Here is a 56,917-nt window from a genome sequence, read left to right on the forward strand (position 1 = left end):
CTTTAATGCGTATGTTGCAGGGTTTTACGGGGTTCCAGTGTTGATGGTTGCCGGAGATGACCAGGCAGCACTTGAGGCAGAAGCATTGATCCCTAATGTTACGACAGCCGTCGTGAAGGAAACGATATCCCGTTCTGTGGCGAAAAGTCTGACACCTCAGAAATCAACTCAATTATTAAAGAAGAAAACCGAAGAAGCGATACATAATAAAGAAAACGTAAAACCTCTCACTCCACCTGACCAACCGACATTGCGAATCGAATTTGCGAATTACGGACAAGCGGAGTGGGCAAGTCTTATGCCAGGAACAGAACTTGAGACAGGGACGACCACTGTACGATTCGAGGCGAAAGATATTCTGGAAGCCTATAGAGCCATGCTTGTGATGACTGAACTGGCGATGCGAACTACATTCTGTTAGAAAGTGTGAGATCAATGGGTACATATTTGTTGAAACGACTTCTGGCCATGGTGATAACGTTATGGTTGATTGTGACATTAACATTTTTCTTAATGCATGCCATACCAGGATCACCATTTAATGAAGAGCGAAATACAAGTGAGATCGTACAGCAAAATTTAGAAGCTCATTATCATTTGAATGAGCCGGTGATGATTCAATATTTTCTCTATTTAAAGTCCCTTGTTTCATTAGACTTTGGACCATCTATTACACAACCATCACAAACCGTAAATGATTTATTAGGAAGGGGATTTCCAATTTCCTTTGAATTGGGAATGATTACTCTCGTAATTGCAGTATTGTCTGGCATTATTTTAGGCGTATTGGCTGCTCTCAGACATAACGGAATCATAGATTACATGGCAATGACTTTCGCCGTACTCGGGATTTCGATTCCAAACTTTGTGATGGCGACATTACTTATTCAGGAATTGGCTGTAAACAGGGGAATCTTCCCTGTAGCCACATGGACGAGCTGGCGTCACATGGTTCTTCCGACCTTGGCATTAGCAACAGGGCCAATGGCCATCATTGCCCGTCTGACTCGTTCTAGTATGTTGGAAGTGTTAACCCAGGATTATATTCGAACAGCCCGTGCCAAAGGGTTGTCACCAATCAAAATTGTGTTTAAGCACGCCCTGCGAAATGCCTTACTTCCGGTTGTAACTGTACTGGGTACTCTAGCAGCAGGAATATTAACAGGTACATTCGTCATTGAACAAATCTTTGCGATTCCGGGAATGGGAAAGTATTTCGTGGAGAGCATCAATCAGCGTGATTATCCTGTCATTATGGGGACGACTGTATTTTACAGTGCATTTCTCATACTTATGCTGTTTTTAGTGGATTTAGCTTATGGTTACCTTGATCCCCGTATTAAGTTACATAAGAAGGAGGCGAAATAATGGGAGTTCCAAAACACCAAGAACCAAATGTGACTCCAGACGTACTGGATGAGTGGTTTACACCCAAGAAGAGGAATAAAGATGATGCGGAAGCGGTGGTCCGACCGAGTCTTTCCTATTGGCAGGATGCGTGGAAGCGCCTTGTGAAAAATAAGCTGGCAATGCTTGGCTTTGTTTTTTTAATCGGATTAATTGTGATGGCTGTCATTGGCCCCATTATTTCTCCCCATGACGTAACGAAGCAAACACTTTCGAACCAAAACCTGCCTCCTTCCGGTAATCACTGGTTTGGTACCGACGATATGGGACGAGATGTATTTACCCGTACATGGTACGGTGCACGCATATCGTTATTTGTAGGTTTTATGGCCGCACTCATTGATTTTGTTATCGGGATTGTATATGGAGGCATTGCAGGTTATAAGGGTGGTAAAACCGATAATGTTATGATGCGTGTTGTTGAAATTCTATACGGATTACCTTACCTATTAGTTGTGATTTTATTAATGGTCGTGATGGGGCCGGGCCTGCTCACTATTATCGTTGCCTTAACCGTGACGGGCTGGATCGGGATGGCCCGAATTGTTAGGGGACAAGTACTGCAAATAAAAAACTATGAGTTCATTCTTGCTTCTAAAACGTTTGGTACGAAAACAGCCCGTATCATACGGAAGAATCTCCTGCCTAATACGATGGGACCGATTATCGTTCAGATGACACTGACCGTACCTAGCGCTATTTTTGCGGAAGCATTCCTAAGTTTCCTTGGATTGGGAATTCAAGCTCCTTATGCTAGTTGGGGAGTAATGGCTAATGACGGCTTATCTACGATTCTATCAGGCTATTGGTGGCGATTATTCTTCCCGGCTTTATTTATTTCACTAACTATGTTTTCATTCAACGTTTTAGGAGACGGACTACAAGATGCACTTGATCCTAAGCTAAGGAGGTAATCATCATGAATCACGTATTATCTGTACAAGATCTACATGTACATTTCTCGACATATGGGGGGGAAGTCAAAGCGGTTCGGGGAGTGAGCTTTGATTTACATAAGGGGGAAACGCTCGCCATTGTCGGCGAATCAGGATGCGGAAAGAGTGTAACTTCTCAAAGCATTATGAGGTTAATTCCGAGTCCACCTGGGAAAGTGACGAACGGCAAGATACTATTTAAAGGAAAAGATCTTTTAGGTGTAACCGAACCGCAAATGCGAAAGATTCGAGGGGCCGATATCTCGATGATTTTTCAGGATCCCATGACAGCACTGAATCCGACCCTGACAATCGGGGAGCAAATCATAGAAGGAATTCTGCAGCATAACGACGTTTCCAAGAAACAGGCTAGACAAAAAGCGATTGAGATGTTGACACTTGTCAGTATTCCAAACCCTGAAGAACGAATTAAGCAATATCCCCATCAATTTAGTGGAGGAATGAGGCAGCGGATTGTTATTGCCATGTCACTCGTATGCGAACCAGACGTAATAATCGCCGATGAACCAACAACAGCTCTCGATGTAACCATTCAAGCTCAGATTTTGGAATTATTCAAAGAAATCCAACAGAAAACCGGAGTCTCGATTATTTTGATTACCCATGATTTAGGTGTAGTAGCTCAAGTTGCTGATCGTATTGCCGTCATGTATGCCGGTAAGATTGTAGAGGAAGGAAACAGAAGAGAGATCTTCTATCACCCTCAACATCCGTATACACAAGGGTTACTGAAATCAGTTCCAAGACTTGATCTTGATGGGGAAGATCTGATTCCGATACCCGGTTCACCGCCTGATTTATTTTCACCACCCGTTGGATGTCCTTTCGTTCCCCGGTGTGAAAAGGCGATGGAAGTGTGCGACCGTGTATATCCTGCGAAAACACAGCTATCAAACGATCACCACGTTGACTGCTGGCTACAGGATAAGCGTGCAAAAAAAGCGATGCTTTCATCGATTAGCTTAACCATCCGTTAGGTTAATTGTTTGATAGATAAAAAGAATAAGAGGGGGAAGAAAATGAAGAAGCTATTATCAGTTTTTTTAGCAGGAATGCTATTGTTTGTGTTGGCGGCTTGTACAGCTACGAAGGATGCAGGCAGTGAGTCAAACAGTGGAGACAGTAAGAAAGAAAATGGAGGAAAGGTTCTTCACTTGAATAATGGTGCTGAACCAACGTCTTTTGATCCTCCTATTGGGTTCGACTCCTATTCCTGGACAGCGTTAAACAATTTAATGGAAGGTATGACGCGTTTAAACGCTAATCATGAACCCGAAGCGGCAATGGCAGAAAAATGGGACGTGTCCGAAGATGGAAAAGTATACACATTCCACATTCGTGACAATGCCAAATGGTCTAATGGAGATGATGTAACCGCTGGAGACTTCGTTTTTGCCTGGAAACGTCTGTTGAATCCGGAAACGGGATCACCGGCTGCCTTCTTGGGTTATTTCATTGAAGGTGGAGAAGCTTTCAATACAGGAAAAGGGTCAGCTGATGAAGTGAAGGTAGCAGCGAAGGACGAGAAAACTTTTGAGGTGACTTTAACAAGTCCACAAGCATATTTCTTAAGCGTCATTGCGAATCCAGCGTTCTTCCCAATCAATGAGAAGGTTGCTACTGAAAACCCTGAGTGGTTTGCAGAAGCTGATACATTCGTTGCAAATGGGCCATTTAAATTAACTGAATGGGAGCATGACAGCCACTTTGTCATGGAAAAGAATGATCAATATTGGGATAAAGATTCAGTGAATTTGGATAAAGTTCATTGGGCAATGGTGAACGATACAAACACGGATTATCAATTATTCAAAACGGGGGAGCTGGATACAGCAGACGTACCAGCTGATTTAAGTAAACAGTTATTCGAAGAAGGCAAAGTGAATGTAGAAGATCAAGCAGGAACCTACTTCTACCGTTTCAATTTAGAAAGAGAGCCTTTCCAAAATCAAAACATCCGTAAAGCATTTGCTATGGCGGTAGATCAACAACAAATGGTCGAATTTGTGACAAAGAATAAGGAAAAAGCAGCTTACGGCTTCGTATCAAAAGGTTTCAAAGATCCTTCCGGGAAAGACTTCCGGGAAGCAAATGGAGATTTAGCGAAAACAAATATCGAAGAAGCGAAAGCCCTTCTGAAAAAAGGAATGGAAGAAGAAGGGTACGATAAGCTACCTGAAGTAACCTTAACGTACAGTACTAGTGATACACATCAGAAAATTGCTGAAGCACTTCAACAAATGTTCAAGGAAAACTTGGAGGTTGACGTTAAATTAGCCAATATGGAATGGAACGTATTCCAGGACGAGCAAAAAGCATTGAAGTTCCAATTATCACGAAGCTCATTCCTGGCAGACTACGCAGACCCGATCAACTTCCTGGAGAACTTCCAAACAGGCCACTCTATGAACCGAACAGGTTGGAGTAACGAAAAGTTCGACAGCTTAATCAAACAAGCCATGAATGAAGCAGATGAAGCGAAGCGTTTCGAATTAATGTATGAAGCAGAGAAAATCTTAATGGATGAAATGCCGATCATTCCTATCCACTTCTACAACCACGTGTATTTACAAAATGAAGATGTATCCGGTATCGTTCGTCATCCAGTTGGATACATGGAATTAAAATGGGCAGACAAGAAATAAGTGCTTGAACTAATAGTGAGTGGAGAAGACGCAAGGCTACTTGAAGCCTTGCGTTTGCTCCCTCTTTTTCTACGAAAGGGGTAATGTATGGTGATAAAAGCTTCAAAACTCAATGTAGGGGATACAATAGGTGTCATTGCTCCTGCAAGCCCTCCGAAACCTGAACCATTAAAAAAAGCCTTATCATTCCTTGAAGAATTAGGTTTGGACATAAAACTGGGGAAATCCGTCCATAAGAAATATGGGTACCTGGCAGGTTATGATCAAGAACGGATAGAAGATATACATATGATGTTCAAAGACAGTGACGTTAAAGCCATCATTTGTGCTTGCGGCGGTTTCGGCACAGGACGTATCGTATCCCGATTGGATTACAACTTGATAAGGGAAAACCCGAAAATCTTTTGGGGATATAGTGATATCACTTTTTTACATACAGCTATTCAACAACAAACGGGACTCGTTACGTTTCATGGTCCTATGTTAAGTTCAGATATTGGTCTTTCGGGTGTAGATGCATTAACGAAGAGTTCCTTTGAACAGTTGTTCCGTTCGGAAGACATCGAATATACAAACAAACTTTCCATGTTGGAAACTGTTGTAGAAGGCGCAGCAAGCGGACCTGTAATAGGTGGAAATCTTACCTTATTGGTTAGCACTTTAGGGACTCCTTTTGAAGTGGATACAAAAGGTAAAATCCTATTTATCGAGGATATCGATGAAAAACCTTATAAAGTGGACCGAATGATGAATCAACTGAAAATGGCGGGGAAATTCGATGAAGCATCTGGAATCATCATCGGGGATTTCAAAAACTGTGTGCCAGAAAAACACGAAGAATCTCTGACTCTCGATGAGGTGCTTAAAGAACATATTTCAGATGCTGGTAAACCTGTTTTAAAAGGATTTCATATCGGTCATTCTTCCCCAAGTATCGGCATACCATTAGGTAGCATGGGACGAATGAATACGTATAACCAAACATTTATCGTAGAAACAGGCATAAGAGAGGATGAGAATAATTGAAGATCCATCAATTGGAAACATTCCGAACAGCTATCCCGCTGCATACTCCTTTTAAAACTGCGTTGCGCACTGTTGAAGTGGCAGAAGCCATCGTTGTGAAATTAACGTGTGATGACGGAACCGTTGGATGGGGGGAAGCACCCCCAACAGTCGTCATTACAGGGGACAGCTTATCCAGCATTGAATGGGCCATCCTACAAGTGATCAAGCCGGCCATCATAGGTAAGAGTCTCTTAAATTACGAACAGCTTTTTCAACATTTACATTCATTAATTGTCCGTAATTCAAGCGCAAAGGCTGCTGTAGATATGGCCTTATATGATTGCCTTTCTCAGCACTGTAATATTCCACTCTATCAATTTCTTGGTGGGTACCGTCATGAGCTGGAGACCGATTATACTGTGAGCGTTAATAGCCCAAAAGAAATGGGTGAAGATGCAGAAGCCTATGTGAAGCAAGGCTTTGACGTACTGAAGGTCAAAGTAGGAAAAGATGATATCGAGACGGATATAAAAAGAATTCATGAGATCCGCCAACGAATCGGGTTCGATATCAAAATTCGACTGGATGCCAATCAAGGCTGGGAATCGAAAGCGGCTGTCAAAGCGATTCGTAAACTGGAAGACCTTGATCTTAATATTGAGTTAGTCGAGCAGCCTGTACCTGCTCATGATATTGAAGGGCTAAAGAGAGTCACTGATGGAGTGGATACACTGATTATGGCAGATGAGAGTGTTTTTACACCATATCAAGCATTTGAAGTGTTAAAAACCCGCAGTGCAGACCTGATCAATATCAAACTCATGAAAGCCGGGGGCATTTATTACGCTCAGAAAATTAACGATCTCGCGGAGGTTTGTGGTGTCGAATGTATGGTAGGGAGCATGATTGAAACGCGCCTTGGGATTACGGGCGCAGCTCATTTTGCAGCAAGCAAGAAAAACGTGACCCGATTTGATTTCGACGCCCCTCTTATGTTGGCAAAAGATATTGTAGTGGGAGGCATAGAATATAACGGTCGAATGATAAAGATGCCTACCCAACCTGGATTAGGGATTGAGAGAGTATTAGTTTAAATGAATATGAGGGGGAATTAATATGACGACAAAAGCGCTAATAACAGTACCTGTATCAACCGTATGGACATCCAAGGATTCAGCCCGTGATTTGGATTCACCTGCCGTTTCCAATCCCGTGCAAATCAACGAATGGTTAGATTCCTTGACACATGAAACCCGGTTGGCTCTGTGCGATGAAAACCGTATACAATCTCAAGCTATATTCGGCCAGGAAGTATTGGTGATGGAAGAGAAGGACGGTTGGTCTCGTGTGATCATTCCAGACCAAGCTACATCGAAAGACAATCAAGGGTACCCTGGTTGGGTCCCAAGCGATCAACTTTCACACGGGGAGTTACCTCATACGGATACATATGCCATAATTACAAGCAAATTTGCGGATTTAATCAATGAAGAGAATGAGGTGGAATTGGAACTTAGTTTCCAAACGATTTTACCCGTTGTGAAAGAGCATGTTCATGTTATAGAAGTTTTGACTCCGTTAGGTACACGCTTCTTAAAACAGAAAGATGTAATCATCTCAACCACGAAGGTTAACGATCAAAGGGGTAGTGGCCAAGACATCGTCACTTCAGGAGAAGCTTTTCTTAATCTTCCTTATTTATGGGGAGGGATGACGAGCTATGGGTTTGATTGCTCAGGCTTCAGTTATACCATGTGCAAGGCGAATGGTTATCTGATTCCACGAGATGCTAATGACCAGGCTAAAGCCGGAAAAGAAGTAGCACTGGATCTATTAGAGCCTGGTGATCTTTTATTTTTTGCTTATGAAGAAGGGAAGGGGAGCATTCATCACGTTGGAATCTATCATGGTGACGGACAGATGATCCACTCTCCCAATACTGGGAAAACCATTGAAATTCTTTCCCTGAAAGGTACCTACTACGAGAAAGAGCTGTGTATAGCAAGGCGCTACTGGGGGGAAACGGAGGAATCATCATGACGAATCACAAACTACTCGAAGTAAAGGAATTAAAAAAATACTTTCAGCTTGAAAAAGGTAAAACCTTAAAGGCAGTGGATCGTATTTCATTTGATATATATAAAGGTGAGACATTCGGTCTAGTAGGGGAATCGGGTTGCGGGAAGTCGACTACTGGCCGCACCATTATCGGTTTGTATGACAGGACAGAAGGGGAAGTCCTGTATGACGGGAAGAACGTTCATACACTCTCTGATAAAGAAAAGCTGTCCTTTTATCGAAACATGCAGATGATATTCCAGGATCCGTACGCTTCTCTTAACCCCCGTTCAACGGTACGTGAAATCATTGCAGAACCGATGGATGCACACAATATATACCGGGATAAAAAAGAGCAGATGGAACGTATTTATCAGCTCTTGGAAGATGTCGGGCTGAATAGGGATCATGCGAATCGCTATCCCCACGAATTCAGTGGCGGACAGCGTCAGCGAATTGGCATAGCTCGTGCACTTGCCCTTAATCCAGATTTCATCATCGCCGATGAACCGATTTCTGCTCTTGATGTTTCCGTTCAAGCTCAAATCGTAAACCTATTGAAAAAGCTTCAAAAAGAAAAGGAGTTGACCTTTTTATTCATTGCTCATGATCTTTCTATGGTAAAGCATATTAGTAACCGCATCGGAGTGATGTATCTGGGACATATGGTTGAATTAACCGAGAGTAAGGAGCTATATAAAAAGCCTCTTCACCCTTATACCCAAGCATTACTTTCAGCTATCCCCATCCCTGATCCCGATGTAGAGGATGAGCGTGAACGAATGATCATTCAAGGAGAAATCCCCAGTCCAATCAATCCACCAAGTGGCTGTGTATTCAGAACCCGCTGTCCTGTAGCCATGGAAGCATGCTCTAGCCATAAACCTAAATGGAAGGAAGTAGAAGAAAAGCACTTTATTGCTTGTCACTTATACGACAATGAAATCACAAAGGATCATGACGAAGTAGCGGTCACAAAGTAAAGGATGAATTGTGGATGAATGGGAAATTATTAGAGGAAAGAATTCTGGACGCTATTGATAAATGTATAGGCAGGGTCAGCGTAGCCATTGACCTGCCATCACACTCCATCCAAATCAATAATGACACTCCTTATTCTGCCGCAAGTTTAATCAAGGTTCCGATCTTACTTGAAGGCTTTCGGCAGGCAGAGCAAGGGAAAATCGATTTAAATGAAATGGTAATGGTCCCTAAAGAGTGTAGAGTTGGAGGGGCAGGAGTGTTGTCAACACTATCCGAAAATATTTCGTTGACGGTAGAAGACCTCCTCACACTCATGATCATTGTGTCGGATAACACCGCGACGAATCTCATTATCGACCGTATAGGGTCCGAAGCAATAAATAACCTTTGTAACTCTTTAGCATTAAAACACACTAATCTTAGTCGGAAATTGATGGATTTTCAAGCAATAGATCAAGGGTATGACAATTTCACCTCTGCATCTGATATCATCAACTGCTTACGTATACTAGACCAGAGCCCACTATTTAGTGAGGAAAGCCGTGAAAAAATGCTATTTATATTGCATCAGCAACAATTTGTCACCAAGCTTCCGACAAGAATGGACAGGGAGAGAGTCTTTATAGCAAACAAAACAGGGGAATTACCTGGGGTTGAACATGATTGTGCAATAGTTCGGTGTGAAGAAAAAACTGCCTACATAGCTGTATTAATTGACGGACTTGAAGAAAACGATTCTGCGCGAGACACAATTGCCAAAATCGGAAAGTTCCTATACGATTATTTAGCTAAACTTAATCAGTAAAAAAACAGCATTTTCCCACGGGATTCTTTACCTTTTTGTTGTCTATTTAAGTAAATTATTTCGTTCTCCCTGTAAAAACGTTCTATCCGCGCTCGCTCTTTGAGATACTCAATTACGCTATACCTGGATGAGGAAGATGAAATCAACAAACATATAGAGATAAGATATAAAATGCGTGGATCCCAATATGGAGACGCGCTTTTTTTGATGTAGGAAGAAAAGACAGCGGTATAAGAGACCCATTTAAGGTGTAACTCTTAGAATAAACCAATAAAAATGTATCAAATCAATTTTCTTTACATACCATATTGGGGTATAGTATATTAAGAGCATGGAGGTGGGGAAGATGACCGATGAAAAGAATGAAAAAAATCCTGAGATTAACCCATCCGTGATTCAAGAAGAAGAGCGTGTAATGGATGATGCTGCATGCTCTTATGAAGGTATTCGGAAAAGCCATCACTCTGATAAAGTTAAGAAAAATCTTGTAACGCGATTAAATCGGATTGAAGGACAAATAAGAGGAATTAAAGGCTTGATTGAGCGCGATACGTATTGTGACGACGTCATTACCCAAATATCCGCCACTCAATCTGCCCTCAACAGCGTAGCCAAAATTCTATTAGAAGGTCATATGAAAACATGTGTTCTTGATCGAATTCAAGAAGGAGACACAGAAGTATTAGATGAAGTCATGGTTACAATCCAAAAACTCATGAAAAAATAAAGGAGAGTTTACAGATGCAAAAAGAATCGTTAACTGTGGAAGGTATGTCTTGTGGACATTGTGTTAAAGCAATTGAAGGCAGTGTGGCTAAATTAGACGGTGTGAAATCGGTGCAAGTAAGTTTGGAAGACAAGAAAGTAGAAGTTGAATTCGATGGTTCACAAGTAAAGCTTGATGACATCAAAGAAACAATCGATGATCAGGGATATGATGTCGTGTAAGAATACTGTGCTTTCTCGGCACGGTTTTCTTTTACTATAAAGTATACCCCATATAGGTATGGAGGGATTGGAAATGGCTCAGCATAAAGAAACCAATATAGATATAACAGGTATGACTTGCGCTGCTTGTGCGAATCGAATTGAAAAAGGTTTAAATAAAATGGAAGGTGTAGAAAAGGCTACGGTCAACTTCGCGATGGAGAAAGCAGCGGTAAAATACAATCCTGAAGTAGTGAAACCAATGGATCTTCAAAAAAGGATTCGAGATCTAGGTTATGACGTTCAACTGAAAAAAACCGAGTTTGATATTACCGGGATGACCTGTGCTGCTTGTTCTGCAAGAATCGAGAAAGTATTAAATAAGCAAGTTGGTATACAACATGCAACGGTTAATTTGGCATTAGAAAAAGCAACCATTGAGTATACCCCTGGGACAATCACGACAGATCAAATCATTAAAAAGGTTGATTCAATTGGCTACGGTGCAACAGTGAAAAATGATAAGAATCAAGAAGAACAAACCGATCATAAACTTCAAGAGATTCAGAAGCATAAACGTAAATTCATATGGTCACTATTATTATCGCTGCCCCTATTGTGGTCAATGGTAAGTCATTTTGAATTTACATCGTTCATCCCCTTACCGGATATATTAATGAACCCTTGGGTGCAAATGTCTTTAGCAACACCTGTACAGTTTATTATCGGGAAACAATTTTACCTTGGGGCTTATAAAGCATTAAAAAACAAGAGTGCCAATATGGATGTTTTGGTCGCACTTGGTACATCGGCAGCTTACTTTTACAGTGTATTTCTTGCCTATCAGTCCATTGGATCGGGAATGCATATGGTTGAGCTATATTTTGAAACAAGTGCCATTTTAATCACACTCATTATTCTCGGGAAATTGTTTGAAGCCAAGGCAAAGGGTCGTTCTTCTGAAGCCATAAAGAAGCTTATGGGTCTTCAAGCTAAAACAGCAACGGTTGAAAGAGATGGAAATGAAGTGGAAATCCCTTTAGAAGACGTTGTAACAGGAGATATCGTCTACATCAAACCAGGTGAAAAAGTTCCTGTAGATGGAGAAGTCATCGAAGGTCGTTCAGCACTCGATGAATCGATGATTACAGGAGAAAGTGTTCCGGTGGATAAATCTATAGGTGATACATTAATCGGTGCCACAATTAATAAGAACGGATTCCTTAAAATGAAAGCTACAAAGGTGGGGAAAGATACCGCCCTGGCACAGATTATCAAAGTGGTGGAGAATGCTCAAGGCTCCAAGGCTCCTATTCAACGATTAGCGGATACAATTTCGGGTTTATTCGTCCCTATCGTTGTAGGAATTGCAGTCCTGACATTTCTTGTCTGGTACATTTGGGTTGAACCAGGTAATTTTGCCGAAGCACTTGAAAAACTGATTGCCGTACTTGTGATTGCCTGTCCATGTGCCCTTGGGTTAGCGACTCCGACTTCGATAATGGCAGGATCGGGACGTGCAGCTGAATTCGGGATTCTCTTTAAAGGTGGAGAATATTTGGAATCGACCCATGGAATTACAACCGTTGTTCTCGACAAAACGGGTACTGTTACAAACGGTGAGCCGGTATTAACAGATGTAAAAGTGGAAGCTGGATTTGATGAAGTGGATTTTCTTGCTTTGGTTGGAGCAGTGGAACGGTCTTCGGAGCATCCACTAGCTGTTTCAATCGTTAAAGGGATTAAAGAAAAAGGAATTACATTATTAGGAAGCGAAGAATTTGATGCTATACCAGGGTATGGTGTAAAAGCAAAAGTTGGGATTAATGAAGTGGTCATCGGTACCACGAAACTTATGGAACATAATGGTATCCAAATCAATCATGTGATAGAAACCAAACAAACTCTTGAGACTGAAGGAAAGACGGTTATGCTCGTTTCTATTAATGGAAACTATGCAGGCCTTGTCGCTGTAGCAGACACTATAAAAGATACTTCTAAACAAGCCATTCTACGGTTAAAAGATATGGGCTTAGAAGTCATCATGATCACTGGTGACAATCAGCGTACCGCTGAAGCAATTGCAAAAGAAGCTCATATCCATCATGTAATTGCGGAAGTATTACCTGAAGGAAAAGCAATGGAAGTTCAAAAACTGCAGAAGGAAGGAAAGAAAGTCGCGATGGTGGGAGATGGAATCAATGATGCCCCTGCACTTGCGATGGCTGATATCGGAATGGCGATCGGTACAGGTACAGACGTAGCCATGGAAGCTGCCGATATCACCCTTATCCGCGGTGACTTGAACAGCATTGCCGATGCTATCTTTATGAGTAAGAAAACCATTCGTAATATTAAACAAAACCTGTTCTGGGCCCTGGCCTATAATTCACTCGGCATCCCCATCGCCGCAATGGGATTCTTAGCACCATGGCTTGCCGGAGCTGCAATGGCATTTAGTTCTGTGTCCGTTGTTTTGAATGCCCTGCGTTTGCAGAGAGTGAAGCTGTGAACTTAAAAGAGATCAAAGGTGACATGACCTTTGATCTTTTTTTACTCATTCGATAAACTTGTCTTCAATTGTTAGGGATTATCCATACCTATTGACCATTATATAAATCAATGGATTTATTATTTATATTGGACGATTTGTTTCCATCATTCCTAGATTAATTCAGCATCTTTATGGGGGACCCAATCCTATTTCGATTTTGATTCGGGGGACCTATGACAACCGAATCCTTCATTGGTGACAAAGCCTCGGCGATATTTTCAGGGTTGATGCCATTGGATAGCCCGAATACCTCCGGGGGGGTTAGGCGCAACGTATCCGAGCCCTCGGCCGTTTTTCTTAATATTAGTATTATCAAATACATAAACTGATTTCCCCTTTTTGGAAATATCCATAAAATTATAAACCTGAAATGTATATATGATACATCGAGGGAATGGGTGAATGCGTATATAAACCAAAAAGGCCTCTTAGATTAGCTTTCTAAGAGGTGAGTTCCTTAATTGACAGAAGACTTTCAATTATCGATCCGTTTCCGTGAATTTGATATCAATCAGCTTTTCAGTATCCGTTTCAAATTGAATGTCCACAAACACACCAAATTCTTTCCCTCCACGTTTTAACCATAGTTTAAATTTCTCTGTCGATACCTTCGATCCGTTTTCCTTCCCGATATGGAGATAGTCAACAATCGCCGCATCTGGATATTTCTCTTTAGTCTTTTTCACTGCCAGACTTCCCCATTTAGCATAAGAGGGAATCTCTTGTTGAGCATGTACGTGTACGGGTTTCAGGTCAACTATCGCCGCGTTGGCAATAAAAATCATGCATAGAACAATTGGGATATGTCGTTTCATTTTCAATACCAAAACCTTCTTTTTATCTTGTAGGTTTGTCTAGTCTGACTGAAATTATTCTGCATTTCCCATTTAACTTACAAATTACATAAGTAAATGAAATCTTTTTTTAAGTTAGAATATTCTTTACTTACTAAACATAAAATCTTAAACTGTGGATGAGGAAGAAAATCTTTCCAACTAAATGAAAGGAGGCGATGACGATGATTAAAATCGTCGATGTAATGCAAAAAATCAATAAGGATGAGGTTATATATATTAAAACCTAGTGTAGGAGGACATTATGAAGACGACATTGGAGCAAGTGAAAATTGTAGAATATCATGAAGGATTAGCAAAAGGAATCGCGAAAATGTGGAATGAAAGCCGTGAAAACTGGGGTGGAGATTCGGTTGTCACTACTGAACAAGACGTGAAAGATAAGGAAGCTAACTCCACAAATCTTCATCTGTTTTTGGCAATTGTGGGGGATGATGTGGCAGGTTACTGCGGATTGTCTGAATACCGCGAGGACGAAGGTGCCCTTTACATTCCTCTTCTAAACGTTCATCCCAAGTATCAGGGCTTAAAGATCGGCAAACAACTCGTATTGAAAGCGTTAGAGAAGACTGTGGAATTAAAATGGCCGAGACTGGATTTATTTACATGGGCGGGTAATACAAAAGCCGTTCCACTTTATAAAAAATGCGGATTCTTCTGGGAGGAACGTGATGACACCGTTCACCTGATGAATTTTATCCCCACGGTGCTTCAAATTGACTGGCTGAAGCCTTTTTTTGAGAAGCATGATTGGTATACAACAAGTCAGCGTTTAATTGAAATCAAACCCGATGGCCTGAAAGATCGAGATCATACTTATTATGAATACAAGTGGGAAGCAGGAAATGAGTTCGTTCGTATTCAATTTGAACGAACGGGACGAGGCATTCGCTTAGTTGAAACGCAGGATTTTTTAGTGGAAATGAGGCTGCCTAACTTTAAGATGCTCGAGAAAAAAGAACACTGTGCGACTTATCATGTAGAGAATCGCAAAGAGAATCCGGTTGAAATCTCCCTAAAAGGAGTATCATCTTCTCATGTAAAGAATGAATTCCATGAGACCGTTTTAGTGGGTAAGAACTGGATTGGAGATTTCCCTGTCAGTGTCTCTATGCCAGCTAGTCAACCAAGTCCTTGGAAAAAGCACCCGACTGTTGGGGTGACAGTTGAGGTGGATGGTCAATCAATCCCATTAGCACTAGGGGTCTTCCCTAAACAAGCGGGAAAGCTTCATTTAAGATCGGTAAAAAAGAATTGGAAATCACATTGTAAAGGAATGCTCTATCTTGATTTGGAAAGTCAATTAGAAGAAGAAACTACCTGGACGATTAAACTGCCAGTAAATAAGGTAGTAGAGTGGGAAACTTCAGAAGTGATGGTGAAAATGGAAGGGAAAAAGAGAGTTTCGATTCCACTTCCGATCCAGCTATTAAAAAATGGCTTTTTGTCAGAAGAGGTGAATGTAGCTGTTGAACGAAAAAACGGGGAGGCCACTACTTTTTCCACTCGGCTTTCATTGGCTCTACCGGGTTTTGGGGCAAAATTTGGTGGCGAGACAGAAGAGAATTGGATAGGGTTTAACGGTCCGCACTACGTAGAGATTGAAAAACGAAACCATATCGTCAAAGTAGGCTCTATGAATGCAACCCAAGATCCGATAACTTTCTTCACTCCGAAATTTGGAAAACCCTATAGTGAAGAATTTTCTAAAAAAGAAGCTACTACTGTAGAATATATTGAGCTTCCTGAAGCTTTCGTGATGAAAACAACACTAAAGTCGGATGCATTTTCCTCCATGCTCCTCAACACCTATTTTAAGATTTACGGTGATGGCTTAGTGGAAATCACACATGAAGTGGTTAATGCTGGAGAAGAAGACAGGAAGCATCTTTCCCTGATTCAGCCTGTTCTTATTAACTACGAAGGAATGGCTATCCCACAAAGGGACGGAGTCTTAATTGGGAATGAGTCACTGGTTCCTTTTATGGAGTATATTAATGATAAAGATATGGCTGAACGATGGATTTTCACAAATTCTTCAATTGGAGATACTATCGGCCTTGCTTGGCCAGAGGAAGCACTTGGAAGAAAAGATGATTGGCGAATGGCTCTTGAATATGAAATCGACCTGATACAATCCCAGGAAAAAACGTGCTTAGGTCCAATCCAGGTCGGGATCAATGCATCCAACCACTGGTCTAAGTGGCGGGAGTTGGTGTTGGGTGATGGAGGGGACATGAAAGAGCTGCCCCTGTATACTTTAGATAAAACAGGTGGAGATATTATTTCTACTGTTGGTGAAAGGGAAGATTATTCATTCCAATCCATGCTTACTCCTTATATTCATGGTCAATTAACCGTTCATTCAGAAAATGAATCTTTCGCGAAAAAAGTGGATAAAGCTGAGTCAGTTACCCGTTTGAATCTTGAAATTGAGCATTCATCACCAGGTGTAAAATGGATAGAGGGGCAATTCGAATCCAAAAGTCACTTCGGAAAAGTAGAAGTTATGCAACTTGTTAAGGGGAAGAGGGAAGTAAAGGTTGAGAGGAACGAAGATGTTTGGTCTGTAGATAATGGCGTCATTTCGTTTAAAGCGTCATCTGCTTATTATCCTGGTATCTATTCCTTATCGATTGACGGTAAGGAAACGTTGGATCATCAATATCCAAACCCGGGTCCACGGGCGTGGTGGAATCCGTGGGGGGGAGGTATCAGATACTCTTTCCAAGCCGTTAGTTCCTATTCAATGTTGAAAGAGAATACTGCAATCGGATCTGTAACAAAGTGGGAGCAACACGGCCATCAGTGGGAAGGGCTTTGTTTAACAACAGAATTTAAGGAGCATGAAAAGATGAAGGGAATTGTTCTTCGTCAATATGCTTTAACACTTCCAGAAGTGCCGGTCCTGGCTGTATACGCGGAGATTCAGCAGGATTCAGGAAGAACGTATACGAAAGAGTTGATGGATTTAGAGGCTTTTTTCAAGGCTGGAGAAACATTAACATCCAGTTTCGTTAAACTACCTACACAAGGTATGGTCCATAAATACTATGCAGGCGTAGAGGAATTCGTACTGAGAGATACACCATTTATTACGGTTGGATCGGATGATCACCCAGAATCTGTGACATTTGTTCACCCTAGCACCAGAAAACGGTCAGAAGCTTATTTGAACCAAGATGTGCTTCTAGTCGCCTCAACAAACGAGTGGTCTGCAGCCACAGGAGAAACCATCGTAACAGAACCAACAATCCTATTCTACGGTGAAACTCAGTCTGCACAAGCAATCAAACCACTACAAAACCTTCGATTCACCTAAAGAACTCCACGAACCTACCCCTGCGTAGGTTCGTGTTTTTAAATAGGGAGGGACGGACCTCCAAATGATCCGATTTTCCAGGTTATCAGATTTTCAGTCTGTTGGAGGTCCGTCCCTAACAGTTAAGCAGTACTATTGATCTTTATTCATATTCTTTTCACCATTATGGTCTGTATCCTCATCCTCCATCAATCCACTGACTGCCTGTTTAAATTCTCTCAAAGAAACACCTGCAGCTTTTCCGAGCTCTGGAAGTTTGCTTGGTCCAAAGAATAGTAGTGCTACGAACAAGATAATCGCTATTTCACCGAAACCCAGATTCATTTTTATTTCCTCGCTTTATTTTTGAAGTAGTTTCAGTACGAAACTTTGCCTTAACTTACTTTAAGTCGAATATTTCAACAATTTCTTGCCACTTAATCATCATATCCCAAGAGAATCGAGGTACGGATGAGATGATGCTATTTCCACTCATTTCTCCAGATATCAGTATCGTTCCAACAAAGCTAAATAGGAATAGAGAACAGAAGACATAACAAGCAATAGATTCCTTACGATATTCATAATTTCTCATATGAATGCACCTCAGTTTAATTTAATTTTCAAGGACCAATGTTTATTTTAAATAGGCATTGCAAAAAAACTCTTAACTGCAAAGAGAAAAAAGGGTTTACGATCACATGTATTTTAGAATGTAAGGACTCAGAGGTAATTTGAATGGGACATGACTACTTCAAGAAAGCCCAATGAGTCTGGAAAAATCTCAGTGCTAAATAGACATCCAGCTAAAGGGATTAATTTAAAGTGTAATGTCGGAAGAATGGAAGTTTTATTTGAAGTCATACCATCTTGTTTCTGAACCAGTGAAGGGACCGCGTCGATAATCATTTCTGCATCGGTTAAAAACACATGGTCAGAAATAGTAGCCACATCATCAAAACTTAAGAAAATTAGGCTTTGATTCTGTTGTTGAACAGGAACTGTCCCGAATAACATGCTCAATACCATCAATAACAACAATCTCACCACAGTCACTTCACCTCCCAAGATAATATTAAAACTAATTATAGCTTAATTTCCCCCGGTGTCTATAACTTCTTAAATGAAGGTAAGAGGAAGGTAAGAGGGACGGACCTCCGATTGGCAAAATCTTCGATAATTCGGATAGTATATAGGTATAGAGGTCCGTCCCTAATAAAAAAAAGAGCCGGATACGAATGTACCCAGCTCAAGTCATTATGATAAGAGATTAATATACTTTGTCGCCATTAAAAATTGAATTTTTCACTACTACATAATCTACTGTTCGGATTGCTTCAAGCTTCGTACCACCAGCATAGGAGATAGAGGATTGAAGGTCTTGCTCCATTTCGATCAACGTATGTTCCAGTGACCCTTTATGTTCAACAAACATTTTTTTACCTTCTACATTTTTCTTTTCGCCTTTTTGGAACTCTGAAGCTGATCCAAAGTATTCTTTGAAGAGCTTACCGTCTTTTTCAATTGTATCTCCTGGAGACTCTTCATGTCCTGCGAATAGGGAACCGATCATCACCATGGACGCACCGAAACGAATGGATTTTGCTATATCACCGTGGGTACGGATACCACCATCAGCGATGATTGGTTTTGTAGCGGCTTTTGCACACCAGCGTAGAGCAGCCAGCTGCCAGCCGCCTGTACCAAATCCGGTTTTGATTTTCGTAATACATACTTTCCCTGGTCCGATTCCCACTTTTGTAGCATCAGCACCAGCATGTTCCAATTCTCTTACAGCTTCTGGAGTACCAACGTTCCCGGCAATCACAAAGCTCTCAGGTACGTGTTTTTTAATGTGTTGAATCATGCTGATTACCGCATTGGAATGACCATGTGCAATATCGATGGTGATAAACTCCGGTGTCAGCTTTTCTTCCGCTAACTGCTCTACAAAAGCATACTCTTCATCCTTAACACCTACAGAAATAGAAGAAATCAGCCCGCGAGACTTCATATCTTTAATAAAAGAAATTCTTTTTTCAGGCTCGAAGCGATGCATGATATAGAAATAATTATTTTCAGCTAAATATACAGCGATTTGTTCATCTATAATAGTTTGCATATTGGCAGGAACAACCGGCAGTTTGAACGTATGTCCACCCAGTGTCACACTTGTATCACATTCAGAGCGGCTATTAACCACACATTTTGCAGGAATAAGTTGAATATCTTCGTAATCAAATACATTTTCCATTATTACACCCCTAAACACGAATATTAAAGTTTGGTTATTTTATAAATGTTCGTCCATAAGGTAATTTACATCATTTTCTTATCAATGTCAAAGATTTTTATCATTTTAAAGGAAAAGGTTTTAGATTTTGGCACAAAGTCTTGATCCAACAGGTGTTAAAGCGTTTGCAAATAAGAGTTTATGAACCATTGAAAGAGAGACTATGTTACAGTATAAGGAAGAAGAGCTTATGAACAATCCGTATAATTAGGAAAGGTGGTTAAGCTATGTACTGGGTAATCGCTCTTTTCGATGAAAAGACTGAAGAGTTGATACAAGACATATGGAAGGAACTTACCGTAAAAAATATTTCTTATTATGAGGAAGAAATCAACGATGCCCGTCCCCATATTACGATAGGGAGTTATAAAGAATTAGATAAACAAAAATACATAAAAGCATTAGAGGAGTATTATGAACATAAAAAAACGATCGATATCACCTTCAACACTATAGGTTCATTTCTAAACTTCGGAACTCTATTTTTCTCCCCGACCATCACAAGAGAACTACTAAACTTTCATTCGGATCATCATGATTTTTTTCGCGAATTCAGTGAAACAGCTAATCCACTCTATCTTCCTGACAAATGGATCCCACACTGCACTTTAGCCAATAAGCTCTCGCCGGAAAAATTATCTCAGGGCTTTAAGCATTGTTTAGAAAGAGGAGACTTAATTAAAGCGAAGATAACCGGGATTGCTTTAATTGAATTAGTCGATGATTCAAAGATTTGCATAGACGCTCCGATCGTTTATTCAAAATCATTATTGGAGTAAAACACAACTTCTGCAGAGGCGATTTTTGGTTGATTATTGTATCCTAGCGAAGAACGACTCTTCTAGGGGGTATACCAATGATGGAACTAATCAATATTATTTTATTCCTTTTATTCATCGCATGTAGCATGGAGATTTTCGCAATGGGAAAACAACAAAAACAAATGAATGCAACCATCCAGGAGCTGAGAGACGATATTAAGAAATTAGTGAATCACGAAAGGTAGTAGAAAGTGCAGAGTGGCTTTTTTAAACTAACATGAAAATTAGCACTAAAAACGCAATGGAGACCTCTCCATTGCGTTTTGTTATGAGGTTATACAAATTGATTATTTTTTCGGAATTTCTCCATCAGACCTCTGGCATACACGTTCGCTTTCCCCACATCTCCTTTTTCCATATAATAATCAAACAGCAAAACGCCGTAATGCTCCATTGGGAGAACGTAGCCCTTTTCCTGAAAATGAGGATAGGCTTTATCTTCCAAATATTCAAAATACCCTTTTTTGTCTTCATTGACATTCAATTTGTGTAACGTAAAGAAGTGATAGAACGTTTTGTTTTCAGTTTTTTGGGATAGTGTCAAGCCTTCTTCTATAATTTGAAGTAACTCATCTTTCGAGGTACGTCCCTCTTTGGTAAGGGCATTTATGTATCCTTCAAGTGAACCGAGGTAGTTTGGGTCCTGTGGTTGACGGGTGTTGACGGACTTTTTGTAGAGTTCGCTTGCTGACTTGAATTCTCCACTTCTGAGTTGGTGATAGGCGTAGTTATGGTGAAGAAGTGCTCGTTGGTGCTCCAGTTCGTAGGCTTCAGCCATGTCTATTAATCGTTGGTATTCTTTGCTTTCCACATTGGAATCATCGGATTGTTCAAGTTGGAGCAGCATCAGCATCTCTGACTCGATCATCTGGGAGAAACTGCGCTTCTCTACAAAGAATTGCAATGCTTTATTCGCATAAAAGTAGGCTAATACATTTGAATGAATGGAATGGTAGGCAACGGCTAAATCATAAAAATATTCCCGGTTAGAATAGTCGTCCAGGCTAATCTTCTTAAGTACTGAAATGGCTTTGAAGTAATCGTGGTTTACCCTCATGTGATAAATTCCTTTTATGTGCAGCAACATATTATGCTCATATGGACTAAGTCCTGACCACATCTCCATTTCTTTAATGAGACGTTTCGCAAGTTGATTTTCTCCGGAAAATAAATGATATCTAGAAAGAATCAAGGTATACGTTCGATAAAAATCCTGGAGCTGCAATAAATGAAACCCTTCCAGTCTTTTCTTTATAGAATCTGCCTTGTTCTGCAGCTTCTTAATGATTGATTCATGCCATTCTTTTAGAAGGGAATCGATACTCTTATAATTCTCTAATTCCTTCTCCATTTGGATTCCTAATCGATCACTTAATAATTGGATTGTTTCTTTTGAGACCTCAGTAAGTCCTCGTTCTATTTTACTGATATGGGTAGTGGAACAAATACCTTCTCCCAAGTCCTTTTGTTTAATCTCTTGATGTTCTCTATAGAACTTGATAATTTTACCTTCCAGCATGATCTCATCCCCTTTTGCAATCGTACCAATTCATCCAATATTATCATAACCCCAATTAAAAATTGTCCATTTAGTAGTTTTTATAATAATTACCGTCGAAAAATAGATCTTTGTAAATTGATAATGTGAGCTTAATTAGTCGTAAAGACCTAATCAAAAACCCCGATAGCTACCTAACTGAAAGAATACTAGAATAAAGTTGCAATACTATTAAGAATACTTGTTGTAAAAGAAAAGAAAGAGGGAGTAATTATGAATCCAGACTCCAATCGTGAGACGTTCGGCAGTGATCTCCCGTAAATTGGTAGGAGGGACGAAATGAAGAAGTTTTCATATGCACTGCCTGAAATAAGCACTTGATAAAATGAGAAGGAATGGCCTCTTTATGAAGAGATCATTCCTTTTTTCTATCAAATGATTCCCCGGTCATCACATTCATAAATCGTTCGAAAAACATCCCATACTCGAAAGAAAAGGCAATCCGATGCATTTTTGTTTTTTCTTCAAACTGAATGTACGGTCTGATATCAGCAATGCTTTGTCCGCGGTGGATGCCAGTGCTCGAAGTCACCACATGAACGGGTAAATTTCGAAACGTGAACATATCTTCATTGACGGCTGTCATCAAGGTGAGTGCATCATGTACTGGGCTTCCTTTAATTAATGGGTTTCGCTCCTTGTAATACCCATAGTAATAGTCTAAGAGAGGCTTAACAAGCTTAGATCGGCCCTTATACTCGATGTAATCAACCATTTCAGGTGTTACAATGGCATGGTCAGTTACATTTAGAGGGATGATGGTAAGGTTACTCGCGTATGTCAATACAATCTTAACTGCAATCGGATCAGAATGAAAGTTTGCTTCAGATACCGCCGTTACATTTCCCGGTACCCAGAATGCCCCACCCATAATATAAATCTTTTTTACTTTGTTCATAAGAGTCTGGTATAAGATGAACATATTCGCAAGGGACGTCAGCCTTCCAACATTTACAATGATCAGTTCATCCCCATACTTCTCAATCAATCTAATAATCTCAAAGAAATTTTCAATAATACCTTCATACAGACTAGGCTTAATTGGTCCAAGTCCATATTCTCCGTGTATTTCAGGATAGAATTTAGGCTCTTCAGCTGTCATCGGAACCTCCGCTCCTCCAATAATTGGAATCTGATCTCTTAGGTTCAACAGTTTCATAAGGTAGTGAGCACTTGTCACAGCACGGGATCTTGGGACATTTCCATAATCGGCTACGACTCCGACCAGTTCAATCTCTTCACTTAGGTAAGAATAGATCAAGGCAATCGTATCATCGATTCCAATATCTGCAAATAACAATACCTTCTGCATGATTCACTCACCACCTCTGCAATCTTTATTTCTAGTATATGGAAAACAGTATTCTGATTATGTGTAAAGGGACCCCTACCAAAGAACCAAAAACTTATAAAAAATTAGTTGAACTTTACGTTAACGTTAATGGTAAACTTGAAGTATCAAAATTTTCTAATAAAGAGATGATCACTATGACATACACAATAACTCAGTTGGCAAAGGAATTTAACGTAACGACACGCACGATAAGGTATTATGAGGAGCTAAATTTGTTGCAACCGGCAAGGAGCGAGTCAGGAAGAAGGATCTATTCAAAGAGTGATATCACGAAACTGAAATTGATTTTCAGGGGAAAACGCTTTGGCTTCTCTTTGGATGAAATCAAAGAAATGGTCCTATTATTTAATCAGGATCGAACTGGAAGGAAGCAGTTAGAACGCACGATTGAATATGGAACCAAACGAATCGAGGAGGTGACAACCTTTATTGAAGAGCTCGAAGCCATGAGAACAGAAATGGAAGAACTAAGGGATGAGTTTACCAGAAAATTAAATGAGACAGGGGAGACATCAGATTGAATATTTCACGTTTATTGTCACGAAATGCCCGTAAATATCCAACACATCAAGCCATAGTTACAGAAGGAGATGTGTTAACCTACCAACAACTTAATGAAGCAGTTAATCAATTTGCCTCAAGTTTACATCATCGCGGTATCGGTCTTGGAGATAAAGTGGTGTTATTCATGCCAAACACAAAAGAATTTGTGATTAGTTATTTTGCCGTTCTCCGGCTAGGGGCTATCATTGTCCCTGTCAATGCGAAACTGACACAAGGAGAGCTTCAATACATAACGGATCACAGCGATGCTAAAGCCATTCTCGTTCACGAAGGGTTATGGGAAACCTGTAAAGATTTAAAAACCAATGAACTATTTTGCGTGAAAACAGGAAATGCCCAAGACTCATGGAAGTCCTTTGAAACCTTATTAAAAGAAGGAAGGACAGATGAAATCGATTGTCCATTATCCGAAGATGATGAAGCGACAATCCTTTATACATCCGGCACTACGGGTCAACCCAAAGGCGTCCTGTTCACGTATCGAAACATACTTACTGTATCCATCATGATGTGTGTTGAATTTGAAATGAAGCCAGAGAGCAGAATTCTACACATGATGCCTCTCAGTCATTCTGCACCGCTTCACCTTTTTCTTGTTGCCGGCACCTATGTGGGAAGTACCCACATCCTATCACCAACCTTCACACCAGAAAGCTTACTCAAGCTTGTCGATCAAGAAAGGATTACCCATTTCTTCGGAGCGCCTGTTGCCTACCTATTCACTGCCAAAATGCCAAACATCGACATCCATAACCTCACATCCATGAAATACTGGGTCTACGGCGGAGCACCCGTATCAACCGAAGAAATTAATTATATTAAAGAAAAATTAGGGACGGACCTCCTTCATTGCGTATACGGTTTAACTGAAGCTGGCCCAAGCGGGACTTTATTAACCGCCGATGAACACCATGAAAAAGGGGGAAGCATCGGTAAGAGAGGAGCCTTGGGAACCGACATCATCATTGCCAATGAAGATGGAGCACCGGTAGGGGTCAATGAGGTAGGAGAAATACTCCTTTACGGGGAAGGAAATATGAAAGAATATTACAAAGACCCGGAAAAGACAAAAGAGACTTACATGAACGGTTGGCTGAAAACGGGTGACCTCGCGAGGACGGATGAAGACGGATACATCTGGGTGGTTGACCGGAAGAAGGACATGATTATTTCAGGTGGCGTAAATGTTTATCCTAAAGAAATTGAAGAGCAATTGATCAAGCATCCAGCAATTTCTGAGGTAGCAGTAGTCGGTGTCCCTCATCGAGAGTGGGGGGAGACCGTAAAAGCATATATTGTAAGTTCACTGGATGGAGAAAAACTTGCCCAGGAATGTAAAGCTTATCTAGCTGGAAAATTGGCAAGCTACAAAATTCCTAAACTGTATGAAGGGATCCCTGCACTACCGCGTAATGCAACGGGTAAGATTTTGAAGCAAGTATTGCGCGACGAAATACAGGAGGTAAGATTATGAAAAAAATTGAAAACTTCTATCGAGAAGATCCTCATTTCAACGAACTCATGAAGCAATATCTGGACAAAGATTTTTTCGGCTGGGCTGACCAAGAACTGGACGCATTCGGTGAACTGTGTGCAGGGGAAATTGATGATCGAGCCGTACACACCGACCGTGAAGGGCAGCCAAGACTGATCAAGTACAACCGATTGGGAGAAGAAATTTCTGAAATTTGGGTGAATGAAGGATATAAGAAAACGGTCGAACAAACTTATTACAGGGGGATTGTCGGATATATCCATAAAGACATTCCTGCACTCGGTCACAAAGGGAACTATGTGTATTCCTATGCACAAGGCTATCTCTTATCTCAAACAGAGCCTGGATTTTATTGTCCGGTCACTTTATCCATGGCTACTGCTATGCTTCTTGAAAAGTATGGTTCGGAACAGGTGAAAAATAGGTTTCTGCCCCATGTGCTATCCACAGGAGAAGTGGAATTATATGAGGGAGCTACATTCTTAACTGAACGGCAAGGAGGGTCTGATGTTGGTGCCAATGATACAAAAGCCGTCAAAAATGGTGATACTTATCAGCTTTTTGGTGAAAAATATTTTGCATCCAACTCAGGAATGTGCGGAGTGACCATGGTGCTTGCCCGTATCTATGGTTCTGGAGATGGAACGAAAGGACTCAGTCTGTTTGCGGTTCCTTGGAGGAACAATGATGGTTCACTGAATGGCATTCACATTAGAAGATTGAAAGATAAACTTGGTGTCCGGGCGGTCCCATCAGCAGAAGTGGAATTCGAAGGAGCTGAAGCCTATCTTGTAGGAGAACAGAATCGCGGCATCTACTATATGATGGAGGCATTGAATCTCTCCCGTGTCTGCAATACCGTTGCCTCGATTGGAATCATGAGAAGAGCCTATCTAGAAGCAAGAAATTATGCATTCTATCGTGAAGCATTCGGTCAGCCATTGACCCAATATCCGATGATCAAAGAAACATTGTCTCGTCTTGCAGCCAAGCAGGAGGTAGAAACAAGTGCAGTATTTCATCTCGTCCACCTGTTCGACCGTGTCGTTTCAGACGATACCCTGACGACAGAAGAAGAAACCGTCCTAAACAGATTACTTATTGCGATTTTGAAAAAGGAATCAGCAGAGCAAGCGATTCATTTCTCTCACGAAGCCATTGAAATGCACGGAGGAAATGGCTACATCGAGGATTTTGTTTTGCCTCGCTTACTTAGGGATGCCCAGGTATTGACGGTGTGGGAAGGAACAGCGAATATTTTAGGACTTGAAGTATTAAGATTAATGAATAAGCATCGTGCTCATGAGTACTTTTTGATCAAAATGAAAGAAGAGTTATCCAATTTGCCAGAAGAGCTTCTGTTGTTTAGCACCCCAGTTATAGACGGTATCGCAAAACTAGAACAATTATTGGAAAAAGTAGCAGTGGGGGACGTCAATACGCAAACTTATCATTCAAAACGAATCGCTGAGTTAATGGCCAATATCTTCGAAAGTGTCATCGCACTTAAGGATGCCCATATAATAGGGGGAGATAGGAAGCGAATGGTTGCTGAAGTGTTTATCGAGCATACATGGAAACAAACCGAATGGATTGATGAGGAAATGAAATCAGTACAATATTTCGATGAAATTGTTGGTGTAAGTGTAAAAGTATAAAAGTAATTAGCCCCTAAGCTCAGATGGAGTTTAGGGGCTTATATTATTTTTCGCAACAGCAAGGACAATCACATTCTTTTTTCGTCTTACATGTGCATTGCTTACATGAGCATTCTTTTTTCAACAAGAAAGGGCACCTCCCGTTTTGACTTATTGTATTATTCAATGTAACCAAAACTTTTCTTTCCATACATTCAGCAATAGAGTGTCTGTTCTGATAAATTTTTATTTGGGAAACTAAAATATGAAGGCTGATATTTAAATTTGAAGGTGGATCGAGGTCGATTTGATGGATTATTGAGAAAAATCAGCTCATATTCAACTTAATATCCTATATGGAAGATCGGTCATGCTATTTCAGAAGTATTTGTGCTTGTGTACTTCAGTCCAAGAGTTGGTTATCAGCGAAATTTTGAATTTATCAGCGAAATCGATACATTTATCAGCAAAAAATACTGACTGCCCGTAAATGGAGATCATAAACCGTTTTTGAAGAAGCAGACTTGACAAAACCTAGTTTTTTCAGCTGAAATTGTTGATTAGTAGCGAAAGATTCATAGGAATCAAAATTCCAGGACCAAATAGGATTGCACTCGCAGTCCTTTTTTTTATGAACTCATAAAAGTTTACTCAACAAAACATTTTTAACCTCTTCATAATAAGATAGCTCAACTAAAGAAGGTTGCTATAGACCCACATGAATGCGGATTGATATGATAAACACAATTAAAGTGTGGAGGATTTAACCAGTGGATCAAGAAAAATATAAGCAGTTAAAATTAGGTGAACGCGGAGCTATCATCAGTATCCTTGCATACATCGTATTATCAATAATAAAGTTTATCATTGGCAACACTGCCAATTCAGAAGCATTGCAAGCAGACGGCTTGAACAACGCGACAGACATTGTCGCTTCAGTTGCTGTACTTATTGGACTGAAATATTCCAGAAAGCCTGCAGACCAGGATCATCCCTATGGTCACTGGAAAGCAGAAAGCGTTGCCTCTCTAATTGCCTCATTCATCATGATGATTGTAGGACTTCAAGTACTATATAATGCCATACAGTCTGTATTTGACGGAAAAACCCAATCACCAGATCTTCTTTCAGCATGGACAGGGGTGGGTGCAGCTATCGTCATGTATCTGGTATATCGCTATAACAAAAGACTGGCTGAAAAAATAAACAGTCAATCCCTTATGGCTGCAGCCAAGGATAATCTTTCAGACGCATGGGTGAGTATCGGAACAGTAGTCGGAATTCTTGGAGCCCAATTCTATCTTCCTTGGTTAGACCCTCTGACGGCCGTTCTTGTAGGCATCTTAATTTGTAAAACCGCATGGAATATTTTCCGGGAAGCTTCACACTATTTAACAGACGGATTTGATGAACAGTTGATTCAAACATATGAAGAGACCATTCTAACCATCTCTGGTGTAAAAGGGGTAAAGGATATACGCGGGAGAAACTATGGGAACAACACTGTCGTGGATGTGGTTATTTTAGTAAGGTCAACACTTGATATTAAACAGGCACATGATATTTCAAGCGTTGTAGAGAGAGAATTGATGAAGAAGCATGAAGTCTACGATGTACATGTACATGTGGAGCCGAATTAATGGGTAGTAGGTTTCACATATACTTTTTTATAGGCTGCAATTATAAACTGAATAAATTAGTAATCTTTTAGTTGGATGTCAATTCATATTAATAAAAACACCGATTTGAATTACCCGATGAATTTAGCATCAAAAATACATTCAGTTGATTCTGTCCGGTTAAAAATACGTATTCCAATCAGAAAAAATTTCAATTAATTCGAAAATTAGGTAAAAAACCTTTTGCGTAACATAACCAGGTGATGTTAAATAATCCGTTTATGATAATTCCATGGGCACATTTATTGGGGTATTAAACAGTTTCGTTCGTACTTATCATCATGCCAATCATCTCTGCGTTTAACATCTGCTCGGAAGAATTTTCTCTGTCACAGCATCTCTAGGGGCAATGGCCATGCCGTTCGGAGGAACTATGCTTGGCAGATGAGAGTGTAACGGCTACATCTTGATAAAATACTTTACTAAATATTTCAGCAAGATAGCCGCCGATAAGGCCACGCAAAAGTATTGGATGGTAATGGTAAAATAGAAGAATACTACATTCTATGCTAATTCCCAAAGCATTCAAAAATTTCTGGCATTTTCGTATACACATGGATTTCCTGGATGAACCAATTTGTTCATTCCAAACAAGCAGGTCATCACGCTGAAAGTCAAAAATAGCAAATAAGAGGGGATGAACATATAATGAAATTTCGTTCTAAAATTGATCGATTTTTTATTTCTGTGATTTTTATATCATTGCTTCTTATCTCCATTGTATATTTGATTCCACTTATTTTTATTGGTCGTCCATCCATAATGGACATCATTGTCTTTATAAGCTTATATGCTTTTTCAGCAGTCATCATTATATGGATAGGATTCTTTCAGCAATATGAGTTGTGCGAAGATTACCTATATATTAAAGGAGGTCCATTCAGGAGCCGAATTTTCTATGGTGATCTTACCAGAGTGAGAGCTACCCGGGATATTTCCTCTAGATACAGAATCTTGTCTTCCAGGGATGCCCTTGAAATCTATTACCGAACCGGGTTTTGGGGGAGAGTTAAGATTTCACCTCGGGACAAGGAGCTTTTTCTATCTGAGCTAGATAAACGCTGTTCCCATTTGTTCATTCAAAGTTCACCCCAAATCAATTCTAAATAATCTGAAACCTTGTTTGATTTATAAACGTATACAATATCAAGAGGTGATGATCATGACAGGAATATTATTCATTATACTAATCCCAATCGTCTTCACATTGATTGCTTTAAATCTTTCCCATCCATCAAAAAGAGGCGGCAGAAGTGGGGATGGGGGCTATTATGGTCCTTATGATGGCGGCCATGATTCAGCAGGCAGCTGTGACACCGGATTTGGCGGTGGGGATTGTGGGGGTGGTGGAGGAGGCGAATAACTCGCTTCCTTTTGTTTTTTGCTCGTGTCGATATTCGTAATACATAGAAGATGAACACCGTTGAAGCGTTATTATATTCAGCACCGAAATTTGGACATTCATATTACAGAATGGGGAGACCCTTCTGATGCTGTAATATTTTGCCTGCATGGACTTGGTAGTACCAGTCTCAGTTTTACTGAAGTGGCTGAGGAATTAAAAGAGGATTACAGGATCATTTCAATTGATGCACCTGGCCATGGTAAAACCCCTCCTTTTGAAAATGAAAAAGACTATGAATTGGATAAGATGGCTGATTGGATAAATGAAGTAGTTGTTCTTCTTGAAATAAATTCTTTTTACTTCTTATCTCATCGATAGCATATTAATTGATGGGGGCTATCAGGGAAAGCGACATTCGAACCAAAGCGTAGAAGAGGAAGTTGATTTCTATAACAAAGACTTTGAACAGGTTTGGGAATCATGGGAAGACTTCCTGGCCCTCGTCAAAAGTGAAACATTAAACTGGAACACCTTAAAGATGGAGGCTGCGAAGGACCTTTGTCTCTATAAAGATAACCGATATTATTGGCATGCACGTGGTAGTACAGCCGGTCACATCATACGGGCCATGCACAAGGATGAAGCAGAGGATATTTATCACAAGCTGGACTGTTCCATTCTATTGTTAAAAGCAACCCTTCCCCAAAGCATGGAGGAAAACCGTAATAAGACTGCGGCCATTTTCAAGGAGCAAACTAGGGGGGAAGTAAAGTCGATTCGCGAAACCACTCATCTACTGCATTGGGATCGTCCTGAGACTGTAGTGAGGGAAATCAGGAACCGATGGAAATAGGAAACACACGAGGAGGTACTCATTCTATGATTCTATTACAAGCAATGAAAGATCATGAATATACTCTTTGGTTTCAAGAATCTATTAAAGAGTACGCAGAGGAAAAGACGAAAGCCGGTAACTTCCAAATGGAATCTTCATTAGAGCAGGCCGAAAACGAATTTAATCAATTACTTCCGGATGGACTGGAGTCAAAGGATCATTATTTATTTACTTTAATTGATGGTGAAAACCAGTAAGGCGTAGGGGCTTTATGGATTAATGTACAGGAGGACGGTAAAGAAGCATTCATTTATGATATTAAGATTCATGGAAGCAAAAGAGGGATGGGGTATGGAAAAGAAGCATTAAAGTCCCTGGACTCATTTGCGAGGGAAAAAGATATATCAAAAATATCGCTGCATATATTGGGTCATAACAAAGTGGCTCTTTCCTTGTATCAGAATACAGGGTTCGAAGTGACCAATGTCTTGATGTCAAAGACTATTTAAGTTTGAACAAAGGACACCCAGGTGTCTTTTTCTATGTGAAAGAGGCCATGCAACTTGACTGCATCAAGTGAAATATACAGTTATGATGACAGTTATTTTTTAATAGGAAAGGCAGGAATACTAATCTTTGGAATGGTTGTACTAATCCTGATCATCGTATTCCTTTCCATATTTTTAAAGAAAAGAAAGTAGGAGCCTTATGGGAATCGTAGGATATGCACAAATGGACGATTTGGAATCTCTTATACAAATAGATTGTCAAGTGATTGGAAACAAAAGCAGGTATGAACAAATCCAGGAGGCAATATTAGAAAAGAGATGTTTGGTCGTTAAAGAGGGAGAGACTATTGCCGGGTTTCTTATATTTAACAACCACTTTTTCGGAAACACTTTCGTCTCTCTCATCATTGTTTCACCAGAGGAAAGAAGGAAGGGCAATGCCTCTATACTATTGAAACATGTTGAAGAAATTTCGCCGTCAGAAAAAATTTTCTCGTCCACTAATCGATCAAACGAGCAAATGCATAAAACATTTCAAGGAAACGGCTATTCTCAAAGTGGAAAGATCGAAAACCTGGACCCGGGGGACCCGGAGATTGTTTACTATAAACAAAGAAGATAGGAAAGGGGGGGCATTAAGTGGTTATCATTTTAGCCATTTTTCTATTAATCTTTTCATTTGATTTCACCAAATTCAGAAAGCAAAATCAAACCATGATTGAGCAAAATGAGAGAATTATTAAGCTTCTCGAGGAAATCAAGAATAAATAATACATATGGAAGAAGGCTCCCTCAAAAGGAGCCTTCTTCAGTTTCAATCGATTGTAATGTAATCCTCATCCAGGCTTTCTACGCCTTGATCGAACGTCAGCTTCGTTTTAAAGAGGTAGCGAACCCCGTTTTCTTCAGAGTATGGCAGAGATTTAGGAATCCGGTAGGTGAAGGATAATTTGTTTCGTTCTTCAGCCTTTATGCTATCAGATTTTAAAACTGTAGTTGAATCAATGATTTTTTCTTCCTTGCCATTATTATCAAGCATCACGAGGTCACATTCCACCCGCCTAAGCTTTTGTTCGATAATGCCTCCCTCTAAAAAAAAGTATCCTTGTAAAAGTTCTCCTTGCTTGAACGAGTTTTTAGGTAAAACAAGATCAATCTTCGCAGAGCCAATACCAAAGAGGGACATATATTTACGTAAAATCATTAGACATCCTCCTTTTTTGCTGAAGAATATTTATTATCTATTTTTTCTTCGATTATGTTCATCTTATTTTTATCGTTTAATATTTCATTTTTGTTTTGTTCTATTAGTTGAGAGAGGTTCGTTTTTAATTTTTTCATTGCTGATAACTTCCTTTCAAAATGAAGTGATATAGAAAAAGACCTTTACCGGAATCGGTAAAGGTCTTTTCAGACATATATAAACCTTCACCAACTGGTAAAGGTCTCGCTAACAACATGGTTGTCAATAAAGCCGAGAGTGATACACTCTGTAATGACGACTTTATTGTTACAGCTACTCCCCTTTAGGAGAATATTAAATTATGAGACTATCATAATCGATGGGGGGAGCGTTGTCAATGAATTTGGATGTCGGGGGTGAAGTAGCGAGATTCGAAATCAGCCTATAATTTTTTTCTCGGATCGCCCATCCTAATAATGAAAAAAGAATTATAACAATTAGTTGAATCCCAATCAGAATTAACATGCACGTTCCTCTACTCAGTTTATAGATAGTATAATTACAATTTTATATTGATATGGTTTCAATTATTTGGTGTTTATCTAACAGGTAAATGAAACAATACCCAATAAATTACTTTTCGATTAACCAATCTCCCGTGCATGATAAATTCTTAACATAACTTAGGATGCAGGAATCGAGCTGGAAATTAGAGAACTATGTGGGTAGAATAAAATGTGAGAATAAGAAAGGGGCAGTCGAATGTACGAATTGAAAACAAAACAAAATGACAGCAGTGTGATTGAATTTATCGAAGCAGTGGAGAACGCAAAAAAACGCGAGGATGCCTATAAACTGCTGGATATTTTCACAGAGACAACGGGGTTTGAAGCGAGAATGTGGGGACCAAGCATTATCGGATTCGGTTCTTATCATTACAAATATAAAACAGGACATGAAGGGGATGCTCCGTTAGTCGGTTTTTCACCGAGGAAAGCGAAAATAAGTCTATATTTTGCCCCAGGGGATCCAGAGAAGGATGAGCTATTGAAGGCATTCGGTAAGCACACAACTGGAAAAGCATGTGTGTACATAAACAAAGTAGCAGATATCGACCAAGACGTTTTGAGAAAATTGATTAATCAATCTGTGAGCTTTCTTCAAAAAACATATCCTAATCCTTAATTAGGATAATCAGGAGGAATTAGTCTAATTACCATGACTAATTCCTTATTTTTTTTACAATGAAGCTTTTTATTTGATATTAAAGAAGATATCCTATAATATTAATCTCGAATTAAAACTATTTCAGTTCGAGGTAATCAAGTTAATTTCATTGAACTGGATGCTGAAATTCACAATCAGAAAGGGACGATTCAACATGACAAAGGTTTTATACATTACAGCACATCCGCATGATGATACACAATCCTATAGCATGGCAGTAGGAAAAGCATTTATTGACACATATAAAGAGGCAAATCCAACTCACGAAGTTGTGAATGTAGACTTATACAAAGAAAACATTCCACAAATTGACGCTGACGTATTCAGTGGCTGGGGAAAATTACAATCCGGGCAAGGATTTGAAGAGCTTTCACAAGAAGAACAAACAAAAGTTGGCCGACTTGGTGAATTATCAGATCAATTTGTTGAAGCTGATAAATATATCTTTGTTACTCCATTCTGGAACTTCTCCTTCCCTCCAGTAATGAAGGCATATATTGATTCTGTGTCCGTTGCAGGGAAGGCATTTAAATATACAGAACAGGGACCTGTTGGGCTTTTAACTGACAAAAAAGCTCTTCATATTCAAGCTCGCGGAGGTATTTACTCTGAAGGACCAGCTGCAGCAATGGAAATGGGTCACCGCTATCTTGACGTGATGATGCAATTCTACGGAGTTCCTTCATTCGAAGGCTTATTCGTTGAAGGTCATGCAGCAATGCCCGACAAAGCTGAAGAAATCAAAGCAAATGCGATTGCAAGAGCTAAGGATTTAGCACAAACTTTCTAATAGTATGAAATAGTCAACCTCGGTTGGCTCTTTTTTTTATTTTCCGTAAAAAAATGAAACTATTTTCTCTATAAATTTGTAAAGAGTGTACAGAAGGAAGAATAGAGGAGGAAAAAGAATGAAAGAACAATTTTTTATCGATATTGAGGTTTCTAATTCATTATCAGATAAGTTACAAAATCTTATTGATACTAAAAGAGCTGAAGCGGGATCTCACAATGTTCTCATCCAACATGTCATTCCATTAGGGGACAATCATTTCACGGTTATTTTAGAAGTCGTTCAGGAAATCTATTAATCTTATCAAAGGAATTTCATCGTATTACGCTTCTCAATAGCTATAAAAAAGAGAGACCCTCCATAACTATCGAGGATCTCCTTGCTTTATCTCTTTATAAACATTTGCGTCCAATAATGACCGTACGATCCACCCTTCACATAGCCTACACCGATTTCTGTATATGTCGGAGAAAGGATATTTTTTCTGTGTCCTTCGCTGTTCATCCATGCTTCAACTACTTCGGCAGGTGTTCTTTGCCCAGCGGCAATGTTTTCACCTGCTGCTTGATAGGAAATTCCGAAATCCTTCATCATTTGGAAAGGAGAGCCGTATGTTGGGGATGTGTGACTGAAATAGTTCTTCGTAATCATGTCCTCTGACTTATAACGTGCCACACGTGATAATTCCCAATTTTCCTTCAGTGGCGGTAAACCCACTTTTGATCGTTCCTGGTTCACCAGCTTCACCACTTCGTATGTATAACTTTCAGCAGTGTGATTTGCTCCTGGTATGTTTAGGGTTTGTCCAGGATAAATCATATTCGGGTTGCTGACCTTCGGGTTTGCCGAAATTAACTCAGATACACCCACCTGATGTTTTACGGCAATCTTCCACATTGTGTCTCCATAACTCACAGTATACGTACCTGCTGCGGAAACCTTAGAAGCTTGACCAAAACCAATGACAAAAGTGACAGACAACAATAAGATAGATAAAAGTTTTAAAGTTTTCATAGTTCTATTGAAATATAATTCTGTTAATTTTGAAACAGGTATTTGTTACCACCTTCCGCTAATCCCATTAAATCAACATATAGTAAATATTACTAGGAAATTTCAGAGTGAAAGATGGTGACTATATAATCAGAGTTAATAAAATACCAAATCATGGTCGTTTTTCGGTATAATGGAAAATAGTAACTATTAGTGGTGATTGCTAAAATAGCAATGTAAGTTTTATAGATTGTAAGGAGGTCAGCTCTATGACAGTTTCATTATTTGAAAGTTTATTAAATGATGTGGAAAAACATTTCTCGGGATGGGACTTTTCCTTTGTCACGGAAACGGGACGAATGGAATCTGGAATGATTTCCTGGTCGTATGGGAGTTTGGCCATTCCACTGATACGGAATGCGAAATCCCTGCTTGATATGGGAACGGGAGGAGGAGAATTGCTATCTAAACTACAGCCCTTTCCACCATCTGTTTGTGCAACAGAAGGATACGCTCTAAACATACAAAATCGTTTCATCCTGAAAGCTCAAAGTCAGGATTAATGGACAAAAATAAAACCTTATCTTATATATAATTTTAAAACAGAAGAGGAAGATATCGAAAAGCAACAATCTAACTCTTCCTACGTTCACTTCAAAGGGGGACTTCATTATGTGGATCAACTTATTCTTCAGCGTTATCTTCATCACCGGAATTGTGTATCTGATACGGTTTCGATTAAACCTTAAATATTCCGCAGAAAAAGCAGTCAATGCCTTGTTTCCAACAAATGAAGAAGATATGAACAGCATTGTGATTCCAAATGAATTCAAGGTGATGCAGCCTTTAACAAAGGAAACAAAATCTTATCAGTGGGTGAAATGGGGGACGGTAGGTGTCATTAGCCTGTTAACTGGTTTGTTAGCGGTTGTATACTGGACCGATATGCTTCATCAATCTATATTTAGCATTGTCTATCTTTTTTTCATTTTGATCAGCTCCATTAAACACCGTGGAAATTTTTATTTGTTAGCTGATGGCCTTATACTGAATGGCTATTATGTTCCCTGGGGCAGGGTTAAAGGATATAAAGTAGAAAAGATTATTAAGTGGCATGAGCTGTACGGTTTAGATGGCAAAATCAATCAAGGCTACAAATTAGAGGTGAAGGTGAAAAACAAATGGATTCAACCACAGTTTGTAGTAGTTAGAGATCAGGTACACTTGGATAGAATTCTATCACTGTTAGAAAAGCAAGGAGTGCAGAGCATAAAAGAAAGATCCCACACTCCGGTTTATAAAAATGGGTAACGTTACTCATAAACGGAATTGATACTGACATTTTCAAGCCATTTCCTCGGATTCTTACCGTCTACTTCAGCAAGCCAAATGTCTCGATTCTCATCTGTGGTCGACTATCCCCTGAACCATAACAACTGGTGAATGGAAGGATGACTCCTGGACTTTCCTTCATAACAAAACATAAAAAGGGAGTTTATTGATATGAAACATCTAACTCTTGAACACTATGATTTACTATTATTTGATTTGGACGATACTTTATTCGGTCACTCGGAAGCTTATGAGAGAGGAGTAGGGGACACACTTAAGCAATTTCCTGAACTGCGACAAATTACACCAAATGTATTTTATAAAACCTTCTTAAAGCATAATCATTTACTATGGGGCAGGTTTTCTTCAAAGGATTTGGATTTCCATGAATTTTCTTTGAAAAGACTAGAGAACACACTTAAGGAATTCAGTATTTCTGTAGAGGAGGAAGTGTCCCTCGCCATCGTAAAATCCTTTCAATGCTCTTATCTCAATCACATCCATCCTCATCATGAATTGAATGAATTTTTATTGGAATTAAGTAGCAGTGTTGGAGTCGGGATTGTTACGAACGGTACCGTATATAATGCTTACGAAAAGGTTCATCGACTTGGACTATCCTCTATATTTCCAGAAAGCTCTGTCATAATCTCAGAGAAAGTAGGCTTCTCGAAACCTGATACGGAAATTTTCCAACACACCCAGGATGTTTTTGAAAGTAGTCCGGATCGCACACTATTTATTGGAGACAATTATTTCACTGATATAGTTGGGGCGAAATCATTAGGTTTAGATACGATATGGATCAACAAATTTGATAATGAGTGTCCCCACGAACGGCCGGATTATACGTTAAAGTGTCTAATAGATTTGAAAGAATTAATAATGAAGGTGTGATATTAATGAAAAGACTGCCTGCAATTGAAGCAGCAAAGAAATTTGTATTTGAAACCTTTCCAACATGCCAAGCAGCACTTCTCGGTGGCAGCGTAGTCAGGGGAGATGAAACAAATACATCCGATTTAGATATTGTCATCATTGACGAAAGCCTCCGTTCAGAATACCGAGAATCTTTCAAATTACATGGTTGGCCAATTGAAGCCTTCATCCATAATAGAAAAACAATTCAAGTCTATTTCCAAAAAGACTGCCAAAGAGCCCGGCCTTCATTGCCAAGAATGGTATCAGAAGGAATCCCCCTCATCGATCATCCCATCATTCCAAGTCTCAAAGAAGAAGCAAATAATCTTTTGAGGGGCGGACCTCCAAAATGGGACAGTCAAACGATTGATATGAAGAGATATTTCCTTACTGATGCATTGGATGATTTTATTGGATCACAGGAAAGAGAAGAAAGCATTTTTATCGCGGGCTCTATTGGGGAATCCCTTCATGAGTTTGTCCTCAGGACCCAAGGTCAATGGATTGGTGCCTCGAAATGGATAACACGGGCATTGAAGGAATATGATGAAAGCTTTGCAGAAGATTTTGTGGAAGCTTTCGACCAGTTTTATCAAAAAGGGAACAAACAACCCATTGTAAGTTTGGTGGACTCTGTATTGGAACCACACGGAGGACGATTGTTCGAAGGATTTTCTTCAGGAAAGAAATAAAGTATAAAAGCCCTTCAAAGAAAGAAGGGCTCATTTCAATTCTGAAATTATACTACTATCTGAAACTCATCATGATCGACACTGTTTACACCGTCGTCGAAGACCAGTCGGGTGACAAACTTATAAGAAACATTGTCACTACTCGGTGGAAATGAATCTGAAAGTCTGCACGAAAAGTGAATGGTGCGTTGTTCGTTTGCTTTCATCGTTGATGAGCTTAATATAGTATTGTGATGAAGAACAGATGAGCGGTTACTATTCTGATCGTACTGTAAAAGGTCGGTCTCGATCCTTTTTAATTTCTGCTCCACTCGTCCGCCTGTAAGTTCATATTCCCCTTTAATGACGTCTCCTGGGCAGAACTCTTTTTTGTTCAATACCAAATCAATCTTTGTTGCACCAATACCGAACCTGCACATCAGTTTACTAAACATAACAGCCATTCAACCTCTCATTCATCTAGTTACCAATTCTACGCAATAAGGAGATCTTTGGTTTCACTTTTCTGCGCCTTTTCTACGACTATATTCTAAAAGAAAAGCATCTCCTTTGTCTACAACCCTTCTTCGACATATTTCGCGAACTTTTATAAGTATTATTGGAATTTTCCAATGTTCGGTCCCCACATATTTTTCTCCATATAATGAATCATACCCCAGATGAGTATACTAATTGGAATTTGTTCCATAAAGAGGTAGAAATATAGTCTGAATTTCTATAAAATAGGACTAGAACATTATCATATTTTGGTAAAATACTAGCTTAAGAAGGGGTCATTCAATTGAAGGAAAAGAAGAAAAAGAAAAAAACCCATGTCCCATTAAGAATGAATTTACTTTTTATTTCGGTCTTTTTTCTATTTTCACTCTTGATTCTTCGTCTTGGGATTGTACAAATCGTGCAAGGGAACCATTATGAAGCGGAAGTGGCCAGAACCGAAAATGTGAAATCACATAATGGAACACCTCCGAGAGGAAAAGTCTATGATCGTTATCGAAATTTAATAGTGGACAACGTACCTTTAAACGCAATCACCTACACTAGAACGCAAACGACAAAGCCCGAGGATATGCTGAAAGTAGCAAGAAGTCTGTCAGAGTTAATCGAAATGAAACCGGACAAAATAACAGATCGAGATCGAAAAGATTTCTGGTTATTGAGTCAGCCTGAAAAAGCTGAAAAACTGGTGACAGAGGATGAATTGAAGAAACTCGAAGATGATGAAGATCTTACAAAAGATGATGTGAACAAAAAGGTTTATGAAATGCAACTCGAAAGAATCACCGAAAAGGACATCAAATCTTTCAATAAACAAGAAGAGGAAGTTCTGGCGATATTCCGCGAATTTAATACAGGTTACGCCCTTACTCCTCAAATCATCAAAAACAAAGATGTTTCCATGGAAGAAATGGCAAGAGTCAGTGAACGCCTGTCAGAGATGCCTGGAGTGAACGTTACCACTGACTGGGAAAGAAAATATGTGAATGATAGCACCTTGAGAACGATTCTAGGAAGAGTCTCAACTTCACAACAGGGGCTCCCAAGTGAACTTGTTAGTGAATACAAAGCTCAAGGATATGCACTTAACGACCGTGTAGGGACCAGTTATTTCGAATCACAGTATGAAAACGTCCTAAAAGGTCAAAAGGAAGAAATCGAATACATCACGAAAAATGGAAGCGTCCTTGATACACAGCTCGTCAGCGAAGGTCACAGTGGAAAGGATGTCGTATTAACTATCGACCTTCAGCTTCAAAAAGAAATCGAAAAGATCGTGGAAGAAGAGCTAAGCAAACAGGCATCCCAATATTGGGAATCTCCATTCCTGGATCGTGCTTTTGTTGTCATGATGGATCCACACACAGGTGAAATCCTTTCCATGGTTGGAAAGAAATATGGGAAGGATGCAGATGGAAAGACGGAGATGCAGGATTATGCTTTAGGGACATTCACTTCTGAATATGGAGTGGGGTCTGCGGTTAAGGGAGCTACTGTGTTGACGGGGTATATGACAGGGGCGTTGAATGTTGGGGATGTGCTTTATGATGAACCGATTCGGATAAAGGATACACCAGTAAAAAAATCTTGGTTTAATGGATCGAGATATCTTAGCGATATACAAGCTCTTGAGATTTCGTCTAACGTCTATATGTTTAAAACAGCAATAAAAATTGCAGATGGCACTTATCGTCCTAATCAGCCTTTGGACATTAACCCTGACGCCTTTGATATTATGAGAAATTACTATAGTCAGTTTGGCTTAGGGGTCAGAACGGGAATTGATCTCCCTGGAGAGGTAGAAGGTTTAAAAGGGAACGAAAGAAAACCGGGTAAACTTATGGACTTTGCCATTGGGCAATATGATTTATATACACCCATGCAACTTGTCCAGTATGCTTCCACCATTGCCAATGGAGGCTATCGCATGAAGCCACATATCATGAAAGAAATTCGTGAACCCAGTCAAGAGAGAGATAAAGTTGGACCTCTGCTATATGAAAACCAATCCCAAGTTTTAAACCGGATTGATGCAACAGAAAGAGAGATACAGCAGGTCCAGAGAGGATTTTACCAAGTAGCTCACGGAAGTAATGGTACTGCCAATAATTTTAGAAGTGCACCTTATGATGCTGCAGCAAAATCAGGAACGGCAGAAGCTTTCTATTATAGCCCTGAAGAAAAAAGACAATATGAAACATTCAACACCACTCTAATCGGCTATGCCCCATACAACAACCCGGAAGTAGCCTTTTCAGTTGTGTTGCCATATTCACACCAGAACAAAGACCCTTACGTAAACAAAACCATTGCTAAACGTGCCATGGACAAATACTTCGAGTTGAAGAAGCAATACGAAAAAGACGGATACTTTGACTCATCCACAGAAGAAGAGGTCCGAAATGCCGACCAACTTGAAGAGACGGAAGAACAAGGAACAGAAGAGGAATAATTCAACGCAACCCTTTGTACTGAAGGGTTGCGTTGATGATTTAAGATCTCTTTTACTATTCATTATTAAGCTAGGATGCCTGTAGTGAACCGCTTAACCGCCTAGTCTTTTGCTGGATATTTGATTAAAGATGAAACTTATCCATTTTTCAAACGTACATATATAAAAAGACATCCTCATTTAATGGGAGGGAAACGTATGTTATGGTGGATCATCGGTCTTGCCGTGGGATTCGGATTACTAAATGGGCTTCTAAGAAGAAAGTTTTCAAAGAACTCCTTTGAAGCAGGAAATCAAAACGAAAGACAGATCCAAGAAGAAGAAAGAGTAAAAGCCGGCAGCTGGTTTACTGGTGGACAGTAAGAAAAATTGTCAGGGGGAGCCTCCTGGCATTTTCTATGCCAATAACTCCTCAGCTAATCAAAGATGAAAGAGATTTTCACGCTTGACACTATGGTAAAATTTGTTAGATAACTATCAAAGTTCGTAAGGGAGGGACGGACCTCTATTTAACATGAGATTCAAGGTTAAAACGCATTAAATACCTGCTTTTGCAGTTGAATTTAGAAATAATTAAAGGTCCGTCCCTCTAGAAAGGAGAAAAATCATGTCAATTAAGTATTGGTCTCAGATAGGTGTTGGTTTGTTGGTTTTTGGGTTCACGGCATTGTTTTCCTGGTATGAAGGGAGTGCGCTGTTGGATAATCCTTGGGAATGGAAGTATTCAACTCCGTTCAGTGGGATGATTCACGGAAGCGACTTAACGCAGGAGCAGATAGTGGATCTTGATTTCTTAGTGTACGCTGCCAAGTTTTCTCCACTGTTCCCAACCATCATGATCATGAGTGCCAGTTATCTTTTGGTTCTCCTTGGATACAGGTTACTTAATCATCGTGGTTTTCCATTATTTTTAACTCTGTTTGGAGTGATATATCTTTTGATTTGTGCATTTATCGCGTCCTCCCCCACAACAGGTGGGAACATTCTTTTTTGGTTATTTGTCTTAATGGGACTTTTTCTGATCATTCTCGCCTCTCTTTTTCACCTTTCTCCATCTCTACGCATGAAGGGGCAGTCCAAAGAAACATGATAAAAAAGTAGGTTCTCTTTATACTTTTTACATAAAACCATAACGTTTAACTGTACGGTTTACCTTAAATAAAGTATACTACTCTAGAGGTGATGTCCTTGGGAAGTTGTATCGAATAGGAGAACTTTCGAAGCAAAGTCAAGTGTCCAAAAGGACAATTGACTATTATACAAAAATAGGTTTATTGGAATGCGATCGATCACGTAATAATTATCGCTACTATCACGAAGATACGTTAGCTGACTTAAAGACGATTGAACAATGTCAGCAGATGAAAATGTCTTTACATGAAATTAAAGATCGATTAACGGTAATGAAATCCGTAAAAGTAGATCCCTCTATTTTAGAAAAACAAGTAGATCATATTCGTAATGAAATGGATCATTTGCATAACGAATTACATGAAATTTTACACGCTATGGAAACGCTAGGGGATGAAGAACGCAATCAAATGATAAAACAAGTATCCCCACAGGCTTTGGCCTTATTCCAAACATTAATGGTTTTTTCTGGTTAATCCAGCATAATAGATAAACAACTACAGGAGAGTGACTTTTTTTTGGACGATATACCACTGAATTCATTAGTATTATTAGGAGCATTAATACTTTTATCTGCCTTTTTTTCATCGGCGGAAACGGCTTACTCAAGCGTGAATAAGATTAGACTTAAGAACTTTGTAAGTGAGGGAAGACGAGGGAGCATTAAAGCGCATTATATCGCTGAAAACTTTGATAAAGCTCTGTCCACGATATTAGTTGGAAACAACATCGTGAACATTGCCGCAGCCAGTATTTCAGCAAAGCTTGCGACAGATATTTTCGGAGGAAACACGGGTCTTGTCATCAGTACTTTTGTCATGACTTTATTAATTCTGATTTTCGGTGAAATCCTGCCTAAATCATTGGCAAAAGAAAATGCTGAAACCTATTCCTTGACCATATCAGGCGTTCTCTTTTTCTTAATTAAAGTTCTTACACCGATTAACTTCTTTTTTATCAAATTAAAAGAGTTGGTATCGAAATTCTTCTCGAAAAATCACGAGATGCCGTCTGTCACAGAGGAAGAATTAAAAGTGATGCTTGATATTAGTGAAGAAGAAGGAGTCATTGATAAAGAAGAAAGAGAATTGATTCACCGTTCCATGGACTTTGATGATATCCTTGCAACCGAGGTCCTGACACCCCGGATCGATGTCAAGGCTGTTGAAGTGAATCAACCGATTGAAGAAATTAAGGAAATGTTCTTTGAAGAGCGATTTTCTCGAATACCGGTTTACGAGGATCATATTGATAATGTGATTGGAATTCTTTCAGAGAAAGAGTTCTTTACTCACTTGATTAAATTCGGTGAAGTGAACATCCGGGAATTGATTCGGGAACCAATGTTTATATTTGAGTCTGTCAAAATCTCAACTCTTCTTACTAAGCTTCAAAAGAACAATGTGCATATGGCCATTGTAGTGGATGAGTTTGGTGGAACAACCGGAATCATCACCCTCGAAGATATCTTGGAAGAAATTGTAGGGGAAATCTGGGATGAGCAAGATGAAAAAACTCATTCCATGAGGAAAATCAGTGAAAAAGAATATCGATTCGATTCCCAATATCAATTGGATGAATTTACAGAGTTACTCGATGTACGAGAGCCAGAGAGTTCTTATCATACACTTGGCGGATGGGTCGTTGAAAGCTTTGAAGATCTTCCATCAGAAGGTGACAGCTTCGACTATGAAAACTTAAAAGTGAGCGTAGAAGAAGTGGATAATCGCCGGGTACGTACGATTAAAGTTGAAATACTAGAAGAAAAAACCGAAGATATTGTTCAGTAAGTATGAAATAACAGGCTCTTCATTGCCTGTTATTTTTTTGGTTTATTATTGATTGAGGAGGATGCTTTTATATGCATGAAACAAAAACAAGAGAAGCTCTTTTACGGGAACTTGAACTAGTAAATAAATGGGCGGAAGACCAAAAAGGATTATGGTTTTGGGAGAAGTTTGGCCGTATTCCCTTTATGATTCTAGACCGGATCACTCCTCAAATGGTTCATAACAAGATTGGACAAGCACTGGATGAAATAGGAAGCTACATACAAAAGGGCGGAAGTTACCTTACAAGCGAAAAAGAAGTCGTTAAGCGATTTACTAAGAGAACAGCCAATCCTCACTTTAAGGTAGAAGATATCGCAAGGCTGCCCATTTCTGATATGGATGAAGTAAGCGAAGGAATAGTGGGCATGAGAAAGAAGGTTGCGATGACCCAGGGGGCGACTACCGGAATCGGTGGCTTCCTGACTCTAAGTATTGACATACCTTTCATCCTTGGCATATCACTTAAGACTCTTCAGGAAATCGCAATAAGTTACGGGTATGATCCAAATGATCAGCAAGAGCGTATTTTCATTATTAAATGCTTACAATTCGTTTCTTCAGATATTGTCGGAAAGCAAGCGATCCTTCAAGAACTATCAGACTTTAACAAAAAGGATATGGAGAAGAGAGAACAAACCCTTTCACAGCTTCAAGGCTGGAGAGAAGTGATGATCAGCTTCCGTGACAACTTCGGATGGAAAAAACTATTCCAAATGATTCCCATCGCAGGCATCCTGTTCGGCTCCATCATCAATAAATCCATGATCTCAGACATTGGCGAAACCGGCCGTATGCTCTACCGTAAAAGACGAATCCTTGAGAAGCTGGAAGAGGGACGGACCTCTGAAATTTAAATGTTCTGGAGAAAATACTATATATCAATTGTTTTTAATGATGAATGTAGATCAGAGGTCCGTCCCTCTGATCTACAACCTTTTGTTTGGATAGAGGATATTCCAAAAAGCGCATGCGTTTATGTCGATTCTAGTAATGAACCCTGCCAAAAGATTAATGATAAGGAAATCATTCAGTCCTGAGTTGATTATATAAATGATGGCATTGATTGGGATGATCAATCAACCGAACCCCGTTCACATAAAAAAACCTATAAGTTTGATCATGTAACAGTTGAATTCCTTTTCGAAGGAGACAAGGAAATTTATTTGAAATCAGATAAAGGGACAAAGCTAATGAAACCAGAACCTGAATTCCTAAAAATCATTAATCAGTAAAACAAAAGGGACCTCCAAGTGGAAGTCCCTTTCATATTATTCCTCTTCGCTCTTATCTTTATTAAACCAAAGTGGTTCATCATTATCCACTTCGCCATTGTAATTAATCAGCAATTCTTCACCAGCTTGAATGTCTTTGTAGGCATAAAAGTCAAAGGTATGGTTATCAAAATTTATCTCGTAAGTTGTATTAGGTGTATAAGAATGATTAAACAACATTCCATAACCTAATAGAAGTGCTGTATGATTGATTCCGTATTCAAATACATAATCCGCCAGGAACGTTTTCTCAATATGTTCATGTTCTTCATTCGGATAGGGGATGACTGGTGCTTCATGAACCAGCTCTCCTTTGGCTATATCTCTTTTTGCAAAAACGCCACGATTAAGGTCACCGTCACTAAGGGACGATATTTTCACTTCGATCATTATGCCACCTTCTTTCTAAATCCTTTAACTTAGTAAGCTTGACACGAACTGAATAGAAAAGCAATATTAATTCTTTATAACAGCCAGCTAATTAAAACAAATCCCCCAAAAACCCTTGAATGCTTCGTGCACTGCGTACTAGCCAACTAGCCTTCTCTACTGACTCAGCGGCATAAATATCCACTTTATAAGAAGGTTGTTTTTTATCAAAAATATACTCATTCTTTTCTGGCGTATCGAGCATCATTTCTCCAATCTTTTCTCCTTTTTCAATTGGAGCTTGAAGGGTCCCATCATCATTAAGCTTATCTTCATCTAATTTGATTGAAGCTTTCAGTTTATCTTTCTCTTCTTTTGTTACTCGAATAGATATAGGCTTGTCTATCTTGATGGTAACCGATTGTTTCTTACCATCTGGAACGTCTAACGTGTGTTCCTTATTCTTATCAATATCATTTAAATTATATTCAACCATCTCAAACTCATCAAATCCATAATCAAGAAGTTTTGTCGTTTGAATAAATCGTTCTGCACTGCTGGGCTGTCCATATTCATCCTTGGCATCTAAAATAACGGAAATATATCGGACCCCATTACGTTCCGCTGTCCCGGTAAATGTAGAACCAGCGAAGGGAGTGGTTCCAGTCTTTAATCCATCTGCACCTTTATAATAAAAAGATTTATCTTTTAAAAGACCGTTTGTGTTCTTCATGAGGAGTTCTTCCTCTGTATCCGGTCTGAAAACTTTGGAAGAGAGACTCGATGTCTCTAATACTTCCGGAAAATCATGAATAAGGTAATACGCTAAAGTGGCCATATCTTCAGCCGATACCATGTTTTCATCATTCACATCGGTTCCTTTTGGAAACATTCCGAGCATATCATAGTTACTCAGCCCCGAAGAATTAACAAATTGAAAACTCTCAAATCCAAGTTCTTTAGCTTTGGCATTCATCTGCTTCACAAATTCACCTTCAGTACCTGCCACCACTTCCGAAAGTGCAATCGCTGCGCCATTTCCTGATTTAATCACCATGGCATCATATAGTTCTCTTACCGTATACTCTTCATCCGCTCGCAGGGGGACATTGCTCAATCCGGGTGCATTCGCTAATTGATAGACTTTGTCGCTTACTTTATACTTTTGATCCCATTTAATCTTTCCTTCTTCCACCGCTTCTAACACAAGATATTCTGTCATCATTTTCGTCATGCTGGCAATCCCGAGGAGCTCGTCTTCATGTTCCTTATACACAATCTTACCTGTATCTGCTTCCACTAAAATCGCAGCATCTGCATTTATATCTAATTTTGTCTTACCATGCGCCGTTTGCTGATAAGGCGTCATGGCCATAAGGGATATCATCAAAACCGACAGGCCTTGCTTTACCATATTCTTTTTCAAATCAGTACCTCCAAAAAACAATTTTACGCAACCAAATTATTTTACCATACAAGCCTCACAAACACCCCAAATCACCACAACCTTTTCAAATCGTTCATATTATTGTAAATAATTGTTTCATGAAAAAATATTACCACGAGATGAGGGACGGACCTCCATTTAAGGGGGGCGCGTAAATATTGCTACCAGGATTAATTGCATCATTTTAAGAATATACTCCACAATTGGTAAATAACCCCTTGTAGCAAGTCTACCAATCTGGTAAAATCATCTAAAAAGTTTGGAGAGAGATTATGATTACATATCCAATACTAAAAAAAGACACAACCATAGGCGTGACCGCACCTTCATCAGGAGTACCATTGGAACTACATGACATTCTCAAGCAGTCGATCAAAAAAATGGAGAGCAAAGGCTACTATGTACAGTGCGGAGAGACCGTGTGGACGCAGAGTAAAGCTAAATCTTCCTCAGCTCAAAAAAGAGCCATGGAATTGAACCAAATGCTACAAGACGAAAAAATCTCCCTAATTATCCCACCATGGGGCGGTCAACTACTTATAGAAATCCTTGACCTCATTGACTATGAAAATATTAAACCGAAATGGCTGTTGGGTTATTCCGACACGAGTGTGCTTTTACTGGCACTAACATTAAAGACCGGAATCGCCACTGCGCATGGAACCAATCTTGTTGATTTAAGAGGGGAGTACTCCGATCCAACGACTGCACAATGGGAAACCGCTCTCTCAACGAAAGAAGGATCGTCTGTTACTCAGTATTCATCCCAACACTATCAAAAAGAATGGAATCACGACCAGCCTTCTCCAACAGTCTTTCACTTAAAAGAGTCAACTATTTGGAAAACAGCAGGAAATCAAGATGTAAAGGTCAATGGCCGTATACTCGGAGGCTGCATAGATGTCATCAGGCACTTGATCGGAACGCCTTACGGAAATATAGCAGATTTTAGAGAGAGGCATATAAAGAATGAACCCATCCTTTGGTATTTTGAAAACTGTGAATTAAACACTGCTGATTTGCGCCGTTCACTTGTACAGATGAAATTAGCTGGCTGGTTCGGCCATTCTTCTGGAATTCTGTTTGGAAGAAGTGCTAGCAACACGCCTGTTGGCGATTATAAGATTGAAGATGTCTATCAAGAACTATCAGACGAGCTGCAGATTCCAATCGTGTACGATATTGACTGTGGGCATCAGCCTCCTCAAGTTACTTTTATCAATGGAGCACATGGAGAGGTAGAAGTCTCTGATGGAAAAGGAAAAGTCATTCAAACATTCAAATAATCAATAAAAAAACGTCCCACTCCAGGACGTTTTTTCTGCCTACTTCTTAAAAACTTTATATCGCTTTTCATTCATCATCCACATGATGTATCCCCATAGCCATCCACCTGCTACACAGCATACGAGTAAAAGGGGAAGGTAGTCTCTGATTACTACATACAGAATCACTGAAAATACCAATCCAGTAATCAACGACCCATATACAACTGAAAAGAACCATTTCCCCTTTTTCCGAATGGTTTCCCAACGTCTCCAGTAGGCGCCATCCTGCCCCCTGCTATTGATAAAGAAAACACAGGCATTCATAAAAAAGATAAGGCTGATGACCAAATACATGTAGGCTTTCGGATCTAACCAAAACACTAGAAAATTAATCATAGAAGTGAAGGAGAACATGATATATATAAGTTTATTTTGTTTTATTTTTTCCATTCCAGCGCCCCCCAATCTTCTGTATTATATCAATACCTTTCAATAACGACCAACAAATTCCAATATATTAAAGGAAATTCCCTACAGTTTCTAGAAGACTAAAGGTGATTAAGATAAGTTAACTTTCAAAAGATAAAGGAGAAATCATCATGTTTACCTATAAACTAAACGACGAATTAGAATTAAGACTTCTCGATATACAGGATGCTGAACGAATCCATGAACTGACTGATCAATCCAGATCCTATCTGCGTGAGTGGCTCCCATGGGTGGATTACTCAAAAACGGTTGAGGATTCAACGGAATTTATTAAAGGTACACGTTTAGGCTACGCGAATAACAAGAGCTTAACTACTGGCATCATTTATCAAAATGAAATAGTAGGAGTAGCAGGATTCAACGTACTTGATTGGTCAAACAAAGTGGCATACATCGGCTATTGGCTTGGTGAGGGCTACCAAGGAAAAGGGATTATGACGACAGTTGCAAGGGGACTAACGAAATACGCGTTTGAATACTATAAAATGAATAAAGTCGAAATAACCGCTGCAGAGTTCAACCATCGCAGTCGAGCAATACCCGTGCGTCTTGGTTTCAAGGAAGAAGGGAAGCTGAGGCAAAGAGAATGGATTTACGATCATTTTGTAGATCATATTGTATATGGGATGCTTGCAGACGAATGGAATAAGGCTTGAAACAGCCCGGGCAAGAACCACTAAAGGAATTGATCACCTGGGTTGAAGGCATTAAACATAAAAATGGGAGTTCTGCTGCATCCCTTTATATAATAAAGGATGATCAGGTCGTATTGGAGCATTATAGTGGCAGGCACTCCCATGAAAAAAATGCTTATCAAATCACAGAAAAGTCTCAATTTAATGTAGCTTCTGCCCGTAAAAGTTATTTAGGCCTTACGGTTGCCTACGCTTTACATGATAAATATATTTCGAGTATAGATGATCCCATCACTCAGTATTTTCCTGAGTTTGATAAGGATTTGTTCATGGACACAACGATCCGTCATCTTGTAACTCATTCCCACGGACTCGATTCCGACGAAAATGGATACATATTTCGAGAATTCAAGCCCGGTAGCAGCTGGGCATACCGTAACGTGGGTGTGGACATTATGACAAGATTAATTCACCGACTGTATGGAAAAGGGTTCCCGCAGCTATTAAACGAGAGGGTTTTTACTCCATTGGGGTTTACTGAAACGGGATGGAGAACGGAACCAAATGAAAATCTTGTACCTATCATCGACCGCATTGATAAACCTGCACTTCCTGGACTCGGGACAGTTTCAGATGGCACGGAGAAGAATTTATTTGTATCTCCCAGGGAATTTGCTCTCTGGGGACAGCTACATGTTCAAAAAGGCATGATGAATGGAAGACAAATCGTCCCCTCTAAAGTGATTGAGACTGCCACCACCATTCAAAATGTTTCGTATTCTGATTCCACTATTCCTGCGAACGGTCTGTTTTGGTACGTACAAGACATTCCACGAAATAAAAGTGAATTGGGGGAGAGGGTGCCTTCAGGATCTTATCAAATATTAGGTGTCACCGGTCCAGCGATTCTTGTTATTCCTGCTTATAATGTGGTGGTGGCAAAAATGTACAACAAGCGATACAACTATGGAGGGGACCAATACCTTTATTATTTACGTGAGTTTAGTAACAAAGTGACAAACCTATTTTCCTGAAAATGGTCCACCTCAATAAACCGAGGAATGAATTACCAAATATTTGGTAATACTAATGTCTATATTATGAGTCGATCTATGGGGGGATCCCATGTTTCATGTTGTAGTCATTGTAGTGATAATTCTCAGTTCTTTGAAGTGGGGATCCTGGAATAGATGGAGAGAATTTCTGCCCACCATCTATTACTTTAGTTTTTTCAATATGTTTTATCAGTATATCAGTTACACCATGAAGGCGGTTTGGGAACTAGATGGTTTTTTCATCAATATGTTTGTGACAGATTCTCTTTACACGATGATCGCTTATCCTTGCCTTGTGGTTCTATTTTTAAGCCACTATCCAGAAGAAATCAGGATGAAAATCCTCTATTATTTGAAATATATAGGTGTTGCTACATTAATTGAATGGGCAGCGGCAAAGACAGATTCTATTGAATACTTCGAAGGTTGGAACCTGTGGTGGACCATACTGTTTTATTTTATTATGTTCCCCATGCTGCACCTTCACTTCAAAAATCCTGCCCGGGCATTGGTGCTTTCAGTGTTTGTCATTGCATTTTTACTTATAAGCTTTGACTATCATGTACTATAATAAAAACGGTGAATCCACTTCTTGGGACTCACCGTTTTGCAATATGAAAAGAGTATTATAAGAACAAAACCATCAATTCTTCATCGAAATATTCATCGTTATATTTCAATGCCCGCTTTTCTGTCCCGTATGGCTTGAATCCACAAGAGTGATAAAGGCCTTTCGCTGTTTCATTGGTTGTAACAACAGTGATTATGACTTGTTCAATGCCATCCTCCTCTTTTGCTTGAGAGATGGCAGCTTGAAGCAGCCCTCTTGCGATTCCTTTCCCTCGATGTGCAGGGGAGACATACATGGCGAAAATGGAAGCTTTATGTTTCATTTTTAAAGCACCTTCACGTACAAGGGTCACCGCTCCTACTAGTTTCCCGTCATCAAAGTAACCAAACGTGTAGCTGCCCTTCTGTACAAGTCTCTCGGCTGTCATTTGAATTGGATTAATACGGGCAATTGCTTCTTCATAGCTGCTTCCGAAGCTAGAAGGACTTTGCTGCAGCATTTCCAACCGAAGCTTCCAATAAGCTTCGGCATGTTTTTCATTGAGTAATTGAATTCCCATTATTTTCTGACCTTCTTTCTGTTACATGATATGATGAGGGAAGCATTTATTTTAGCTATTCAAACTGAATTCGACATTAAAGGTGGAATCCCTTTAAATTGGAGGTATATGAATGGAAGATTGTATCGGCTGCCGCCTTGCAAATGAAAAAGAGAAAGTATTTATTATATACGAAAATGATCACGTGTCCTGCTTTTTGGACCATGTCCCGCATCAGCCAGGACATACACTGATTCTCCCCAAACGACACAAAGTGGAAGTAACGGAATTAAATGAAGAAGAAAGCCTCTCCGTAATGAAAGGTTCACAACTAGTTGCACAAGCCATTCAGGCTCTATATGAACCATATGGCATTACCGTCTGCCAGAATGGAGGCATATACAACGAGTTAACTCATTATCATATGCATGTTATTCCGAGGAATGAAGAAGCCGATCGATTTGGCGAACTGTTTTATGGTAAGGCTGAGGTTGAACAACACAGTGAAGCACTGGAAGAAACTCAAGAAAAGATGATCCTCTACATTAATAGACTACTAGAATTGGAGATAACCAAATGACAATACATAAAGATTTCGACAAAAAGATAAAACAATACGCAGAGCTCGCCATTAAAGTGGGAGTAAATGTTCAACACGATCAGCCACTTTGGATCTCTGCACCCCTCGGAACTGAAAAATTCGTACGCATTGTTGTAAAAGAAGCCTATCTTGCTGGTGCAAAAAACGTGCATGTTCAATGGTATGACGAGGAAACCATGAGAACACATTATGAACTGGCCCCGGATGACACTTTCTACGAATTTCCAAGCTGGCTGGCTGCTGCGCATGAATGGGTTGTGGACAATAAAGGAGCCTTTCTTCAAATAGAAGCTAATGATCCGGACCTGTTGAAAGGAATAGACCCAGACCGTATCCTTAATTTTGAAAAAGCAAGTGGAGATGCCCTGGACCGCTTCTATGAAGCGATTGAAAAGGATCAGATCAGCTGGTCCATTGTGGCCATACCTTCACAAAAATGGGCAGACAAAGTGTTTCCTAACTTACCAGAAAAAGAAAGAATCCCAAGCCTTTGGGACTGTATCTTCACATCCGTTCGTATCAATCAAGAAAATCCAGTCCTTGCTTGGCAAACGCATATCGAAACCCTAACCAACAAAGCAAGCGAACTCAATCAGTTAAAGCTCAAAAGCCTGCACTACCAATCGGAAGGGACGGACCTTTCCATAGAACTACATGAAGACCACCTATGGCTCACAGGAGCAAGTAAAACACCAGAAGGAACACATTTCATTGCCAATATGCCGACAGAAGAGGTCTATACTGTCCCTGTAAAAACCGGAGTCAATGGCACAGTTTCAAGTACCAGGCCACTTGCTTACAATGGTAACGTGATTGACGATTTCACCCTTACTTTTGAAGATGGGGAAATTAAGAAAGTCACAGCAAGAGAAGGGGAGGAGATCCTGAAAAAATTGATCCTGACAGACGAAGGAGCAGCCTATCTTGGAGAAGTGGCGCTTGTCCCGCATCATTCTCCTATCTCCGATTCTGGCGTTCTATTCTTTAACACCTTATTCGATGAAAATGCATCCAATCATTTAGCGATCGGTTCCTCTTACCCGACTTGTATAAAGGACGGAGACATCTTATCCGATGAAGAACGGGAAGAAAAAGGCCTCAATGAAAGTGTGGTTCATGAAGATTTTATGATTGGTTCAGAAGTTATGAATATAGATGGAGTGTGCCGTGATGGAAGAAAGATCGCTATTTTCCGTAATGGGAACTGGGCTATCTGATTTAATAGTTTCATTCTCGGTCAGTTGTTCTTCTTAATTATTTTGGGGTACATGTAAAAAAAAGGGGGCATATTCCAGACGAGAAAATCGTGATCACCTTAATATCTAATAAGGTCTTCTCTGGCCGTATCCTGCTAACGAAGGGAGAATACATATGAATGAACACGTAAGATTGGTTAAGCCAACCACTGAATTAGAAGAAGAGTACCTTGATTTTTATAATGAATGGAAATCAAATGGAGGAGACATGATCCCGTGGGTCATCAAAAAAGATCCCACTCCCTTTTCCAAGATGGTCGACTCCTTACTGCTTGCTGAAAAAGGAGAAAACCAGCCAGATGGATGGGTACCTGACTCAACTTATTGGCTCGTTTCAGAATCCAATCGAATACTAGGGGTCGTAAATATTCGCCATTCCTTAACGGAAAAACTTTCGCAAAATGGGGGACACATCGGTTATGGGATCAGACCTTCTGAAAGGAGAAAGGGCTATGCCACTAAATTGCTGGCTCTTTCACTTCAAGAAGCCCACTCGATTGGGATCGATCAAGCGTTGATTGTCTGTGATGCATGGAATAAACCTTCAGAGCGGACGATCTTAAGTGCTGACCCTGTAAGGGATGTAGATTTTATCGAAGAAGATGGTAATGTGATTCTTCGCTATTGGGTTGATACAAATGGACGAAATTGGGAGTAGAGATTTACTGTAATGAATTATTTATCTAAACCAGCTCTTGTCATTACGAACCACTCATGAAAACATACAGGTATTTGTGATATAATTTCTCCTTGTGAATAAGACCCATTTTAAATAGTAAGGGAGGGAAAAGAAGGTGAGTTTTGAAGGTCAAAAGATATTACCTGCCATCCGGTCCATGAAGGATTTTGATAAAATGCTCGAAACCTCTTTCCAGTACGGTGTGTTCCTCGATCTCCATGTTGGAATGCTGAAGAGTGTATTCGATTTCGCACGAAAGGAAAATCGGAAAATGTTCCTGCATATAGACTTGATCCACGGATTATCCAGTGATGAGTACGCAACAGAATATGTCTGTCAGGAAATAAAGCCTTATGGCATCATTTCTACTAAAGGGAATGTGATAAAAAAAGCAAGGCAAAAAGGTATTTTTTCCACTCAAAGGATGTTTGTGATCGATTCAAGTGCTATGAATCGCAGCATTGAGCTTATACATAAAACAGACCCTGACTTCATTGAAGTTCTTCCTGGAGTCATACCTAAAATCATTTCGGAAATAAGAGAAAAAACAGGGAAACCTATTTTTGCGGGAGGGCTTATCGATACCGTTGAAGAGGTGGAATCCGCTCTTGAGGCTGGTGCTACGGCCATCACTACGTCAGATCGTGTGCTATGGAAGCATTTTGACCAAAATTAAAATCTGAAAAATGTATTGACAACGTTTTCATAGTGGAGTAACATTATCCACAAGTTAATACGTTGTGAAAGAGATGAAGAGACTCACGTGAACCGCCTATTTCCAGGAGGCATTCCGTGAGTCTTTTTATTTTTAATAAAAATTAAGAAATGAGGAAAAAACCATGACAGCATTTTTAGGAGAAGTGGTTGGAACAGCGTTGCTCATCATTTTCGGTGCAGGGGTTTGTGCCAATGTGAATCTCAAGAAATCATTTGCTTATAACGCTGGTTGGATTGTCATCACATTTGGTTGGGGGTTGGGTGTCGCCATGAGTGTTTACGCCGTTGGACAGTTTAGTGGGGCCCATTTAAACCCTGCTGTTACACTGGGACTGGCGTTTAATGGAGACTTCGCGTGGAGTGAGGTTCCCCAGTACATCACCGCTCAAATGATCGGGGCAATGTTAGGGGCAACGATCACCTATTTACACTTTTTACCCCACTGGCATGCAACGGAAGATCCCGGGGTGAAATTGGGAGTATTTGCTACAGGACCTGCCATCCCACACTATTTTTCAAATTTATTAAGTGAAATCATTGGAACTTTTGTATTAGTAGTAGGATTATTATCTATAGGAGCGAATACATTTACAGATGGCCTTAATCCATTTATCGTCGGTTTCTTAATCATTGCCATCGGAATTTCTCTCGGTGGCACCACAGGTTATGCCATCAATCCTGCCCGTGATTTAGGACCGCGCATTGCTCACTTTCTGCTGCCGATTCCAGGAAAAGGGCCATCCAACTGGGGATATTCCTGGATTCCTGTAGTCGGACCTGTTCTGGGAGGTTCATTTGGAGGCGTATTTTATAAAGCCATTTTCATTGGACAAGTCACTACAAGCTTTTGGGTAGTTCTACTTGTTACACTGGCAGTACTTGGACTTGCTTATGGCAGTGACAGAAAGATCAGCTTAGCTCAAAAAGTGCATCAGCTATCAACCGATAATTAATTTTTGGAGGGGTAACAAAATGGAGAAATACATTTTATCATTAGATCAGGGAACGACAAGTTCAAGAGCGATTCTATTCAATAAAAAAGGAGAAGTCGCCCATACTGCACAAAAAGAATTTACTCAGCATTTTCCAAAGCCGGGTTGGGTTGAACATAGTGCGAATGAAATTTGGGGATCCATTTTAGCAGTTATTGCAAGCGCTTTATCTGAATCGAGTATTAAACCTGATCAGATTGAAGGGATTGGGATTACCAATCAACGTGAAACTACTGTGGTTTGGGATAAAGAAACCGGCGATCCGGTTTACAACGCCATCGTGTGGCAGTCACGTCAAACAGCGGGGATATGTGAAGAACTTAAATCACAAGGACATAACGATACGTTTCGTGACAAAACCGGATTATTGATCGATGCTTACTTCTCTG

Annotated in this window: 62 protein-coding genes and 4 pseudogenes (2 of these 66 cut by a window edge); 50 read left to right on the forward strand and 16 right to left on the reverse strand. The window is 39.8% G+C overall.

Annotated features, from left to right (window positions below; translation table 11 throughout):
• The 13 genes from ACYH0O_RS11935 to ACYH0O_RS11995 all read left to right on the forward strand — a co-directional run.
• A protein-coding gene (locus ACYH0O_RS11935; protein ID WP_482632398.1) for a M55 family metallopeptidase crosses the window boundary here: on the forward strand, positions 1–421 show its 3' portion. It extends 404 nt beyond the left edge of the window; only the last 421 of its 825 coding nucleotides appear in the window; its start codon lies off the left edge, out of view; the stop codon is at positions 419–421.
• A 14-nt stretch (positions 422–435) separates the two neighbouring features.
• Positions 436–1,368: an ABC transporter permease gene (locus ACYH0O_RS11940; protein ID WP_149155782.1), complete on the forward strand. Its 933-nt coding sequence runs from the start codon at positions 436–438 to the stop codon at positions 1,366–1,368.
• On the forward strand, positions 1,368–2,321 hold the full coding sequence (locus ACYH0O_RS11945) for an ABC transporter permease (RefSeq protein WP_149155783.1): 954 nt from the start codon (positions 1,368–1,370) through the stop codon (positions 2,319–2,321). Before ACYH0O_RS11940 ends, ACYH0O_RS11945 begins: the two co-directional genes overlap by 1 nt.
• 5 nt (positions 2,322–2,326) lie before the next feature.
• Positions 2,327–3,340 (forward strand): ABC transporter ATP-binding protein, encoded by a 1,014-nt coding sequence (locus tag ACYH0O_RS11950; RefSeq protein WP_149155784.1) that lies wholly within the window; start codon positions 2,327–2,329, stop codon positions 3,338–3,340.
• Positions 3,341–3,382: 42 nt separating this feature from the next.
• A complete protein-coding gene (locus ACYH0O_RS11955) occupies positions 3,383–5,008 on the forward strand; it encodes an ABC transporter substrate-binding protein (protein WP_482632399.1) in 1,626 nt (541 codons plus the stop codon).
• Positions 5,009–5,095: 87 nt separating this feature from the next.
• The gene (locus ACYH0O_RS11960; RefSeq protein WP_482632400.1) at positions 5,096–6,034 is read left to right on the forward strand and encodes a S66 peptidase family protein; all 939 of its coding nucleotides are present in this window, start codon (positions 5,096–5,098) and stop codon (positions 6,032–6,034) included.
• Complete coding sequence (locus ACYH0O_RS11965; RefSeq protein ID WP_482632401.1) at positions 6,031–7,110, forward strand: dipeptide epimerase; 1,080 nt, start codon at positions 6,031–6,033, stop codon at positions 7,108–7,110. Before ACYH0O_RS11960 ends, ACYH0O_RS11965 begins: the two co-directional genes overlap by 4 nt.
• A gap of 22 nt (positions 7,111–7,132) precedes the next feature.
• Positions 7,133–8,056 (forward strand): C40 family peptidase, encoded by a 924-nt coding sequence (locus ACYH0O_RS11970; protein WP_482632402.1) that lies wholly within the window; start codon positions 7,133–7,135, stop codon positions 8,054–8,056.
• The gene (locus ACYH0O_RS11975; protein WP_482632403.1) at positions 8,053–9,057 is read left to right on the forward strand and encodes an ABC transporter ATP-binding protein; all 1,005 of its coding nucleotides are present in this window, start codon (positions 8,053–8,055) and stop codon (positions 9,055–9,057) included. Before ACYH0O_RS11970 ends, ACYH0O_RS11975 begins: the two co-directional genes overlap by 4 nt.
• A gap of 14 nt (positions 9,058–9,071) precedes the next feature.
• Positions 9,072–9,863: a serine hydrolase gene (locus tag ACYH0O_RS11980; protein ID WP_482632404.1), complete on the forward strand. Its 792-nt coding sequence runs from the start codon at positions 9,072–9,074 to the stop codon at positions 9,861–9,863.
• 415 nt (positions 9,864–10,278) lie between these two features.
• Entirely contained in the window at positions 10,279–10,590 is a 312-nt protein-coding gene (locus tag ACYH0O_RS11985; protein WP_482632551.1) for a metal-sensitive transcriptional regulator, read from the forward strand.
• Positions 10,591–10,604: 14 nt separating this feature from the next.
• Positions 10,605–10,811 carry a copper chaperone CopZ gene (gene copZ, locus ACYH0O_RS11990; protein ID WP_482632405.1) on the forward strand — a complete coding sequence of 69 codons (207 nt, stop codon included), beginning with the start codon at positions 10,605–10,607 and terminating at the stop codon, positions 10,809–10,811.
• Between the two features lie 73 nt (positions 10,812–10,884).
• The gene (locus tag ACYH0O_RS11995; RefSeq protein ID WP_482632406.1) at positions 10,885–13,302 is read left to right on the forward strand and encodes a heavy metal translocating P-type ATPase; all 2,418 of its coding nucleotides are present in this window, start codon (positions 10,885–10,887) and stop codon (positions 13,300–13,302) included.
• 193 nt (positions 13,303–13,495) lie between these two features.
• Here ACYH0O_RS11995 and ACYH0O_RS12000 read toward each other — a convergent pair.
• Positions 13,496–13,639: pseudogene (locus tag ACYH0O_RS12000) on the reverse strand (cupin domain-containing protein); the annotation flags it as partial.
• A 184-nt stretch (positions 13,640–13,823) separates the two neighbouring features.
• The gene (locus ACYH0O_RS12005; protein ID WP_482632552.1) at positions 13,824–14,159 is read right to left on the reverse strand and encodes a DUF3889 domain-containing protein; all 336 of its coding nucleotides are present in this window, start codon (positions 14,157–14,159) and stop codon (positions 13,824–13,826) included.
• 283 nt (positions 14,160–14,442) lie between these two features.
• Here ACYH0O_RS12005 and ACYH0O_RS12010 point away from each other — a divergent pair, with 283 nt between their 5' ends.
• Positions 14,443–17,520: a GNAT family N-acetyltransferase gene (locus tag ACYH0O_RS12010; RefSeq protein WP_482632407.1), complete on the forward strand. Its 3,078-nt coding sequence runs from the start codon at positions 14,443–14,445 to the stop codon at positions 17,518–17,520.
• Between the two features lie 132 nt (positions 17,521–17,652).
• On the opposite strand, the gene ACYH0O_RS12015 is transcribed toward ACYH0O_RS12010, so the two are convergent.
• The 4 genes from ACYH0O_RS12015 to guaC form a co-directional block, all read right to left on the reverse strand.
• The gene (locus tag ACYH0O_RS12015) at positions 17,653–17,844 is read right to left on the reverse strand and encodes a twin-arginine translocase TatA/TatE family subunit (RefSeq protein ID WP_482632408.1); all 192 of its coding nucleotides are present in this window, start codon (positions 17,842–17,844) and stop codon (positions 17,653–17,655) included.
• A gap of 55 nt (positions 17,845–17,899) precedes the next feature.
• Positions 17,900–18,094, reverse strand: a complete 195-nt coding sequence (locus tag ACYH0O_RS12020) for a hypothetical protein (protein WP_482632409.1) — start codon at positions 18,092–18,094, stop codon at positions 17,900–17,902.
• Between the two features lie 128 nt (positions 18,095–18,222).
• The gene (locus ACYH0O_RS12025; RefSeq protein WP_482632410.1) at positions 18,223–18,555 is read right to left on the reverse strand and encodes a hypothetical protein; all 333 of its coding nucleotides are present in this window, start codon (positions 18,553–18,555) and stop codon (positions 18,223–18,225) included.
• 214 nt (positions 18,556–18,769) lie between these two features.
• A complete protein-coding gene (gene guaC, locus ACYH0O_RS12030; RefSeq protein ID WP_482632411.1) occupies positions 18,770–19,753 on the reverse strand; it encodes a GMP reductase in 984 nt (327 codons plus the stop codon).
• Between the two features lie 266 nt (positions 19,754–20,019).
• On the opposite strand from guaC, the gene ACYH0O_RS12035 reads away from it, so the two are divergent.
• The gene (locus ACYH0O_RS12035) at positions 20,020–20,571 is read left to right on the forward strand and encodes a 2'-5' RNA ligase family protein (protein ID WP_482632412.1); all 552 of its coding nucleotides are present in this window, start codon (positions 20,020–20,022) and stop codon (positions 20,569–20,571) included.
• A 77-nt stretch (positions 20,572–20,648) separates the two neighbouring features.
• Positions 20,649–20,798 (forward strand): hypothetical protein, encoded by a 150-nt coding sequence (locus tag ACYH0O_RS12040; RefSeq protein ID WP_482632413.1) that lies wholly within the window; start codon positions 20,649–20,651, stop codon positions 20,796–20,798.
• Positions 20,799–20,887: 89 nt separating this feature from the next.
• On the opposite strand, the gene ACYH0O_RS12045 is transcribed toward ACYH0O_RS12040, so the two are convergent.
• Both ACYH0O_RS12045 and ACYH0O_RS12050 read right to left on the reverse strand, forming a co-directional pair.
• A complete protein-coding gene (locus tag ACYH0O_RS12045) occupies positions 20,888–22,132 on the reverse strand; it encodes a helix-turn-helix domain-containing protein (protein WP_482632414.1) in 1,245 nt (414 codons plus the stop codon).
• A 394-nt stretch (positions 22,133–22,526) separates the two neighbouring features.
• Positions 22,527–23,486, reverse strand: coding sequence for a nucleoside hydrolase (locus ACYH0O_RS12050; RefSeq protein WP_482632553.1), 960 nt, complete (start codon positions 23,484–23,486; stop codon positions 22,527–22,529).
• A 173-nt stretch (positions 23,487–23,659) separates the two neighbouring features.
• Here ACYH0O_RS12050 and ACYH0O_RS12055 point away from each other — a divergent pair, with 173 nt between their 5' ends.
• The 11 genes and pseudogenes from ACYH0O_RS12055 (at position 23,660) to ACYH0O_RS12105 (ending at position 32,360) form a co-directional block, all read left to right on the forward strand.
• The gene (locus ACYH0O_RS12055) at positions 23,660–24,046 is read left to right on the forward strand and encodes a MerR family transcriptional regulator (RefSeq protein WP_149155801.1); all 387 of its coding nucleotides are present in this window, start codon (positions 23,660–23,662) and stop codon (positions 24,044–24,046) included.
• Positions 24,043–25,563: a class I adenylate-forming enzyme family protein gene (locus tag ACYH0O_RS12060; RefSeq protein WP_482632415.1), complete on the forward strand. Its 1,521-nt coding sequence runs from the start codon at positions 24,043–24,045 to the stop codon at positions 25,561–25,563. Before ACYH0O_RS12055 ends, ACYH0O_RS12060 begins: the two co-directional genes overlap by 4 nt.
• Entirely contained in the window at positions 25,560–27,242 is a 1,683-nt protein-coding gene (locus ACYH0O_RS12065; RefSeq protein WP_482632416.1) for an acyl-CoA dehydrogenase family protein, read from the forward strand. Before ACYH0O_RS12060 ends, ACYH0O_RS12065 begins: the two co-directional genes overlap by 4 nt.
• 749 nt (positions 27,243–27,991) lie before the next feature.
• Positions 27,992–28,861: a cation diffusion facilitator family transporter gene (locus ACYH0O_RS12070; protein WP_482632417.1), complete on the forward strand. Its 870-nt coding sequence runs from the start codon at positions 27,992–27,994 to the stop codon at positions 28,859–28,861.
• Between the two features lie 801 nt (positions 28,862–29,662).
• Positions 29,663–30,010: a PH domain-containing protein gene (locus ACYH0O_RS12075; protein ID WP_482632554.1), complete on the forward strand. Its 348-nt coding sequence runs from the start codon at positions 29,663–29,665 to the stop codon at positions 30,008–30,010.
• 52 nt (positions 30,011–30,062) lie between these two features.
• On the forward strand, positions 30,063–30,263 hold the full coding sequence (locus tag ACYH0O_RS12080) for a hypothetical protein (RefSeq protein WP_482632418.1): 201 nt from the start codon (positions 30,063–30,065) through the stop codon (positions 30,261–30,263).
• A 60-nt stretch (positions 30,264–30,323) separates the two neighbouring features.
• Positions 30,324–31,098, forward strand: a pseudogene (locus tag ACYH0O_RS12085) (alpha/beta fold hydrolase).
• Positions 31,099–31,124: 26 nt separating this feature from the next.
• A complete protein-coding gene (locus ACYH0O_RS12090) occupies positions 31,125–31,337 on the forward strand; it encodes a hypothetical protein (RefSeq protein WP_482632419.1) in 213 nt (70 codons plus the stop codon).
• Positions 31,338–31,352: 15 nt separating this feature from the next.
• Positions 31,353–31,589: pseudogene (locus ACYH0O_RS12095) on the forward strand (GNAT family N-acetyltransferase); the annotation flags it as partial.
• A 199-nt stretch (positions 31,590–31,788) separates the two neighbouring features.
• The gene (locus ACYH0O_RS12100; RefSeq protein WP_482632420.1) at positions 31,789–32,211 is read left to right on the forward strand and encodes a GNAT family N-acetyltransferase; all 423 of its coding nucleotides are present in this window, start codon (positions 31,789–31,791) and stop codon (positions 32,209–32,211) included.
• Between the two features lie 17 nt (positions 32,212–32,228).
• Positions 32,229–32,360 (forward strand): hypothetical protein, encoded by a 132-nt coding sequence (locus ACYH0O_RS12105; RefSeq protein WP_262371695.1) that lies wholly within the window; start codon positions 32,229–32,231, stop codon positions 32,358–32,360.
• Between the two features lie 43 nt (positions 32,361–32,403).
• Here the strand turns inward: ACYH0O_RS12105 and ACYH0O_RS12110 are convergent, their stop codons facing one another.
• Together ACYH0O_RS12110 and ACYH0O_RS12115 are read right to left on the reverse strand one after the other, a co-directional pair.
• Positions 32,404–32,793 (reverse strand): sporulation protein, encoded by a 390-nt coding sequence (locus ACYH0O_RS12110; protein ID WP_113967807.1) that lies wholly within the window; start codon positions 32,791–32,793, stop codon positions 32,404–32,406.
• A complete protein-coding gene (locus ACYH0O_RS12115) occupies positions 32,793–32,930 on the reverse strand; it encodes an FbpB family small basic protein (RefSeq protein WP_482632421.1) in 138 nt (45 codons plus the stop codon). The genes ACYH0O_RS12110 and ACYH0O_RS12115 overlap by 1 nt, the downstream gene beginning before the upstream one ends.
• Before the next feature lie 604 nt (positions 32,931–33,534).
• On the opposite strand from ACYH0O_RS12115, the gene ACYH0O_RS12120 reads away from it, so the two are divergent.
• The 3 genes from ACYH0O_RS12120 (at position 33,535) to ACYH0O_RS12130 (ending at position 35,087) form a co-directional block, all read left to right on the forward strand.
• Positions 33,535–33,957, forward strand: coding sequence for a DUF1801 domain-containing protein (locus ACYH0O_RS12120; protein WP_482632422.1), 423 nt, complete (start codon positions 33,535–33,537; stop codon positions 33,955–33,957).
• Positions 33,958–34,153: 196 nt separating this feature from the next.
• Positions 34,154–34,789: an FMN-dependent NADH-azoreductase gene (locus ACYH0O_RS12125; RefSeq protein ID WP_482632423.1), complete on the forward strand. Its 636-nt coding sequence runs from the start codon at positions 34,154–34,156 to the stop codon at positions 34,787–34,789.
• Positions 34,790–34,907: 118 nt separating this feature from the next.
• Positions 34,908–35,087 (forward strand): hypothetical protein, encoded by a 180-nt coding sequence (locus ACYH0O_RS12130; RefSeq protein WP_482632424.1) that lies wholly within the window; start codon positions 34,908–34,910, stop codon positions 35,085–35,087.
• Positions 35,088–35,173: 86 nt separating this feature from the next.
• Here ACYH0O_RS12130 and safA read toward each other — a convergent pair whose 3' ends face one another.
• Entirely contained in the window at positions 35,174–35,803 is a 630-nt protein-coding gene (gene safA, locus ACYH0O_RS12135) for a SafA/ExsA family spore coat assembly protein (protein ID WP_149155814.1), read from the reverse strand.
• 248 nt (positions 35,804–36,051) lie between these two features.
• Between safA and ACYH0O_RS12140 the strand changes: the two are divergent.
• The 4 genes and pseudogenes from ACYH0O_RS12140 to ACYH0O_RS12155 form a co-directional block, all read left to right on the forward strand.
• A pseudogene (locus ACYH0O_RS12140) lies at positions 36,052–36,306 on the forward strand (SAM-dependent methyltransferase); the annotation flags it as partial.
• 148 nt (positions 36,307–36,454) lie between these two features.
• Positions 36,455–37,093, forward strand: a complete 639-nt coding sequence (locus tag ACYH0O_RS12145) for a hypothetical protein (RefSeq protein WP_482632425.1) — start codon at positions 36,455–36,457, stop codon at positions 37,091–37,093.
• 192 nt (positions 37,094–37,285) lie between these two features.
• A complete protein-coding gene (locus ACYH0O_RS12150) occupies positions 37,286–38,011 on the forward strand; it encodes an HAD family hydrolase (protein WP_482632426.1) in 726 nt (241 codons plus the stop codon).
• A 5-nt stretch (positions 38,012–38,016) separates the two neighbouring features.
• The gene (locus tag ACYH0O_RS12155; protein WP_482632427.1) at positions 38,017–38,727 is read left to right on the forward strand and encodes a nucleotidyltransferase domain-containing protein; all 711 of its coding nucleotides are present in this window, start codon (positions 38,017–38,019) and stop codon (positions 38,725–38,727) included.
• 47 nt (positions 38,728–38,774) lie between these two features.
• Here ACYH0O_RS12155 and ACYH0O_RS12160 read toward each other — a convergent pair whose 3' ends face one another.
• The gene (locus ACYH0O_RS12160; protein ID WP_149155818.1) at positions 38,775–39,170 is read right to left on the reverse strand and encodes a sporulation protein; all 396 of its coding nucleotides are present in this window, start codon (positions 39,168–39,170) and stop codon (positions 38,775–38,777) included.
• A 383-nt stretch (positions 39,171–39,553) separates the two neighbouring features.
• Between ACYH0O_RS12160 and ACYH0O_RS12165 the strand changes: the two genes are divergently transcribed.
• The 6 genes from ACYH0O_RS12165 to ACYH0O_RS12190 all read left to right on the forward strand — a co-directional run bounded on the left by ACYH0O_RS12165 (position 39,554) and on the right by ACYH0O_RS12190 (position 45,494).
• A complete protein-coding gene (locus tag ACYH0O_RS12165; RefSeq protein WP_482632555.1) occupies positions 39,554–41,677 on the forward strand; it encodes a peptidoglycan D,D-transpeptidase FtsI family protein in 2,124 nt (707 codons plus the stop codon).
• 198 nt (positions 41,678–41,875) lie between these two features.
• Positions 41,876–42,040, forward strand: a complete 165-nt coding sequence (locus tag ACYH0O_RS12170) for a hypothetical protein (RefSeq protein ID WP_482632428.1) — start codon at positions 41,876–41,878, stop codon at positions 42,038–42,040.
• A 244-nt stretch (positions 42,041–42,284) separates the two neighbouring features.
• Positions 42,285–42,767, forward strand: coding sequence for a YjdJ family protein (locus ACYH0O_RS12175; RefSeq protein ID WP_482632429.1), 483 nt, complete (start codon positions 42,285–42,287; stop codon positions 42,765–42,767).
• Positions 42,768–42,873: 106 nt separating this feature from the next.
• Positions 42,874–43,284 carry a MerR family transcriptional regulator gene (locus tag ACYH0O_RS12180; protein WP_482632430.1) on the forward strand — a complete coding sequence of 137 codons (411 nt, stop codon included), beginning with the start codon at positions 42,874–42,876 and terminating at the stop codon, positions 43,282–43,284.
• 42 nt (positions 43,285–43,326) lie between these two features.
• On the forward strand, positions 43,327–44,598 hold the full coding sequence (locus tag ACYH0O_RS12185) for a hemolysin family protein (protein ID WP_482632431.1): 1,272 nt from the start codon (positions 43,327–43,329) through the stop codon (positions 44,596–44,598).
• 71 nt (positions 44,599–44,669) lie between these two features.
• Positions 44,670–45,494 (forward strand): EcsC family protein, encoded by an 825-nt coding sequence (locus tag ACYH0O_RS12190; protein WP_482632432.1) that lies wholly within the window; start codon positions 44,670–44,672, stop codon positions 45,492–45,494.
• 414 nt (positions 45,495–45,908) lie between these two features.
• Here ACYH0O_RS12190 and ACYH0O_RS12195 read toward each other — a convergent pair whose 3' ends face one another.
• Positions 45,909–46,301, reverse strand: a complete 393-nt coding sequence (locus ACYH0O_RS12195; RefSeq protein WP_149155824.1) for an SET domain-containing protein — start codon at positions 46,299–46,301, stop codon at positions 45,909–45,911.
• A 91-nt stretch (positions 46,302–46,392) separates the two neighbouring features.
• Positions 46,393–47,706 (reverse strand): D-alanyl-D-alanine carboxypeptidase family protein, encoded by a 1,314-nt coding sequence (locus ACYH0O_RS12200; protein ID WP_482632433.1) that lies wholly within the window; start codon positions 47,704–47,706, stop codon positions 46,393–46,395.
• Between the two features lie 293 nt (positions 47,707–47,999).
• Between ACYH0O_RS12200 and ACYH0O_RS12205 the strand changes: the two genes are divergently transcribed.
• Positions 48,000–49,013, forward strand: a complete 1,014-nt coding sequence (locus ACYH0O_RS12205) for a S66 family peptidase (protein ID WP_482632434.1) — start codon at positions 48,000–48,002, stop codon at positions 49,011–49,013.
• A 39-nt stretch (positions 49,014–49,052) separates the two neighbouring features.
• On the opposite strand, the gene ACYH0O_RS12210 is transcribed toward ACYH0O_RS12205, so the two are convergent.
• Positions 49,053–49,445, reverse strand: coding sequence for a hypothetical protein (locus ACYH0O_RS12210; RefSeq protein WP_482632435.1), 393 nt, complete (start codon positions 49,443–49,445; stop codon positions 49,053–49,055).
• A gap of 149 nt (positions 49,446–49,594) precedes the next feature.
• On the opposite strand from ACYH0O_RS12210, the gene ACYH0O_RS12215 reads away from it, so the two are divergent.
• The 3 genes from ACYH0O_RS12215 to ACYH0O_RS12225 all read left to right on the forward strand — a co-directional run bounded on the left by ACYH0O_RS12215 (position 49,595) and on the right by ACYH0O_RS12225 (position 51,745).
• Positions 49,595–50,140, forward strand: coding sequence for a GNAT family N-acetyltransferase (locus ACYH0O_RS12215; RefSeq protein WP_482632436.1), 546 nt, complete (start codon positions 49,595–49,597; stop codon positions 50,138–50,140).
• On the forward strand, positions 50,137–51,153 hold the full coding sequence (locus ACYH0O_RS12220) for a serine hydrolase domain-containing protein (RefSeq protein ID WP_482632437.1): 1,017 nt from the start codon (positions 50,137–50,139) through the stop codon (positions 51,151–51,153). The genes ACYH0O_RS12215 and ACYH0O_RS12220 overlap by 4 nt, the downstream gene beginning before the upstream one ends.
• 91 nt (positions 51,154–51,244) lie before the next feature.
• Complete coding sequence (locus ACYH0O_RS12225) at positions 51,245–51,745, forward strand: CBO0543 family protein (RefSeq protein WP_149155829.1); 501 nt, start codon at positions 51,245–51,247, stop codon at positions 51,743–51,745.
• A 55-nt stretch (positions 51,746–51,800) separates the two neighbouring features.
• Here ACYH0O_RS12225 and ACYH0O_RS12230 read toward each other — a convergent pair whose 3' ends face one another.
• Complete coding sequence (locus ACYH0O_RS12230; protein ID WP_482632438.1) at positions 51,801–52,304, reverse strand: GNAT family N-acetyltransferase; 504 nt, start codon at positions 52,302–52,304, stop codon at positions 51,801–51,803.
• A gap of 112 nt (positions 52,305–52,416) precedes the next feature.
• On the opposite strand from ACYH0O_RS12230, the gene ACYH0O_RS12235 reads away from it, so the two are divergent.
• From ACYH0O_RS12235 to glpK, 6 genes are all read left to right on the forward strand, one after another.
• Positions 52,417–52,863, forward strand: a complete 447-nt coding sequence (locus tag ACYH0O_RS12235; protein WP_482632439.1) for an HIT family protein — start codon at positions 52,417–52,419, stop codon at positions 52,861–52,863.
• Positions 52,860–54,101 (forward strand): aminopeptidase, encoded by a 1,242-nt coding sequence (locus tag ACYH0O_RS12240; RefSeq protein WP_482632440.1) that lies wholly within the window; start codon positions 52,860–52,862, stop codon positions 54,099–54,101. Before ACYH0O_RS12235 ends, ACYH0O_RS12240 begins: the two co-directional genes overlap by 4 nt.
• A 154-nt stretch (positions 54,102–54,255) precedes the next feature.
• Positions 54,256–54,798 carry a GNAT family N-acetyltransferase gene (locus ACYH0O_RS12245; protein ID WP_482632441.1) on the forward strand — a complete coding sequence of 181 codons (543 nt, stop codon included), beginning with the start codon at positions 54,256–54,258 and terminating at the stop codon, positions 54,796–54,798.
• A gap of 136 nt (positions 54,799–54,934) precedes the next feature.
• Positions 54,935–55,495, forward strand: coding sequence for a glycerol-3-phosphate responsive antiterminator (locus ACYH0O_RS12250; RefSeq protein ID WP_482632442.1), 561 nt, complete (start codon positions 54,935–54,937; stop codon positions 55,493–55,495).
• A gap of 163 nt (positions 55,496–55,658) precedes the next feature.
• The gene (locus tag ACYH0O_RS12255) at positions 55,659–56,489 is read left to right on the forward strand and encodes an MIP/aquaporin family protein (RefSeq protein ID WP_482632443.1); all 831 of its coding nucleotides are present in this window, start codon (positions 55,659–55,661) and stop codon (positions 56,487–56,489) included.
• A gap of 19 nt (positions 56,490–56,508) precedes the next feature.
• Positions 56,509–56,917 carry the beginning of a glycerol kinase GlpK gene (gene glpK / locus ACYH0O_RS12260; protein ID WP_482632444.1) on the forward strand. 1,082 nt of this gene lie beyond the right edge of the window, so only the first 409 of its 1,491 coding nucleotides appear in the window; it begins with the start codon at positions 56,509–56,511; its stop codon lies beyond the right edge, outside the window.

It is taken from the genome of Rossellomorea sp. H136 (assembly GCF_056838065.1).

Bases quoted from the DNA above. Each gene is read 5' to 3' on its own strand.
- ACYH0O_RS11940 (WP_149155782.1), top strand. From the start codon at position 436: ATGGGTACATATTTGTTGAAACGACTTCTGGCCATGGTGATAACGTTA.
- ACYH0O_RS11945 (WP_149155783.1), top strand. From the start codon at position 1,368: ATGGGAGTTCCAAAACACCAAGAACCAAATGTGACTCCAGACGTACTG.
- ACYH0O_RS11950 (WP_149155784.1), top strand. From the start codon at position 2,327: ATGAATCACGTATTATCTGTACAAGATCTACATGTACATTTCTCGACA.
- ACYH0O_RS11955 (WP_482632399.1), top strand. From the start codon at position 3,383: ATGAAGAAGCTATTATCAGTTTTTTTAGCAGGAATGCTATTGTTTGTG.
- ACYH0O_RS11960 (WP_482632400.1), top strand. From the start codon at position 5,096: ATGGTGATAAAAGCTTCAAAACTCAATGTAGGGGATACAATAGGTGTC.
- ACYH0O_RS11970 (WP_482632402.1), top strand. From the start codon at position 7,133: ATGACGACAAAAGCGCTAATAACAGTACCTGTATCAACCGTATGGACA.
- ACYH0O_RS11975 (WP_482632403.1), top strand. From the start codon at position 8,053: ATGACGAATCACAAACTACTCGAAGTAAAGGAATTAAAAAAATACTTT.
- ACYH0O_RS11980 (WP_482632404.1), top strand. From the start codon at position 9,072: ATGAATGGGAAATTATTAGAGGAAAGAATTCTGGACGCTATTGATAAA.
- ACYH0O_RS11985 (WP_482632551.1), top strand. From the start codon at position 10,279: ATGGATGATGCTGCATGCTCTTATGAAGGTATTCGGAAAAGCCATCAC.
- copZ (WP_482632405.1), top strand. From the start codon at position 10,605: ATGCAAAAAGAATCGTTAACTGTGGAAGGTATGTCTTGTGGACATTGT.
- ACYH0O_RS11995 (WP_482632406.1), top strand. From the start codon at position 10,885: ATGGCTCAGCATAAAGAAACCAATATAGATATAACAGGTATGACTTGC.
- ACYH0O_RS12005 (WP_482632552.1), bottom strand. From the start codon at position 14,159: ATGAAACGACATATCCCAATTGTTCTATGCATGATTTTTATTGCCAAC.
- ACYH0O_RS12010 (WP_482632407.1), top strand. From the start codon at position 14,443: ATGAAGACGACATTGGAGCAAGTGAAAATTGTAGAATATCATGAAGGA.
- ACYH0O_RS12015 (WP_482632408.1), bottom strand. From the start codon at position 17,844: ATGAATCTGGGTTTCGGTGAAATAGCGATTATCTTGTTCGTAGCACTA.
- ACYH0O_RS12020 (WP_482632409.1), bottom strand. From the start codon at position 18,094: ATGAGAAATTATGAATATCGTAAGGAATCTATTGCTTGTTATGTCTTC.
- guaC (WP_482632411.1), bottom strand. From the start codon at position 19,753: ATGGAAAATGTATTTGATTACGAAGATATTCAACTTATTCCTGCAAAA.
- ACYH0O_RS12035 (WP_482632412.1), top strand. From the start codon at position 20,020: ATGTACTGGGTAATCGCTCTTTTCGATGAAAAGACTGAAGAGTTGATA.
- ACYH0O_RS12040 (WP_482632413.1), top strand. From the start codon at position 20,649: ATGATGGAACTAATCAATATTATTTTATTCCTTTTATTCATCGCATGT.
- ACYH0O_RS12045 (WP_482632414.1), bottom strand. From the start codon at position 22,132: ATGCTGGAAGGTAAAATTATCAAGTTCTATAGAGAACATCAAGAGATT.
- ACYH0O_RS12055 (WP_149155801.1), top strand. From the start codon at position 23,660: ATGACATACACAATAACTCAGTTGGCAAAGGAATTTAACGTAACGACA.
- ACYH0O_RS12065 (WP_482632416.1), top strand. From the start codon at position 25,560: ATGAAAAAAATTGAAAACTTCTATCGAGAAGATCCTCATTTCAACGAA.
- ACYH0O_RS12075 (WP_482632554.1), top strand. From the start codon at position 29,663: ATGGACATCATTGTCTTTATAAGCTTATATGCTTTTTCAGCAGTCATC.
- ACYH0O_RS12080 (WP_482632418.1), top strand. From the start codon at position 30,063: ATGACAGGAATATTATTCATTATACTAATCCCAATCGTCTTCACATTG.
- ACYH0O_RS12090 (WP_482632419.1), top strand. From the start codon at position 31,125: ATGATTCTATTACAAGCAATGAAAGATCATGAATATACTCTTTGGTTT.
- ACYH0O_RS12100 (WP_482632420.1), top strand. From the start codon at position 31,789: ATGGGAATCGTAGGATATGCACAAATGGACGATTTGGAATCTCTTATA.
- ACYH0O_RS12110 (WP_113967807.1), bottom strand. From the start codon at position 32,793: ATGATTTTACGTAAATATATGTCCCTCTTTGGTATTGGCTCTGCGAAG.
- ACYH0O_RS12115 (WP_482632421.1), bottom strand. From the start codon at position 32,930: ATGAAAAAATTAAAAACGAACCTCTCTCAACTAATAGAACAAAACAAA.
- ACYH0O_RS12120 (WP_482632422.1), top strand. From the start codon at position 33,535: ATGTACGAATTGAAAACAAAACAAAATGACAGCAGTGTGATTGAATTT.
- ACYH0O_RS12125 (WP_482632423.1), top strand. From the start codon at position 34,154: ATGACAAAGGTTTTATACATTACAGCACATCCGCATGATGATACACAA.
- ACYH0O_RS12130 (WP_482632424.1), top strand. From the start codon at position 34,908: ATGAAAGAACAATTTTTTATCGATATTGAGGTTTCTAATTCATTATCA.
- safA (WP_149155814.1), bottom strand. From the start codon at position 35,803: ATGAAAACTTTAAAACTTTTATCTATCTTATTGTTGTCTGTCACTTTT.
- ACYH0O_RS12145 (WP_482632425.1), top strand. From the start codon at position 36,455: ATGTGGATCAACTTATTCTTCAGCGTTATCTTCATCACCGGAATTGTG.
- ACYH0O_RS12150 (WP_482632426.1), top strand. From the start codon at position 37,286: ATGAAACATCTAACTCTTGAACACTATGATTTACTATTATTTGATTTG.
- ACYH0O_RS12155 (WP_482632427.1), top strand. From the start codon at position 38,017: ATGAAAAGACTGCCTGCAATTGAAGCAGCAAAGAAATTTGTATTTGAA.
- ACYH0O_RS12160 (WP_149155818.1), bottom strand. From the start codon at position 39,170: ATGGCTGTTATGTTTAGTAAACTGATGTGCAGGTTCGGTATTGGTGCA.
- ACYH0O_RS12165 (WP_482632555.1), top strand. From the start codon at position 39,554: ATGAATTTACTTTTTATTTCGGTCTTTTTTCTATTTTCACTCTTGATT.
- ACYH0O_RS12170 (WP_482632428.1), top strand. From the start codon at position 41,876: ATGTTATGGTGGATCATCGGTCTTGCCGTGGGATTCGGATTACTAAAT.
- ACYH0O_RS12175 (WP_482632429.1), top strand. From the start codon at position 42,285: ATGTCAATTAAGTATTGGTCTCAGATAGGTGTTGGTTTGTTGGTTTTT.
- ACYH0O_RS12190 (WP_482632432.1), top strand. From the start codon at position 44,670: ATGCATGAAACAAAAACAAGAGAAGCTCTTTTACGGGAACTTGAACTA.
- ACYH0O_RS12195 (WP_149155824.1), bottom strand. From the start codon at position 46,301: ATGATCGAAGTGAAAATATCGTCCCTTAGTGACGGTGACCTTAATCGT.
- ACYH0O_RS12205 (WP_482632434.1), top strand. From the start codon at position 48,000: ATGATTACATATCCAATACTAAAAAAAGACACAACCATAGGCGTGACC.
- ACYH0O_RS12210 (WP_482632435.1), bottom strand. From the start codon at position 49,445: ATGGAAAAAATAAAACAAAATAAACTTATATATATCATGTTCTCCTTC.
- ACYH0O_RS12215 (WP_482632436.1), top strand. From the start codon at position 49,595: ATGTTTACCTATAAACTAAACGACGAATTAGAATTAAGACTTCTCGAT.
- ACYH0O_RS12225 (WP_149155829.1), top strand. From the start codon at position 51,245: ATGTTTCATGTTGTAGTCATTGTAGTGATAATTCTCAGTTCTTTGAAG.
- ACYH0O_RS12230 (WP_482632438.1), bottom strand. From the start codon at position 52,304: ATGGGAATTCAATTACTCAATGAAAAACATGCCGAAGCTTATTGGAAG.
- ACYH0O_RS12235 (WP_482632439.1), top strand. From the start codon at position 52,417: ATGGAAGATTGTATCGGCTGCCGCCTTGCAAATGAAAAAGAGAAAGTA.
- ACYH0O_RS12240 (WP_482632440.1), top strand. From the start codon at position 52,860: ATGACAATACATAAAGATTTCGACAAAAAGATAAAACAATACGCAGAG.
- ACYH0O_RS12245 (WP_482632441.1), top strand. From the start codon at position 54,256: ATGAATGAACACGTAAGATTGGTTAAGCCAACCACTGAATTAGAAGAA.
- ACYH0O_RS12255 (WP_482632443.1), top strand. From the start codon at position 55,659: ATGACAGCATTTTTAGGAGAAGTGGTTGGAACAGCGTTGCTCATCATT.